The sequence below is a fragment of the Lacticaseibacillus camelliae DSM 22697 = JCM 13995 genome, from assembly GCF_001436615.1.
Lineage (GTDB): Bacteria > Bacillota > Bacilli > Lactobacillales > Lactobacillaceae > Lacticaseibacillus > Lacticaseibacillus camelliae.
This window is the reverse complement of record NZ_AYZJ01000020.1, coordinates 1-56268: the sequence shown is the minus strand read 5'-3', so window position 1 is coordinate 56268 and position 56268 is coordinate 1. Positions and strand designations below refer to the sequence as shown.

General features: G+C 58.6%; 55 protein-coding genes, 1 tRNA gene and 1 pseudogene (1 of these 57 only partly in view). 14 read left to right on the top strand and 43 right to left on the bottom strand.

Going from position 1 to position 56268, the window contains the following annotated elements; genetic code table 11:
• On the bottom strand, positions 1 to 2105 hold the 5' portion of the coding sequence (locus FC75_RS03730; protein ID WP_056989157.1) for a PBP1A family penicillin-binding protein. It extends 1 nt beyond the left edge of the window; only the first 2105 of its 2106 coding nucleotides appear in the window; its start codon is at positions 2103 to 2105; the stop codon is cut by the window's left edge — 2 of its three bases fall inside, at positions 1 to 2.
• Positions 2106 to 2185: 80 nt separating this feature from the next.
• Here FC75_RS03730 and FC75_RS03725 point away from each other — a divergent pair, with 80 nt between their 5' ends.
• Positions 2186 to 3016: an RluA family pseudouridine synthase gene (locus FC75_RS03725; protein WP_056989156.1), complete on the top strand. Its 831-nt coding sequence runs from the start codon at positions 2186 to 2188 to the stop codon at positions 3014 to 3016.
• A 154-nt stretch (positions 3017 to 3170) separates the two neighbouring features.
• Here FC75_RS03725 and FC75_RS03720 read toward each other — a convergent pair whose 3' ends face one another.
• The 3 genes from FC75_RS03720 to FC75_RS03710 form a co-directional block, all read right to left on the bottom strand.
• Positions 3171 to 3626: an arginine repressor gene (locus FC75_RS03720; protein WP_054666333.1), complete on the bottom strand. Its 456-nt coding sequence runs from the start codon at positions 3624 to 3626 to the stop codon at positions 3171 to 3173.
• A gap of 12 nt (positions 3627 to 3638) precedes the next feature.
• Entirely contained in the window at positions 3639 to 5321 is a 1683-nt protein-coding gene (argS, locus tag FC75_RS03715; RefSeq protein ID WP_054666330.1) for an arginine--tRNA ligase, read from the bottom strand.
• Positions 5322 to 5565: 244 nt separating this feature from the next.
• A tRNA-Gly gene (locus FC75_RS03710) sits at positions 5566 to 5636 on the bottom strand.
• A 164-nt stretch (positions 5637 to 5800) separates the two neighbouring features.
• Here FC75_RS03710 and FC75_RS03705 point away from each other — a divergent pair.
• From FC75_RS03705 to FC75_RS03695, 3 genes are all read left to right on the top strand, one after another.
• Positions 5801 to 6202 (top strand): hypothetical protein, encoded by a 402-nt coding sequence (locus FC75_RS03705; protein ID WP_054666327.1) that lies wholly within the window; start codon positions 5801 to 5803, stop codon positions 6200 to 6202.
• Positions 6199 to 6396, top strand: coding sequence for a hypothetical protein (locus FC75_RS03700; protein WP_054666323.1), 198 nt, complete (start codon positions 6199 to 6201; stop codon positions 6394 to 6396). The genes FC75_RS03705 and FC75_RS03700 overlap by 4 nt, the downstream gene beginning before the upstream one ends.
• Before the next feature lie 100 nt (positions 6397 to 6496).
• On the top strand, positions 6497 to 7435 hold the full coding sequence (locus tag FC75_RS03695; RefSeq protein ID WP_056989155.1) for a dihydroorotate oxidase: 939 nt from the start codon (positions 6497 to 6499) through the stop codon (positions 7433 to 7435).
• A 61-nt stretch (positions 7436 to 7496) separates the two neighbouring features.
• Here the strand turns inward: FC75_RS03695 and sdaAA are convergent, their stop codons facing one another.
• The 5 genes from sdaAA to FC75_RS03670 all read right to left on the bottom strand — a co-directional run bounded on the left by sdaAA (position 7497) and on the right by FC75_RS03670 (position 11367).
• Positions 7497 to 8363, bottom strand: a complete 867-nt coding sequence (sdaAA, locus tag FC75_RS03690) for an L-serine ammonia-lyase, iron-sulfur-dependent, subunit alpha (protein WP_056989154.1) — start codon at positions 8361 to 8363, stop codon at positions 7497 to 7499.
• A 9-nt stretch (positions 8364 to 8372) separates the two neighbouring features.
• The gene (sdaAB, locus tag FC75_RS03685; protein WP_054666258.1) at positions 8373 to 9041 is read right to left on the bottom strand and encodes an L-serine ammonia-lyase, iron-sulfur-dependent subunit beta; all 669 of its coding nucleotides are present in this window, start codon (positions 9039 to 9041) and stop codon (positions 8373 to 8375) included.
• Between the two features lie 93 nt (positions 9042 to 9134).
• Positions 9135 to 9821 carry an adaptor protein MecA gene (locus FC75_RS03680; RefSeq protein WP_056989153.1) on the bottom strand — a complete coding sequence of 229 codons (687 nt, stop codon included), beginning with the start codon at positions 9819 to 9821 and terminating at the stop codon, positions 9135 to 9137.
• A gap of 152 nt (positions 9822 to 9973) precedes the next feature.
• Positions 9974 to 10372, bottom strand: a complete 399-nt coding sequence (gene spxA, locus FC75_RS03675; RefSeq protein ID WP_054666261.1) for a transcriptional regulator SpxA — start codon at positions 10370 to 10372, stop codon at positions 9974 to 9976.
• Between the two features lie 236 nt (positions 10373 to 10608).
• On the bottom strand, positions 10609 to 11367 hold the full coding sequence (locus FC75_RS03670; RefSeq protein ID WP_054666264.1) for an MBL fold metallo-hydrolase: 759 nt from the start codon (positions 11365 to 11367) through the stop codon (positions 10609 to 10611).
• 56 nt (positions 11368 to 11423) lie between these two features.
• On the opposite strand from FC75_RS03670, the gene FC75_RS03665 reads away from it, so the two are divergent.
• Positions 11424 to 11963 carry an antibiotic biosynthesis monooxygenase gene (locus FC75_RS03665; protein WP_054666266.1) on the top strand — a complete coding sequence of 180 codons (540 nt, stop codon included), beginning with the start codon at positions 11424 to 11426 and terminating at the stop codon, positions 11961 to 11963.
• Here FC75_RS03665 and FC75_RS13170 read toward each other — a convergent pair.
• Both FC75_RS13170 and FC75_RS12975 read right to left on the bottom strand, forming a co-directional pair.
• On the bottom strand, positions 11960 to 13822 hold the full coding sequence (locus FC75_RS13170; protein ID WP_338033672.1) for an FtsX-like permease family protein: 1863 nt from the start codon (positions 13820 to 13822) through the stop codon (positions 11960 to 11962). The two genes, FC75_RS03665 and FC75_RS13170, sit on opposite strands and share 4 nt — an antisense overlap.
• 150 nt (positions 13823 to 13972) lie before the next feature.
• Positions 13973 to 14716: pseudogene (locus FC75_RS12975) on the bottom strand (ABC transporter ATP-binding protein); the annotation flags it as partial.
• 135 nt (positions 14717 to 14851) lie between these two features.
• On the opposite strand from FC75_RS12975, the gene FC75_RS03655 reads away from it, so the two are divergent.
• Together FC75_RS03655 and FC75_RS03650 are read left to right on the top strand one after the other, a co-directional pair.
• On the top strand, positions 14852 to 15526 hold the full coding sequence (locus tag FC75_RS03655; protein ID WP_056989152.1) for a response regulator transcription factor: 675 nt from the start codon (positions 14852 to 14854) through the stop codon (positions 15524 to 15526).
• 1 nt (position 15527) lies between these two features.
• Positions 15528 to 16586: a sensor histidine kinase gene (locus FC75_RS03650; protein ID WP_054666345.1), complete on the top strand. Its 1059-nt coding sequence runs from the start codon at positions 15528 to 15530 to the stop codon at positions 16584 to 16586.
• Positions 16587 to 16626: 40 nt separating this feature from the next.
• Here the strand turns inward: FC75_RS03650 and nrdG are convergent, their stop codons facing one another.
• The 16 genes from nrdG to FC75_RS03570 form a co-directional block, all read right to left on the bottom strand.
• Positions 16627 to 17205 (bottom strand): anaerobic ribonucleoside-triphosphate reductase activating protein, encoded by a 579-nt coding sequence (nrdG, locus tag FC75_RS03645; RefSeq protein WP_056989151.1) that lies wholly within the window; start codon positions 17203 to 17205, stop codon positions 16627 to 16629.
• Between the two features lie 115 nt (positions 17206 to 17320).
• Positions 17321 to 18556: a phosphoribosylamine--glycine ligase gene (purD, locus tag FC75_RS03640; protein WP_056989150.1), complete on the bottom strand. Its 1236-nt coding sequence runs from the start codon at positions 18554 to 18556 to the stop codon at positions 17321 to 17323.
• A gap of 10 nt (positions 18557 to 18566) precedes the next feature.
• Positions 18567 to 20090, bottom strand: coding sequence for a bifunctional phosphoribosylaminoimidazolecarboxamide formyltransferase/IMP cyclohydrolase (gene purH, locus FC75_RS03635; protein WP_056989149.1), 1524 nt, complete (start codon positions 20088 to 20090; stop codon positions 18567 to 18569).
• The gene (purN, locus tag FC75_RS03630) at positions 20090 to 20659 is read right to left on the bottom strand and encodes a phosphoribosylglycinamide formyltransferase (RefSeq protein ID WP_054666353.1); all 570 of its coding nucleotides are present in this window, start codon (positions 20657 to 20659) and stop codon (positions 20090 to 20092) included. The genes purH and purN overlap by 1 nt, the downstream gene beginning before the upstream one ends.
• Positions 20656 to 21663, bottom strand: a complete 1008-nt coding sequence (gene purM, locus FC75_RS03625) for a phosphoribosylformylglycinamidine cyclo-ligase (RefSeq protein WP_056989148.1) — start codon at positions 21661 to 21663, stop codon at positions 20656 to 20658. Before purM ends, purN begins: the two co-directional genes overlap by 4 nt.
• The gene (gene purF / locus FC75_RS03620; RefSeq protein ID WP_056989168.1) at positions 21660 to 23117 is read right to left on the bottom strand and encodes an amidophosphoribosyltransferase; all 1458 of its coding nucleotides are present in this window, start codon (positions 23115 to 23117) and stop codon (positions 21660 to 21662) included. The genes purM and purF overlap by 4 nt, the downstream gene beginning before the upstream one ends.
• Positions 23102 to 25309, bottom strand: coding sequence for a phosphoribosylformylglycinamidine synthase subunit PurL (purL, locus tag FC75_RS03615; protein WP_054665523.1), 2208 nt, complete (start codon positions 25307 to 25309; stop codon positions 23102 to 23104). Before purL ends, purF begins: the two co-directional genes overlap by 16 nt.
• Positions 25296 to 25979: a phosphoribosylformylglycinamidine synthase subunit PurQ gene (gene purQ / locus FC75_RS03610; protein WP_054665520.1), complete on the bottom strand. Its 684-nt coding sequence runs from the start codon at positions 25977 to 25979 to the stop codon at positions 25296 to 25298. Before purQ ends, purL begins: the two co-directional genes overlap by 14 nt.
• Positions 25976 to 26236, bottom strand: a complete 261-nt coding sequence (gene purS / locus FC75_RS03605; RefSeq protein ID WP_054665517.1) for a phosphoribosylformylglycinamidine synthase subunit PurS — start codon at positions 26234 to 26236, stop codon at positions 25976 to 25978. Before purS ends, purQ begins: the two co-directional genes overlap by 4 nt.
• The gene (gene purC / locus FC75_RS03600; RefSeq protein WP_056989147.1) at positions 26229 to 26948 is read right to left on the bottom strand and encodes a phosphoribosylaminoimidazolesuccinocarboxamide synthase; all 720 of its coding nucleotides are present in this window, start codon (positions 26946 to 26948) and stop codon (positions 26229 to 26231) included. Before purC ends, purS begins: the two co-directional genes overlap by 8 nt.
• Positions 26935 to 28062: a 5-(carboxyamino)imidazole ribonucleotide synthase gene (gene purK / locus FC75_RS03595; RefSeq protein ID WP_056989146.1), complete on the bottom strand. Its 1128-nt coding sequence runs from the start codon at positions 28060 to 28062 to the stop codon at positions 26935 to 26937. The genes purC and purK overlap by 14 nt, the downstream gene beginning before the upstream one ends.
• Positions 28055 to 28522 (bottom strand): 5-(carboxyamino)imidazole ribonucleotide mutase, encoded by a 468-nt coding sequence (gene purE, locus FC75_RS03590; protein WP_056989145.1) that lies wholly within the window; start codon positions 28520 to 28522, stop codon positions 28055 to 28057. Before purE ends, purK begins: the two co-directional genes overlap by 8 nt.
• Before the next feature lie 180 nt (positions 28523 to 28702).
• Positions 28703 to 29566 (bottom strand): ROK family protein, encoded by an 864-nt coding sequence (locus FC75_RS03585; RefSeq protein WP_054665514.1) that lies wholly within the window; start codon positions 29564 to 29566, stop codon positions 28703 to 28705.
• 135 nt (positions 29567 to 29701) lie between these two features.
• Complete coding sequence (ptsP, locus tag FC75_RS03580) at positions 29702 to 31429, bottom strand: phosphoenolpyruvate--protein phosphotransferase (protein ID WP_054665511.1); 1728 nt, start codon at positions 31427 to 31429, stop codon at positions 29702 to 29704.
• Complete coding sequence (locus FC75_RS03575) at positions 31429 to 31695, bottom strand: phosphocarrier protein HPr (RefSeq protein ID WP_054665507.1); 267 nt, start codon at positions 31693 to 31695, stop codon at positions 31429 to 31431. Before FC75_RS03575 ends, ptsP begins: the two co-directional genes overlap by 1 nt.
• A gap of 107 nt (positions 31696 to 31802) precedes the next feature.
• Positions 31803 to 31994 (bottom strand): hypothetical protein, encoded by a 192-nt coding sequence (locus tag FC75_RS03570; protein ID WP_054665504.1) that lies wholly within the window; start codon positions 31992 to 31994, stop codon positions 31803 to 31805.
• A 232-nt stretch (positions 31995 to 32226) separates the two neighbouring features.
• On the opposite strand from FC75_RS03570, the gene FC75_RS03565 reads away from it, so the two are divergent.
• Positions 32227 to 34452, top strand: a complete 2226-nt coding sequence (locus FC75_RS03565) for an AAA family ATPase (protein ID WP_082623091.1) — start codon at positions 32227 to 32229, stop codon at positions 34450 to 34452.
• Between the two features lie 56 nt (positions 34453 to 34508).
• Here FC75_RS03565 and FC75_RS03560 read toward each other — a convergent pair whose 3' ends face one another.
• Positions 34509 to 35057 (bottom strand): GNAT family N-acetyltransferase, encoded by a 549-nt coding sequence (locus FC75_RS03560; protein WP_056989143.1) that lies wholly within the window; start codon positions 35055 to 35057, stop codon positions 34509 to 34511.
• A gap of 136 nt (positions 35058 to 35193) precedes the next feature.
• Here FC75_RS03560 and FC75_RS03555 point away from each other — a divergent pair, with 136 nt between their 5' ends.
• Both FC75_RS03555 and FC75_RS03550 read left to right on the top strand, forming a co-directional pair.
• A complete protein-coding gene (locus FC75_RS03555; RefSeq protein WP_054665709.1) occupies positions 35194 to 35478 on the top strand; it encodes a DUF1827 family protein in 285 nt (94 codons plus the stop codon).
• Positions 35479 to 35523: 45 nt separating this feature from the next.
• Positions 35524 to 36567 carry a MucBP domain-containing protein gene (locus tag FC75_RS03550; RefSeq protein ID WP_054665712.1) on the top strand — a complete coding sequence of 348 codons (1044 nt, stop codon included), beginning with the start codon at positions 35524 to 35526 and terminating at the stop codon, positions 36565 to 36567.
• Positions 36568 to 36626: 59 nt separating this feature from the next.
• On the opposite strand, the gene FC75_RS03545 is transcribed toward FC75_RS03550, so the two are convergent.
• The 4 genes from FC75_RS03545 to FC75_RS03530 form a co-directional block, all read right to left on the bottom strand.
• Positions 36627 to 37451 carry an SseB family protein gene (locus FC75_RS03545; protein ID WP_054665715.1) on the bottom strand — a complete coding sequence of 275 codons (825 nt, stop codon included), beginning with the start codon at positions 37449 to 37451 and terminating at the stop codon, positions 36627 to 36629.
• Positions 37452 to 37470: 19 nt separating this feature from the next.
• Positions 37471 to 39048 (bottom strand): peptide chain release factor 3, encoded by a 1578-nt coding sequence (locus FC75_RS03540; protein WP_056989142.1) that lies wholly within the window; start codon positions 39046 to 39048, stop codon positions 37471 to 37473.
• Between the two features lie 142 nt (positions 39049 to 39190).
• Positions 39191 to 40531 (bottom strand): hemolysin family protein, encoded by a 1341-nt coding sequence (locus FC75_RS03535; RefSeq protein WP_056989141.1) that lies wholly within the window; start codon positions 40529 to 40531, stop codon positions 39191 to 39193.
• A gap of 72 nt (positions 40532 to 40603) precedes the next feature.
• Positions 40604 to 41743, bottom strand: a complete 1140-nt coding sequence (locus tag FC75_RS03530) for an AI-2E family transporter (RefSeq protein WP_056989140.1) — start codon at positions 41741 to 41743, stop codon at positions 40604 to 40606.
• Positions 41744 to 41812: 69 nt separating this feature from the next.
• Here FC75_RS03530 and FC75_RS03525 point away from each other — a divergent pair, with 69 nt between their 5' ends.
• A complete protein-coding gene (locus FC75_RS03525) occupies positions 41813 to 42247 on the top strand; it encodes a GNAT family N-acetyltransferase (protein WP_056989139.1) in 435 nt (144 codons plus the stop codon).
• A 20-nt stretch (positions 42248 to 42267) separates the two neighbouring features.
• Here the strand turns inward: FC75_RS03525 and FC75_RS03520 are convergent, their stop codons facing one another.
• From FC75_RS03520 to recX, 5 genes are all read right to left on the bottom strand, one after another.
• On the bottom strand, positions 42268 to 42882 hold the full coding sequence (locus FC75_RS03520; protein ID WP_056989138.1) for a TMEM175 family protein: 615 nt from the start codon (positions 42880 to 42882) through the stop codon (positions 42268 to 42270).
• A 22-nt stretch (positions 42883 to 42904) separates the two neighbouring features.
• On the bottom strand, positions 42905 to 43540 hold the full coding sequence (locus FC75_RS03515; RefSeq protein ID WP_054665719.1) for a sugar O-acetyltransferase: 636 nt from the start codon (positions 43538 to 43540) through the stop codon (positions 42905 to 42907).
• Positions 43527 to 44042, bottom strand: a complete 516-nt coding sequence (locus FC75_RS03510; RefSeq protein ID WP_054665723.1) for a hypothetical protein — start codon at positions 44040 to 44042, stop codon at positions 43527 to 43529. Before FC75_RS03510 ends, FC75_RS03515 begins: the two co-directional genes overlap by 14 nt.
• Before the next feature lie 276 nt (positions 44043 to 44318).
• A complete protein-coding gene (gene ntdP / locus FC75_RS03505) occupies positions 44319 to 44855 on the bottom strand; it encodes a nucleoside tri-diphosphate phosphatase (RefSeq protein ID WP_056989137.1) in 537 nt (178 codons plus the stop codon).
• 74 nt (positions 44856 to 44929) lie between these two features.
• Positions 44930 to 45727, bottom strand: coding sequence for a recombination regulator RecX (recX, locus tag FC75_RS03500; RefSeq protein WP_056989136.1), 798 nt, complete (start codon positions 45725 to 45727; stop codon positions 44930 to 44932).
• Positions 45728 to 45814: 87 nt separating this feature from the next.
• Between recX and FC75_RS03495 the strand changes: the two genes are divergently transcribed.
• Positions 45815 to 47335 (top strand): helix-turn-helix domain-containing protein, encoded by a 1521-nt coding sequence (locus FC75_RS03495; RefSeq protein WP_056989135.1) that lies wholly within the window; start codon positions 45815 to 45817, stop codon positions 47333 to 47335.
• A 6-nt stretch (positions 47336 to 47341) separates the two neighbouring features.
• On the opposite strand, the gene FC75_RS12630 is transcribed toward FC75_RS03495, so the two are convergent.
• Positions 47342 to 47515 (bottom strand): hypothetical protein, encoded by a 174-nt coding sequence (locus FC75_RS12630; RefSeq protein ID WP_156314461.1) that lies wholly within the window; start codon positions 47513 to 47515, stop codon positions 47342 to 47344.
• Positions 47516 to 47524: 9 nt separating this feature from the next.
• Positions 47525 to 47902 carry a hypothetical protein gene (locus FC75_RS03490; protein ID WP_054665704.1) on the bottom strand — a complete coding sequence of 126 codons (378 nt, stop codon included), beginning with the start codon at positions 47900 to 47902 and terminating at the stop codon, positions 47525 to 47527.
• Between the two features lie 83 nt (positions 47903 to 47985).
• Here FC75_RS03490 and rlmD point away from each other — a divergent pair, with 83 nt between their 5' ends.
• Together rlmD and FC75_RS03480 are read left to right on the top strand one after the other, a co-directional pair.
• Positions 47986 to 49353, top strand: coding sequence for a 23S rRNA (uracil(1939)-C(5))-methyltransferase RlmD (gene rlmD / locus FC75_RS03485; RefSeq protein ID WP_054665700.1), 1368 nt, complete (start codon positions 47986 to 47988; stop codon positions 49351 to 49353).
• A 12-nt stretch (positions 49354 to 49365) separates the two neighbouring features.
• A complete protein-coding gene (locus tag FC75_RS03480) occupies positions 49366 to 49842 on the top strand; it encodes a nucleoside 2-deoxyribosyltransferase (protein ID WP_054665697.1) in 477 nt (158 codons plus the stop codon).
• A gap of 62 nt (positions 49843 to 49904) precedes the next feature.
• Here the strand turns inward: FC75_RS03480 and glf are convergent, their stop codons facing one another.
• The 4 genes from glf to FC75_RS03460 form a co-directional block, all read right to left on the bottom strand.
• On the bottom strand, positions 49905 to 51014 hold the full coding sequence (gene glf, locus FC75_RS03475; RefSeq protein WP_054665693.1) for a UDP-galactopyranose mutase: 1110 nt from the start codon (positions 51012 to 51014) through the stop codon (positions 49905 to 49907).
• A 166-nt stretch (positions 51015 to 51180) separates the two neighbouring features.
• Positions 51181 to 51735, bottom strand: coding sequence for a hypothetical protein (locus FC75_RS03470; protein ID WP_054665690.1), 555 nt, complete (start codon positions 51733 to 51735; stop codon positions 51181 to 51183).
• 23 nt (positions 51736 to 51758) lie between these two features.
• Entirely contained in the window at positions 51759 to 54089 is a 2331-nt protein-coding gene (locus tag FC75_RS03465) for a C39 family peptidase (protein ID WP_156403572.1), read from the bottom strand.
• A gap of 43 nt (positions 54090 to 54132) precedes the next feature.
• Positions 54133 to 56268 (bottom strand): C39 family peptidase (locus tag FC75_RS03460; RefSeq protein WP_235808694.1); only part of this gene is annotated, 2136 nt, incomplete at its 5' end.

Below are 56268 nucleotides of genomic sequence, written 5' to 3'. Positions count from 1 at the left end.
TAATTGCCTAACAATCCTTTGATGCCATTGTACCACTCCGACACCGTATTCTTGGCCGAGTCGACCCCATTTTGAATCCCATTTTGGATGGTGGACCACAGGTCGGCGCCGCCGTTGTCCGCATTCGGCGTCTGCAAGGTCGCCCGGGCACTGGCATCCGTGGTGTTGAACTTGGTCTGCGGCGTGGCCGGCAAAATGTTAGTCATCTCCTGCCGGTAGAGCTTCAGCGCCCCCTGTCCAGGCTGCAAGTAATGCGTGGCGTCGGTGTTCGCAAAGCCGGACCAGGTGGCGACCACGATGTCCGGCGTGTACCCGACGACCCAAGAGTCCTTTGCGCCCAGCCCATTGCCCCAGGTCTTCGGCGTTTCCACGGTGCCGGTTTTGCCGGCGATCGTGTAGCCGTATGGCTTAGCCGTTTGGCCGGTGCCTTCGTTGTAAACCCCGATCATCATGCTGGTCATTTCCGTGGCCACCGACTGCTTCATGATGCGCTTGCTCGACGGCTCGTTGTTGACGACCGTCTTCCCGGTAGCATCAACGATCTTGCGAATGAAGTGCGTCTGCGGCAGCGTGCCGCCGCTGGCGTAGGCCGAGTAGGCCCGCGCAAACGTCAGCGGCGAAAAGCCGGTGGAGACCCCGCCCAGGACTGCGCCCAAGTGGTGCTGATCCTTTTTCGGCAAATTGATGCCAAACCGGCTCAGGCTGGCAACCCCTTTGCTCATGCCGATCTGGTTCAGCAACCACACCGCCGGCGCGTTGGTTGAGTCGGCCAGCGCCTTGTACATCGGCATGGTGCCGGCGTAGATCCCGGTATCGTTGGTCGGCGTGTAATGGTCCTTGCCGTAGCTGATCTTCTTGTCGGTCAGTTCACTGTCGTAGGAATACCCGTTTTCCAGCGCTGGCGTGTAGGCCATCAGCGGTTTGAGGAGCGAGCCGGGCTGGCGCTGCAGCTGCGTGGCGTAGTTGAAACCAAGATAAACATGCGGGCCGCGCGAGCCCACTACCGCCAGCACCCCGCCGGTCTTCGGGTCGACGGCGACTGAGGCCGCCTGCGCCTTGGTGCCGTCGGCCGCGTTTTGAGGAAACACGTAGTCGTTGTCAAAGGCCGCCTGCATCTGGTCCTGGTACGTCGGGTTGAGCGTCGTGTAAATCCGGTACCCCTTGTTGACGATGTCGTCTTGAGAAATGCCGTCCTGTTTGTACGCCTCTTCGATGACCGAATCGAAAAAGTATGGATACTTCTGCTGATTGTCGGCGGTGTAAGTATCCTTCAGCGTCAGCGTCGTCGCCTTGGCCGCCTGCACTTGCGCCGCGGTCAGCTTGCCGTTATCCTGCTCGAGGCCCAGCACCAGGTTGCGCCGGGCAATGGCGTTATCCATGTGATCAATGGGGTTGTAAAAGCTGGGACTGCGCAGCATCGCGGCGAGCGTCGCGCCTTCGCCGGCGTTCAGCTGGCTGGCGTGCTTGCCAAAGTAACGCTGCGACGCGTCTTCCACGCCCCAGACCCCGTTGCCGAAGTAAGCGTTGTTCAGGTACATCGTCAGAATGTCGTTTTTAGAGTAAACTCGAGTCAGTTGCACGGCCAGAAAAATCTCCTGACCCTTGCGCAGAAACGTCTGCTTTTGAGATAGCAGGGTGTTTTTCGCCAGCTGCTGGGTGATGGTACTGCCGCCGCCGGTAATTTGGCCGTGGTGAATGACCAACCCAAGCGCCGCACGGGCAATCCCTTTAATGTCAAAACCGGGATTCGTGTAAAAACTGCGGTCCTCAGTGGAGATCACCGCATTTTGAATGTTGGGTGAGATTTGCGTAAGGGGCACGTACGTCCCTTTTTGCCCGTACAGCTTGCCCGCCTCGCGGTCATCCTCGTCGTAAAGCGTGGTCTTGGTCTGCAGGCTGCTCTTGATGTCTTGCACGTTGGCGGTTTTGGCCTTGTAGGTGAACCAGGTCGAAAAGGCAAGCGTGAGCGACAGCAAAATTAAAATCAGCCAGCGGATCACTTGGAACCGCCGGAAGAACCATGCGATCCCGTGTCCGGCCTTGGCTAGATACGGCCGCACGGCAGCCCAGAATGCTTTCAACTGGTGGTCCCCCTTTCCTAACATGTGACTAGTTTAGCATACGCGCAAAATCCCGGATTCGGCCTTGCGCCGGATTTTACGCAAATTACAGAAAGGAGCCTGTCATGCCACAGTTTGAACTTCACGCCATCGCTCAGGCCGCCCCGAATATCCGCGCGCTGCTTCACGCCTGGCAGGTGCCTAAGGCCTGGATCGCCAAGCTCCGCCGCACGCAAGGCGTCTTGATCGACGGCGCCTACCAAACGTTCAACCAACCCGTCGCCGCCGGTGCCCCAGTCACCTTGCGCTTCACGGCCCCAGCCACAGCCTACTACCGGCCCGAATTGCTGCCGCTGACAGTCGCCTACGAGGACGCCCAGCTGCTGATTGTCGTCAAACCCGCCGGTCAAAAACCGCACCCCAACCGGCCGGACGAAGGCGGCACCCTGATGAACGCAGCGGCGGGCTACCTCGCGCCGCGCCCGGTTTACATCACTCACAGGCTCGACATGCTGACCTCGGGCCTGACGATCATCGCCAAGGACCCGATCAGCCAGGGCATCATCAACCAACAGCTCGCCGCCAAAACCGCGGCCCGCACCTACACCGCGCTCGTTCCGCGCGGCCTGCCGCCCACCGGAAAGATCGAGGCGCCCATCGGCCAAGATCCGGCCGACCAGCGCAAGCGCATGGTGCGAAAAGACGGCCTGCGCGCCATCACCCATTACCGCGTGGTCGCGGAAGCAGGCGACGTCGCCCGGCTCGCGCTGACCCTGGAAACCGGCCGCACCCACCAGCTGCGCGTCCACCTGGCCCACTTGGGCTACCCGATCATCGGTGACCCCTTATATCACGGCCGCCCTGCGCCGCGCCTGATGCTCCACGCCAGCGCGCTGACGCTGATCAAGCCGCTGACTAACGAAAGCCTCAAGACATCTGCCCCTGCGCCATTTTGAGCCTCGCACCAGCGCAAGCCAAAATTCCTTAGTCGCGTTCCATCAAGCAACGCCCAAGCGCACAAACGCCTCTGCACCGCGATCCTAAGAACGAATCGCACTGCAGAGGCGCTTGTGCTTTGGGCTAAACCTGCTTGATGTCTCAGCCTTTGGCCTAGGAAATAAACGCTTTCTGGTACTGCGCGTTGAACCACTTCGCGCTGGCCTCATCGGGACTGATCACGACGATGGTGTCATGACCGGCCAGGGTCCCAACGACCTGGGCAAAACCGATGTCATCGATAATGGCCGCCATCAGATTCCCGTTACTGGGCAGCGTCTTGATCACATTCAAGAACTGCACCCGGGTGATGGACAGGCCGACTTCGCGCACGGAATTGCTCAGGCGCTCAAGCTGCGATTGCGAATCCCCGCGGAAAATGGTGTAGCGCAACTGCCCGCTGGCGTCTTGGGCCTTGACCACCTGCATCTCGCGAATGTCGCGGGAAATGGTCGCCTGCGTCGCTTCGATGCCCGCGACCTTGAGGGCCTCAAGCAGCTCGTCTTGCGTGGTGATCACCTGCGAGTTAATGATTTTGGCCAGGACCGCCTGGCGTTCCGATTTATTCATCGCTGCCTCCCGTTACATCTCGGCCGGCGCGCCCACACCCAGCGTGTGCAGCGCATCGGTCAGCACCGTCGACACCGCCTTGACCATGGCCAGCCGGGCTGGCAACTCGGCGTCGTCCACCAGCACCTTGACGTTCGCGTAGTACTGGTTGAAGGCCTTGGCCAACCGCAGGGCGTACTTGGCGATCACCGAAGGCTCATACTCCCGCAGCGCGCGGGCGATCACGTTCGGATAGTCACCTAGGGCCTTGAGAACGGGCCAGGCCGCAGGGTCGGTCAGCGCTACTTCAGCGACCGGCTTTTGATCCGTTTTCTTCAAAATGCTGTTGGCGCGGGCGTTGGTGTACTGAACATACGGCCCAGTCTCGCCTTCAAACCGGACGACTTCCTCCAAGTTGAAGTCGAAGTTGTCAAGCCGCTCGTTCTTCAGGTCGTGGAAGACCACGGCACCGACGCCGACCTCGTGCGCGACCTGCTCGGCATTCTCCAAGTCAGGGTGCTTTTCGGCAATTTGCTTCTTGGCCAGCACCACCGCGTCCTTCAGCACCTTTTCCAGCAGGATGATGTTGCCTTTGCGCGTCGACAGCTTCTTGCCGTTAGCCGTGATCAGCCCAAACGGAATGTGGTGAATGTCATCCGCCCAATCATAACCCATTTCCTTCAAAACGGCCTTGAGCTGCTGGAAGTGTTCGCGCTGCTCGTTGCCGACCACGTACAGGCTTTGGACAAAGTGGTACTGGTCGTGGCGGTAGATGGCCGCCGCCAGGTCACGGGTCATGTAGAGCGTCGCGCCGTCTGACTTGCGGATCAGCGCCGGGTTCAGGTCGTACTTGCTCAGGTCCACAATTTCGGCGCCTTGGCTTTCCTTCAGCAGTCCCTTTTGCTCGAGCGCGTCGGTCACCGCGTCCATTTTATCGTTGTAAAAGGCCTCACCCTTATACGAGTCGAATTCGATGCCCAGCTCTTTGTAAATGCGCTTGAACTCCTTGAGCGACTCCTCGCGGAACCAAGACCAGAGCTGGTGCACCTCGGGATCGCCGTCTTCCAGCTGCTTGAAGACCGCGCGGGCCTCCTCATCCAGCTCCGGCTGCGTCTCGGCTTCTTTGTGAAACCGAACGTAATACTGAACCAGGTAGTGGATCGGGTCGCGCTTGACGTCTTCCTCAGAGCCCCACTTGCGGTACGCCACGATGAGTTTGCCGAACTGGGTGCCCCAGTCGCCAAGGTGGTTGATTTTGATTGGCGTGTAGCCGGTTTTGGTCAAAATATTGGCCAGCGCGTTACCGATCACGGTCGAGCGTAAGTGCCCCATGCTCATGGGCTTGGCGATGTTAGGGCTGGACATGTCGATCGGCACGTTGCCGCTGCCCAGCTGCTGGTCACCATAGTGCAACGGCTCCTTGGCAATGGTGGTCAGCACCGTGTTAGCAAAGCTGACCTTGTCTAAGAAGAAATTAATGTAGGCACCCTTCACTTCAACTTTTTCAAACGGGGTCGCGTCGATCTTGCCGGCCAGCGTCGTGGCGATTTGCTGCGGCGCCTGGTGAAAGACCTTCGCCAGCGCAAAGGTAGGAAACGCGTAGTCTCCCATTTTGTCGTCTTTAGGGGTTTCGACCAGCTTGGTGATGGCCGCCTCGGTCAGCGTGTCACCGATTGCCAAATGCAAGGCCTTGATCACTTCTTGTTTAAAATCCATCTTGTGCCTATTCCTTTCTGCGAGAAAAAACTCGTCTCCTTCAAATGATTTCTTGAAAGAGACGAGTTCCCCCGCGGTACCACTCTTGTTGACAAAATGTCCACTCATTATTCACTTCGGACTCGGCCGCGCGCTGGCAGGGCCGTGAGCTGCTCACACCACCCGCAGCTTCACTGAACACGGCGCCTTGCCTTCTTCGGCTTCTTCACCCAATAAAAAACTGGCACCATTGGCACCAGGATCAAGCGGTTGACGAGAATCGAACTCGCGACGTCAGCTTGGGAAGCTGAAGTTTTACCACTAAACTACAACCGCAACACAGAAATTATTATAACGGGCCCAGGCTCGGTTTGCAAGCGGTCGAGCAATTTTTCTAGTTGCCGCCGGCCAAGAATAATAAGATGAGAAATTCATATATTATTGCCACCCTTTTTAATCGTGTTATAATAATAGCGAAGAATTTGAGAGGATGCGATGTTATGGTCAAGGCGACCCGCCGCTACTTCTTTGCGGCCCGCAACGAAAAAACGCCTGACGGATACGTGATTCAGTTTGTTAACATGCCGGACCTGACGGCTAAGGGCACCACTTATCAAGAAACCGTCTACTACGCCTACCGCGTACTGGCCAACTTTTTGCTGGGCCTGCCGAAAAAATCCGCGCCTTTATCAGCCTACACGCTGACCTCTTTGCCCGATGACGAGCCTGACCCGAACGTGTTTTACTCACTGGTGTCCGCAACGGAGGACTTCGATCCGCATAAAATGGAGATGCACTTCACGCTGCCCCAGGCGCCGCCGGATGAGATCCGGCGCATGGCCGGCCAGCTGGCCCACCTCACCACCTATCACCAGAAACGCCAAAAGGATCCCACGGCATGAGTACCGGTCGCGTCAGCCCGTTGGGCACAGTTTTGGCCTGGCTCTTTTTGCTCAGCCTTGCCGTGTTTGTGCTCAGCTTGATTGGCTGGCTGATCACCATGCTGCGGGGCCGTGACCCGCAGCTGCCACGCCGGGTCTGCCTCATCGCGGCCGCGCTTGCCATGGCCAGTTTGGCCATCAATTCCGCTTTGTGACCTCAAAGTCTGCTTTGAGGCTTTTTTGCGTAGGCAAACCGCCGCAGATGTGATTTAATAGGCAGGATGACGTGACACTGGATTCAAAGGAGTGATCATTTTGGCTAGTTTGAAAACCACCCTAGGCGACTACCGGTTCGACAATGTGTTCATGAACGCCAGCGGTGTGCATTGCGAAACCGCCGCCGAGCTGGACGAAGTGGCTGCTAGTCCCGCCGGCACCCTGGTCACCAAAACCGGCACGCTGCAGCCGCGGTCGGGCAATCCCGAACCGCGCTTTGCGGTGCTGGAATTGGGTACCATCAACTCCATGGGGCTGCCTAACCAAGGCGTCGATTACTACCTTGCTTACGCCGAGCAGTTTCAGGCGCAGCACCCAGAGCAGCCCATTTTTCTCTCCGTGGCCGGCATGCAGCCTTCAGACTTCCCGGTCCTTGCGCAAAAGATTCAGGATTCCGGCTTCACCGGGCTGACCGAATTTAACCTGAGCTGCCCGAACGTCCCGGGCAAGCCGCAAATCGCCTACGATCTGGCCACCACCGCGGAGATTCTCACCGCCATTTTCACGGCCTTCAAGAAGCCCGCCGGCGTCAAGCTGCCGCCTTACTTTGACCTGGCCCAGTTTGACCAGGTGGCCGCGATTCTCAACCGCTATCCCCTGACCTTTATTAATTCAATCAACAGCCGAGGCAACGGCTTGTGGATCGATCCGGAAACCGACACCACCACGATCCGGCCTAAAGGCGGGTTTGGCGGCATCGGTGGCCAGTACGCCAAACCAGTCGCCTTGGCCAATGTGCGCGCCTTTCGCCAGCGCCTGCGCGCGGACATCGGCATTATCGGCACCGGCGGCGTGACCACCGGCCGCGACGCCTACGAGCTGATCCTGTGCGGCGCCAACCTGGTTTCACTGGGCAGCGTCCTGGCCACGGAAGGCGTTGGCGCGTTTTCACGATTGACCACCGAGCTGAAAGCCGAAATGGCCAAAAAAGGGTACAGCAGGGTTGACGAGTTCCGCGGCCAGTTGAACACTTTGTAACCAGAAACCCAAAATGAGGCAAAGCCACTTTGATTTGGCTTTGCCTCATTTTTTCATGGTGCTAGTCTCCGAAAATGCGTTTTTGAATGTGCCGCCCGGTTGGCGTGGCCGCCAGCCCGCCTTCCGCGGTTTCGCGAAAGGCACTGGGCATTTGCTTGCCCACGGCGTCCATGGCGGCGATCACCTCGTCTGGCGGGATCACCGACCGCATGCCGGCCAGCGCCATGTCCGCAGACGTTAAGGCCTGCGCGGCGCCCATCGCGTTGCGCTTGACGCAAGGCACCTCGACCAGCCCGGCGACCGGATCGCACACCAGCCCCATCAGGTTGGCGATGGAAATGGCGGCCGCCTGGGCGGCCTGATCGGCATCGCCGCCGCGCGCCTGGACCAGCGCCGCGGCGGCCATCGCGGAGGCACTGCCGACTTCCGCCTGACAGCCGCCTTCCGCGCCGGCGATGCCTGCATTGTTGGCGATCACCAGCCCGAAGGCCCCAGCGGTGAACAGGAAATCGACCTGCTGCTCCCGCGTCAGGTGAAACGGCTCGCGCACCGCCATCAGCGTCCCTGCGACGACCCCGGCGCTGCCGGCGGTGGGGGTGGCACAGATCAGGCCCATTTTGGCGTTGACCTCGTTCACGGCGACCGCGTTGCGCACCGCGGCCAGCGCAATGGGCCCGAGGTAACTGGTGCCAGCATCGAGGTACTGATCCAAGCGCTTGGCATCGCCCCCGGTCAGCCCGGTCACCGACTTGACCCCGGCAATGCCTTGGGCAATCGAGTCCGCCATCACATCCAGATTGCGGGCCATGAGCGACCGGATCGCTGGCTCGCTGCGGCCGGTATTTTGAGCCTCGGTCGCCACCATCAGCGCAGCCACGCTCGGGTAGTCCTGGGCCTGCTTCACAAGTTCCTTGATTGAATAAAACATGGCGTCCTCCTACTCGAAATACGTGGCGTTGTCGACGTTTGGCAGAGCCTTCAGCTTAGCGACCAGGTCGGGCCGGCGCTCGTCGCACTCCATGATCATAATGGCCTTTTCGCCCTTGGCCTCCCGCGTGACGGTCATCGTGCCAATGTTGACGCCGTTTTCACTCATCAGGTCGGTCGCCCTGGCGATCATCCCCGGCACGTCCTGGTGGACCGTGATGAAGGTCGGGGTCCCCATGCTCAGCGACAACTTGAAGCCGTTGATTTCCGAGATCTGAATGTTCCCGCCGCCGATCGAGACGCCGGTCACGGTCATCGCCCGGGCCCCTTTTTGAAGCGCGATCTTCGCTGTGTTGGGGTGGTCGACCTTATCGCTTTTCGGCACAAATGTGACCTTGATGCCACGCTCGTGCGCGATCTTCAGCGAATCCGGCAGGCGCGCGTCGTCCGGGCCCATGCCAAGCAACCCACCAACCAGCGCGATATCAGTGCCGTGGCCGCGATAGGTCTTGGCAAAGGACTCGTACAAGTAAATATCCACCCGGTCCGGTTCATCGCCAAAAATCTCCCGCACGACCTTACCGATGCGCGCGGCGCCGGCGGTGTGCGAAGAGCTTGGGCCCACCATCACGGGCCCGATGATGTCGAACACACTGTTAAACCGCAATTCTTTTGCCATGATCAGACTCCTTTTGTTCCTATCGAACCACGCCCACCGCCGCGGGTCAAGCGCAGGCAACAAAAAAGCGGCGCCGCAACGCCGCTGAAGTCATTATTTTTTGAAATAGTAGCGACCAGTTTCCAGCGCACTGGTCGGCATGAGCAGCTTGCCGTACTCGGCAAGCACGTCGGCCGACAAGCTGACGCGCGCGCCGTATTCCAAGGCCAGCGCCGTTTGATCGGCGATTTCGCCGCTGGACGCTTTGTTCGCGTAGAAAGTCAGCACGAGGTAGTAGTCATCGTTGTACGAGTACAGATCGGAGCTGGCGCCTTCAAGCCGCAGCTCCTGGGCTAGCGCGATGAAGTCTTCAAAGCTTTGAAGCTTAAGAACAACCTCGGTTTTGTCCGCCTGGCCGCCGTCAATGAAGCTGCCTTCGTCGCTGGCCTCGTCGCTGCCATCCGGCTCGTCAAAGGCGTTCAGCTGCTGGCGAATAAAATCGGGCACGCCGTTTTCATCCGTCTGCGGCCCTTCTTGGCTGTCATCGCCACCTTCGTCTTCGTCCTGGTTGCGCGAGATCAGGAGTTCCAGGCCACTTTGGCTCGGCATCACCTGAAAGGTCACGCCGCCTTCACTGGCGAAGGTGTGATCCTTATCGACCTCATCGAGAATACTATAGAAGAAGGTTTCGATCTGCTTGTGGTTGCCGAGCAGGTCCAGCACTGTGATCCCGCGTTCGGCTAAATCATCGTTGCCGAGCAGGACGCGGATGGTATTTGCGTTAAGTCGTTCCATTTCCATGATGGCTGCACCTCACTTTGCCTTTGAATCTCAGTATATCAGATTCTCACTGACACGGCATTCTACGCTAAAAAAGTAAGGAATGCAAATGCGGCGCCCCCACCTTCTGCGCCCAGCAAAAAGGCACGATTCGCGGGAATCATGCCAAAAGGTCAAAACCCTGCCAGCAGCTGGGCTTGCTGCAGCTCCAGAGCCCGCACGGACCGCGGTAAAAACCGCCTGATATCATCTTCATTGTAGCCGACCTGCAGGCGCTTATCATCCATGATGATCGGCCGGCGGATCAGCGCCGGATACTTGGCAATCAAAGCGACCAATTCGTTCATTGAGATTGCGTCAAGGTCGATGCCCAGCTCCTGGAAAATATTGGACCGCAGCGAAATGATCTCCTCGGTCCCTTTTTCGGTCATGCTGAGCACATGCTTGATTTCATCGATACTCAGCGGATCCGCAAAGATGTTTCGTTCCACGAACGGAATGTTATTTTCCTGTAACCAGGCGCGGGCTTTGCGACATGAAGTGCAACTTGGCGAAACATACAAATATACCATCGTGCTCGCTCCTTCTATCGTTGCGTGACTGCGTTTTCCTGACAAGCTAATTATAACTAAAGTGGATATAGAAAAACAATCACGCTTCAAAAATAAAATTTTGCTTTAGCGCGCGCACTAATTGTGATATAAGTAACAAGTATTCGTTCCGCAGTGCGAAATGCCGTCAGTCGGTCTTTTGTTCGCCGCCATGAATCGTTGACCGGGTGAACATCAGTACGATTAAATTTTAAACGTTATTTTTGCGCAAATAATTTGTCCCCATCAATAATCCGATTGTCGCTGGCCAAAATGACCGGAATCTGGCCCGCATTCGCCTGGGCCTGCGCCTTCAGCTCAGTCAGGGAGACTTCCTGCGGCAGGTGCGTCAGCAGCAGTTCGCGGACCTGCGCCGAAGTGGCCAGCGCCCCGGCCTGCGGTGCAGTCAGGTGCCACAAAGGCGCTGGGTGGTCAGCCAAGAAGTTGGTGTCCGCCATCAGCAGGTCGGCGCCCTGAGCAAACGGCGCCAAAGCGGCAAACGCCCGCGTGTCGCTGGTGTCCACGAAGACCTCCCCAGTCGTGGTTTCTTCGATGCGCACGGCAAACGCCGGCACCGGATGCTGCGTCTCCAGGAAAGTCAGGTGCAGCGGCCCCAGGTCGAGCACGGAATCACCGCTGTACCCCATGCCTTTGGTAAACGGGCCAAACGTCAGCGCCGCAAAGTTCAGCGGATCCTTCGTGTGCCCGTAAATGGGGAGCGGATCGGCCTTCTTCGCCCCACTGTGCAGCTGGTAGTAATACTGCAGCACGCCGACGTCGGCCGCGTGATCGTGGTGGTAATGCGTCAGCAGCACCGCGTCCAGCGTAAACGGATCGGTCACTTTTTCCAGCGCCAAAAGCGCCCCGGAGCCGCAGTCCAAAAGCAGCTTGTAGCCGCCGCTTTCGATCAGGTAGCTGGAAGTGCCAACACCGTTGTCCGGGTACCCACCGTAATATCCCAGAATCGTCAATTTCATCAAATCATTCCTTTCCGATAAGTAAGCGCTATACTAACTGTATTGGGGGTAATGGAATGACACACACAATGCAATTAGTACTCGGCAGTAAAACTTACATGCAGATGATCGTCAAGCGGGCGACCACACCGGTCAGGCTGCTGAAGGACGCGGAAAAAGACCGTGACTTTGCCACCCTGGATCTGACTGGGGAAATCGCATTCGTCGCGCCGCTGCGCGGGACCATCCTGGCCCATTATGGCACAGTTCCGCAAACCGGGTACGTCTACATGATGTACTTCAAGCTCACCGATGAGGAAGCCCCTGTCTTCGAGAAACAGGCGCAAGCGTTGGTCGCTGAGGCCGATCGCCTAGAGGGCTGCAGCGCCATGGTCCTGATGCGCACCGACAACCCACAGCGCGAATACTTACTACTGTCGGCTTGGGCCGACAAGTTGGCCGTTTTCACCGCCAAAAACACGCCGCTGTTTGCTCCGGTAATGGCCTTCACCAAGCGCGCGCAGGAAAGCTTCGGCTACCACCAAGCCTTTTATACCATCGTGGACCCTTACCATCCGGACCACGCCATCAAGCCAGAGGCCGTCGAGGAAAACTAAGGCCGCTCGGTCAGCTTGACGGTCAGGATCCCAAACGCCAGGTACACTAGCACGTACAGCATGATAATCGCGATCACGAGCAGCACTCCGGGATCATTCAAGAACATGCTCAGGTAGTGGATGATCAGGCCAGAGTTCACCGCGCCAAACACCAGCGGCAGCGCAAACACCATGCCGGTTTGGGCACTGGCGACCCGCCGCTCAGTGGGGCGCGGCATCCCCAGCTGACGCAGCACCGTGCGCGCCTGGTGGTCCTCTGCGGCCAGCATCAGTTGCTTGATCAGCAAAATGCTGGCGGTGGCCACGATGAAGACCACCCCCAGGATGATCACAATGAACAGCGCCATGCCGAATACTACGTTCATTTCGGCCATCAGCGGCGCCTTGAACTGCACAGCACGGCGGGAGAAGTCGGTTGCCCCGGCGACCTTCTTCACCCGCGGTGCTTTTTTGCCGGCCAAAACCGCCGCGCTGCCGCTGACGTAATCCTCACTAACCGCCCCGTCGAGCCGCTTGACCGCGGCGTTCGCAGCTGGCGTGTGGTGCAGCGTGTAGCCCGTCAGCGAATCCAGCAGTGCATGCAGGTCAGCGTATGCGCGATCCGGCACCACTAACGCCCGGTCAAAATAGCCGTCATCCCCCAGCGGAAACGCACCGGTCACGCGGGTCACGGCAAACCGTTCCCGCGTGCGCGTCAAAGTCAGGGACCAGTGCTGCCGTTTGCCCAGCCAGGTGTGCCGATACAGCGTCCGGCCGAACAAAATCATGGCGGCCTGCCCTGACTGAAGCGAAAGCTTGGGCAGCGTGGGCTGCATTCGGCGGATTCGCGCGTAGTCACTCAAAGCAAGCACGTTGTAAATGGTTTCGTCGCCGTCACCGGTGCCGTGGGTCGGCTCATTTAACCGCCCCGCCGCCAGCTTGGTTGGGAGCACAGCGGAACGTTTGATTGCCTGCGGTTTAAACTTGCCAAACGTACTTTTCACGCCGGTGCTTGAGGCCACCATGTCCAGGGCCACACTACGGGTCACCGAGCGTTGGCCAAACTGGTACAGCATCGCCCCACTGCCCAGCACTGTGATGGTAACCGTCGCCAGCACCGTCGTGAGAAACAGCGAGTGCACATTGCGCAGCAGGCGCTTGTTTAAGTTCGTGACGGTCAGCAGGCGCGTGGCGTCCTGCCGGACCCACGGGCGGCGCTGAAGCCAATTCATGAAGGCCGGAAGCGAGAATTTGAACACGAGGTACAGGCTGACGATGCCGATGACCGGCACCGCAAACAATGTCCAAACGCCGCCCCCCTGATAACGCTGGGCCATCGCGTAAGTCAGGTGAACCAGATTGAACGCCGCCAGATAGCTGCTGGCCAGCAGCGCGGCGCCGAGCCAGGCCAAGACCGCGTGCCACCCGCTGGCCTGAAACCGGCGGACGCGAGCCGGAGCGCTTGCGGCTGTCGTCATGGTCACATTGCCCGCGTAGATGGCATTGATGAGCCCGAGCACGGCGTACACCACCAAAAACAGCAGGGTCAACTCCGCCGCCGCCCGCGGCGCCCACAGCAGCCCAACGACGCGGTGAACCCCCATTATCCGCAGCAGCATCATTGCCAGAAACTTCGAAAATCCCCAGCCGCCGCCAATGCCCAGAACAATCGCGCCGGTGCCCAAAATCAAGGACTCCCCCAAAAGCCCCAGGCCAATGCGGGAGACTGGCATGCCCAACCGGCGGTACAAACGCAGGTTAGACGTGCGGCGTTCAATCAAGATTGAATTCATGTACAGCAAGAAAACGATCGCAAACAGCAGGATCACGACCAGCACGCCGACGAGCAGTGCCGGCACGGCCGCGGTCACATCGTTCATTGCCACCGTGCGCGCCAGCAGAGCGTCATCTTGGATCAGGGCCAGCATCGCGTACAGCATCGCAATCATGAGCGCCGCCATCAGCACATACAACCGGTTGACGGTCCGGTGGCGCCGCAAACTAGTGCGGATCAAGCGGCCCACGGCGATCCCCCCATTGATAGTGGCTTCCATGTCGATAATGCTGTTGAAAAAGGCCTGCCGGCTGGAGTGCCGCGTCACTTCGGCGAAATACGCGCCATCGCGAATAAAGATGATCCGGTTGCAAAAACTGGCGGTGAAGGCATCGTGAGTCACCATCATGATTGTCACGTCTTCCTCCAGGTTAAGTTTGGCCAGGTACTGCAACAGTTCAGTCGCCGCCATGGAATCCAGACTGCCGGTCGGCTCGTCGGCCAGAATCAGGTCGGGGTGGCCGATCATCGCGCGGGCCGCGGCGACCCGCTGGCGCTGGCCCAAGCTGAGCTGCTCCGGGTACCGCTTCAGCAGGGGCACCAGCCCGAGCATTTTGGCAAACCGCATTAACCGCTGGTCCAGGTCCTTGGGCACCGGCGGTACAAAGGTCTGCGGCAGCGTGATGTTATCGGCGACGGTCAGGTCTGGCACCAAGTTGAACGCCTGAAAAATAAACCCCAGGTCTTCGCGGCGGTATTTGGCCGCCTCACTGTCGCCCAGCCGGGTCAGCTCGCGCCCGGCCACCGTCAGCGTGCCGGAAGTGGGCTGGTCGATCGTCGCAATCATGTTGAGCAGCGTCGATTTGCCGGCGCCGCTGGGCCCCATGATGCCGACGAACTCCCCGGCCTCGATGTGAAAGCTGAGGTCATTGAGCGCAGTCACCCGGTTCAGCCGATGCCCGTATACTTTGGTTAAATGTGCCACGTCGACCACACGCATGCGCGCGCCTCCCTGTCTCTTTTTGTCCATGATACCAGAAACCAGGCGGCGCAGACGGTCACCTTTCGATACTGTTAGGCGCTTGTGCAGCCGCGCGCAAACCGCTACCATACAATTAAGAATGGAGGCCACGACATGTTCAAAATCATGATTGTAGAAGACGACCGCACCATCGCCGACCTGATCGCGGAGGCGTTAAACAAGTGGGAGTTTCAGGCGAGCACGGTGACGGATTTCAACCGCGTGTTCGACCAATTTCAGGCGACGCGCCCCGACTTGGTCCTGCTGGACATCAACCTGCCCGTCCGCGACGGCTACTACTGGGTGCAAAAGATCCGCGACGCCTCGCAGGTGCCCGTCATTTTCATTTCCAGTCGCAACACCAACATGGACATGGTGATGGCGATGAACCTCGGCGCCGATGATTTTGTGGAAAAACCATTCGCCATGGAGGTGCTGATCGCCAAAATTAACGCCCTGCTGCGGCGCACTTACAACTATCAGGACGCCGGAAGCGCATCCCTCACCGTCAACGGGCTGACCCTCGACTTCAAAACCGGCATGGCCTACGTCAACGACCAGGAGATCAACTTGTCCAAAAACGAGTACAAGCTGCTGCAGCTGCTGATGCGGGCACACGGCAGCGTCATCAGCCGCTCGCGCCTGCTCAAGGACCTGTGGACCGATGAGCGCTTTGTCGACGACAACACGCTGACCGTCAATATCAACCGCCTGCGCAAGAAAATCGAGGCGGCCGGACTGCCCGATTATATTCAGACCAAGGTCGGCCAAGGGTACATGGTGAAGTAGCATGACACTTAAAGCATACTTGCACGACCACTTGGCCGCCATCGCCTGGTTTTTCATCGGCCTGGCCCTGCTGTGCTTCGGGCTGTGGCTCGACCCGGGCCAGCGTGTGCGCTGGGATACCCTGCTGTACATCGCCGTGCTGGTCACCGGACTGGCCGCCGCGCTGCTGGCGTGGCACTACACCCGCACCAAGAAGTGGGTCAAGGCGTTCACCGATCGCCAAAGCGCTGGGGCCGAGGCGCTGGACTGGCCGCTGAACCCGGCCAGCAGTCACGAGCACGCGGCAATCAGCGAGGCGTACAACCACGTCTTGCGCGAGCACCGGCAGGCCCAATCGGAGCTGATCGCCCGCCAGCAGGACCAAAAAGCGTTCATCGACTCCTGGGTCCACGAGATCAAGGTGCCGCTGGCCGCCGCCGGGCTCCTCCAGGACAGCCTGGACGGGCAGGCACCGGAAAAGCCGCTGGACGACTTGGCGCTGCAGCTGGACAAGATCAACTTTTACGTCGAGCAAGTGCTGTACTACTCGCGCCTCGACAGTTTTTCCAAGGACTACCTGCTGCGTGAGTACGACTTGAAGCCCTTGGTCGACGGCGTCATCGTCGACCAGCGCAACAGCTTCATCGACCGGCGCATCAGTTTCACCTTAAACGGTCATTCACTGACCGTCGTCACGGATGAAAAGTGGCTGCGCTTCATCCTGGGTCAGCTGGTGTCCAACGCCCTGAAGTACACGGCGCCTGGGGGCAAGATCACCGCGACCATTCAAGACGCCAAAACCGAGGCCACGCTGACCATTGCGGATACCGGTATCGGCATCCCCCAAGACGAGCTGCACCGCGTCTTTGAAAAAGGCTTCACCGGCACCAATGGCCGCAACGCGAACCAGCGCTCGACTGGCCTGGGGTTGTACCTGGCGGATCAACTGAGCCAAAAACTCGGCCATCACCTGACCATCAGGTCGACTGTTGGCAAGGGCACGGCCGTGACGATCCATTTTCCCCACCTCAGCTTTTACGGGGAAAGCGGCGCGACCTTGACCAAACCGGATTTGAAGTAGGCAAAAGCCCGCGGAAAATTTTTCCCGCGGGCTTTTTGTGCTACCTGACCAAGTTTTTCCAAATTTTGACTGAACCGGCTTCAAGCGAGGCCGGCACGTCGATGATGCGCTGGTTGGAGCTGCCCCGAAACTGCAGCGTCAGGTCCTTCTTGGCCTCAAGGAAGCGGCCGTCGACCAGAATGTCAAGCATCTTCAGCAGCTCAAGCTTGTCGTCGGACTCCTTCATCAGCTCGTCCCAGGTGTACCCGGTCCAGCTCCAGATGTCCTTGGTGTGGCCGAACTCCTGGCGGACTCGCCGGCACAACCGCAGGCAGACCTGCGTGTTCAAGAATGGCTCGCCGCCCAGCAGCGTCAGGCCCTGCACGTAGCTCTGGCTGAGGTCCGTGATGATGCGATCCTCCAGCTCCTGCGTGTACGGCGTGCCGTAATGGAAGTTCTGCGCCACCTTGTTGTAGCAGCCTGGACAGTTAAAGCGGCACCCGGACACGTAAATGCTGCACCGCACCCCTTCACCGTCGACAAACACGAACGGTTTGTAGCTGGCCACGTACTGCAGCGACAGGTCGGACGCGAGCCACTCCTTGGGTTTTGGATTATTCGGCAATCTTGTTTGGGCCATGTTGCTCACTCCATTTCATAGGTTCAATGCTACCACAGCCAACCCCCAAGATATAGTACCCAAGCACAAAAAAAGTGTGCATTCGCCATGGATGTGGTGGTTGCACACTTTTTGGTTAATGCAGACCCTTGGCCCCGATGTCGCTGCGCGTCGCCAGGTCGCCTTGCAGCGGCTGCATGCGTGCATACGCCTGATGCTGGGCCTCGACCAGGCCCTTGCCTGCACCAATCACGGCAAAAATGCGGCCGCCAGCGCTGACGTAATTGCCGTCTCCTTTTGCCACCCCTGCCGGCACCCAGTAATGGCGCTGCGCCGCGTCGGGCACGACCAGCGGATAGGCCCGGCCGGCGTGCGGGTAAGCGGGATCCACCGCCACGACGGCACAGTAAGTTTGGCCGTCTAGTGCCAGCTTTTCGGCCGTGCCGGCCAGCAGATCAAGCGTGAGCTGGTAAAAGTCATTTTGCACCTGTGGCAGCAGCACCTGGGTCTCCGGATCGCCGAAGCGCAAGTTGTATTCAAGGATCTTGGGTCCGGTGCTGGTGAACATTAAGCCCACGTAAAGCACCCCGCAGCCCGTCAGGCCGTCCGCGGCCATACCGGCGAGCGTTTGGTCGACTAGGTCGCAAGCGGCCTGCTGCTGGGCCTGGCCGAACTGCGGCGTCGGGCTGTAAGCCCCCATGCCGCCAGTGTTCGGACCCGAATCCCCGTCAAAGCGCCGCTTGTGGTCCTGGGCCAGCGGAAAAATCACGCGAGCCTGACCGTTAAACATGGCAAGCACCGAGGCCTCTTCGCCTTGCAGATATTCCTCCAGCAACACTGGGGCCGCCGCGTCAGCCGCGTACAGCGCGGCAATGGCGGTTTGCGCCGCCGCTAGCGTTTGCGCCACGGTGACACCCTTGCCTGCCGCCAGGCCGTCCGCCTTGATCACGATGGGCGCGCCGAAGCGGTTCAGTGCGGCCGTGGCCTCTTGCAGCGAGTGGACGGTCAGGGCCTGCGCGGTGGGCAAGTGGTGCCGCGCCATGAACGCCTTGGCAAACGTTTTGCTGCTTTCCAGTTGCGCCAGGGCCTTGGTCGGCCCGAACACCGGCAGTCCGGCCGCCTCGAACGCATCCACCACGCCGCCCGCCAGCGGCTGCTCGGGCCCGACAAACGTCAAGGCAACGTGATCTTTGGCAAAGGCAATGAGCGCCTCGGTTTCAGCCTCATCGATTGCCACCGGCGTCAGCCCAATCAGTGCCATGCCGGCGTTGCCCGGCGCCACAAACACCTGCCCCACTTGCGGCGAGCGCAGAAACGCCCGCCCGAGCGCACTTTCTCGGCCGCCTTGGCCGATCACCAACACATTGACCATCACTGCCTCCTTAGTGGCGGAAGTGCCGCACGCCGGTCGTCACCATCGCGATGCCGTACTTGTCTGCCATCGCGATCGAATCCTTGTCGCGAATCGAGCCGCCGGGCTGAATGATGGCCTTGATGTCATGCTGCGCCGCGTATTCCACACAGTCGTCCATCGGGAAAAAGGCGTCCGAGGCCATCACCGCCCCGGCGAAGTGCTTATTCTGCTGGGCCTCGTTTAGGGCGATTTCCACCGAACCAATCCGGTTCATCTGCCCGGCGCCGATGCCGAGCGTCTGCCCCTTCTTGGCGACCACAATCGCGTTACTCTTGACGTGCTTGACCACCTGCTGAGCAAACAGCAGCGAGGCAATTTGGTCCGCAGTTGGCTGCACCTTCGTCACCACCGTCAGGTCGGCGGCAGTTTCGATCTTTGTGTCGGTGGTTTGCCGCAGCACCCCACCGTTGACCGCAACGGTTTCGACCCGCTCCGGCAGCGGTCCGCCGGCCAGGTTGATGGTCAGCAGCCGGACGTTTTTCTTCTTGGCCAACACCGCAAAGGCATCGTCATCAAAGCTGGGCGCCATGATGATCTCCAAAAACAGCGCGTGCATCTTCTCGGCGGTGGCGAGGTCCACCGGCCGGTTCAGCGCGATGATGCCACCGAAAATCGACATCGGATCGGCTGCGTAGGCCTTGTCCCAGGCCGCCTCGATGGTTGCCCCTTGGCCGATGCCGCACGGGTTCATGTGCTTAACCGCGACCACAGTCGGTTCCTGATACTCGTTGACCATGGCCAGCGCGGCGTCGGCGTCGCGAATGTTGTTGAAGGACAGCGCCTTACCGTGCAGCTGCTTGGCGTTGACCAGCGATTCAGCCGGGGCGTCGGGTGAGCCGTAAAAGGCGGCCTGCTGATAACTGTTTTCACCGTAACGCAGGCTTTGCACCTTGCTGAAGGTCGGGGTGAACTGCTGCGGGAAGGGCTCAGGATCCAGGTAGGCGGCGATTTGGGCATCATAGGCAGCGGTGATCTGGAAGACCTTGGCGGCAAGCTGCGTCCGCAGCGCTGCATCGTCCTCATCCAGGCCGGTCAAGACCCGCGCGTAATCCGCGGGATCGGCCACGGCCCACACGCTGGCCGCGTTTTTGGCCGCCGCGCGCAAGGCGCTGGGCCCGCCGATATCGATCTGTTCGATGGCCTCTGCCCGTGTTGTTTCCGGCTTGGCGATCGTTGCCGCAAACGGGTACAGGTTCACGCACACCAGGTCGATGGGCTGAATGTCTCGCGCTTTGAGCGCCGCCATGTGAGTCGGCTCATCCCGCTTGGCCAAGATGCCGGCGTGAATGTTCGGGTGCAGCGTCTTGACCCGGCCGTCCAACATTTCGGGAAAACCGGTCACCGCTTCGACGGCGGTCACGGTGAGGCCGGCCTTTTCCAAAGTGGCCTTGGTGCCGCCAGTGGACACCAGTTCGAAGCCGCGATCGATCAGTCCCGCGGCAAATTCCTGCAGGCCGGTTTTATCGGACACACTTAACAATGCGCGTTTCACTAGATTTTCTCCTCCTTGATGAGTGCTTCAATTGTCTGGGGCAACAGGTGGTGCTCAACATCGTGGATCGCCGTTTCCAGCTCGGGCAAGGTGGTGCCCTCGCCGATCAGCACCGGCGCCTGGGCGATGATCTTGCCAGAGTCGATGCCGGCATCGACGTAATGAACCGTCACGCCGGTCACCTTGACGCCGTAATTAAATGCATCAGCGATGCCGGTGCGCCCGGGAAAACTCGGCAGCAGTGCCGGATGCAGGTTGATGATGCGGTTCGGGTAGGCATTTAGCAGCGTGGACCCGATGATCCGCATGAACCCTGCCAGCACAATCAGGTCACACGCCGGCAAGTGGGCAATCAGCGCCGCCTCAGCCGCAGCCTTATCCGGGTAATCGCGGTAGTTGAGCGCGATCACCGGAATGCCTCGGCGCTTCGCCTTGGCCAGCACCGGTGCCCCTGGCTGATCGCACACCAGGGCCAGGATCGCCGCTGTTTTGGTCCGGTCAAAATGATCGGCCAGCGCCTCAAAGTTCGAACCGGTGCCAGAAGCGAAAACAATCAGCTTTTTGGTCATGGCTTCCCCCATTCCACCGCGGCCTGGGTGCGCGGCACGACCTGCCCGATGCGCTTGGCGTGCGGATCGGCTTGCAGCACCGCGGCCACATTTTCCGGCGCGACCGCGAGCACCATGCCGATGCCCAAGTTGAAGGTTTTGCGCATTTCGTCATCGCTGATCGCCGCAGCCTGCTGAATGCGCTGAAAAATTTCCGGCCACTGCCAGGCTTGCGGATCAAAGCGCGCGGCCAGGTCTTTTGGCAGCAGCCGCGGCACGTTTTCGGTAAACCCGCCGCCAGTGATGTGCGCAGCGCCGTGCAGCAAACCGGCCTTGAGCAGGCGCAGCATCGGCTTCACGTACAGGCGCGTGGGGGTCAAAAGCGCCGTGCGGATCTCGGTGCCGTCAGACAACGGCATCATCCCGAAATTTGTTTCTGCGAGCAGCGCCCGCACCAGGGAGAAGCCGTTCGAGTGCACCCCGCTGCTCGGCAGCCCAATCAGCACATCGCCTGTTTGGACCCCTTGCGGCAGCAACTGCTCGCGGGACGCCAGCCCCACGGCAAAACCGGCCAGATCGTAGTGCTTTTGCGGGTACATCCCTGGCATTTCGGCCGTTTCACCGCCGATCAGGCTCATTTGCGCCTCGCGGCAGCCGTACGCGATTCCGCGCACCACGTCCTCGACGCGGCTGGGGATCAGCTGGTCGGTCGCCAGGTAGTCCAGGAAAAACAGCGGTGTTGCGCCGGAGGCCACCAGGTCATTGGCGACCATTGCGACTAAATCAATGCCGATGGTTTCATGCTGGTCGCACTCAAGCGCCAGTAGCAGTTTCGTGCCGACGCCATCAGTGGCGGATAGCAGGACCGGGTGCTTGACCTTCGGCAACGCATAGGCCGCCGCAAAGCCGCCCAAATCACCCAGCACGTTTTGGTCCTGCGTGGCCTTGACCAGCGGGGCGATTCGCGAAACGGCTTCGTTGCCGGCCGCGACATTCACCCCGGCTTGCTCATAATTCAGACTCATCGTGCAGCCACCTCCTCGACGTTCAGTGTCAGCTTTGAGAGTTCTTCTTTCAGGTTCGCCGCGTAATCGTCCAGCGGCGTCGGGTACTTACCGGTGAAATACGCCACGCACAGGCCGCGGTTCGGCGCGGTGGTTTGCAGATTCACGCTATCTTCCAGCCCCTGCACGGACAAAAAGCCCAAGCTTTCCACCCCCAGGAGCTGACGCATGGCCGCCACACTGTAATTGGCGGCCAGCAATTCCTTGGTGGACTGAATATCGATTCCGTAAAAGCACGGGAAGCGCAGCGGCGGGCTGGCGATGCGCAAGTGCACACTCTTGGCGCCGGCGTCCTTGAGCAGCTGGACGATCTGCTTGGCGGTGGTCCCGCGCACGATCGAATCATCGATCAGCACGACCCGCTTGCCGTTGACCACCGCTTTGAGCGCGGAAAGCTTGAGGCGCACGCTGCGTTCGCGCAGCGCCTGCGTGGGCTGAATAAAGGTCCGCGCCACGTACTGACTCTTGATGAGCCCCATTTCGTACGGGATCCCGCTTTCCTGCGCGTAGCCGATGGCGGCGGACAGGCCGGAGTTGGGCACCCCGACCACGATGTCTCCGGCCGCCGGCTGCTCTTGCGCCAGCCGCTTGCCCATGGCCACGCGCGCCTGGTGCACGTTGACGCCGTGAATCTCCGAATCCGGGCGGGCAAAGTAGATGTACTCCATCGAGCACACCGCCAGCTGCGTGTGCGTGGTGTATTGTTCCGCGGTCATCCCGGCGTTGGTAACCGTGATCAGCTCGCCGGGCTGCACGTCCTTGATGAACTCGGCGCCGACCACGTTGAGCGCCGCAGTCTCGCTGCAGATGACATAGCCGCCGCTGGGCAGCTGGCCGACCACCAGCGGCCGAAACCCGTTGGGATCGCACGCCGCGTAAAGGCCATTTTCCGTCAGCAGGGCGAAGGCAAAACCCCCGTGGACCTGGTTCAGCGCGTCGATCAGCTGGCCCTTGAAGGTTTTCGCCGGACTGCGGCGCAGCAGGTGCATCAGGACCTCAGTGTCGCTGGTCGACTGAAAAATCGCGCCATTTTGCTCCAGCGAAGCCCGCAGGCTCAGCGCGTTGGTCAGGTTGCCGTTGTGGGCCAGCGCCACCGCCCCGTCGGAAAAGCGAAACAACAGCGGCTGAATGTTTTCGAGGATTGCCCCGCCGGCCGTGGCGTAACGCACGTGACCCAGCGCGGCCGGGCCGCGCAATGCGATCAGGTCAGCCGGCTGGGCAAACACCTGCGACACCAGCCCGAACCCATAATGCCGGCGCAGGCCCGCCGGCGTGCGGCCGACAATGCCCGCGCCTTCCTGGCCGCGGTGCTGCAGCGTGTGCAGGCCCAGGTGGGTGATGTCCACCGCGTTCGGGTCGCCCCACACGCCGAAGACGCCGCACTCCTCGTTCAAGCTCTTTACTTCAGCAGGCATGGCAAGCTCTCCTCCCAAATCGTCTGCAAGGCGCTGATCGGCGCTTCAATGCGGCCATCCGCGGCCGCAATCGCCAGCTGGTCGCCACCCGTCGTGCCAAGCAGCGTTGCCGTGTCACCGGCGAGCGTCTCAAATGCAGACTGCTGGGCCGTCGGAATCGTCACTAGGAAGCGACTTTGCGTTTCGCTGAACAGCTGCGCGGCCGGCAGCGCCAGCTTGACCTGCGCCCCGATGCCGGTATGGAAGGTCATCTCAGCCAACGCCACGGCTAAGCCCCCGTCGCTGATGTCATGTGCCGCCGAGACCAAGTGCTGGCGGATCGCCGAAAGGACCACCTGCTGAACGTGTTGTTCCAGCTTGAGGTCCAGTGGCATCAAGTTTCCGGCCACCGTGCCGGTTTCGACTTGCTGCAGCAAACTGCCGTTAAAATCGGCGACCGTGTCGCCCAGCAGGTAGATCAACTCACCGGCCGTCTTGAAGCGCGGCGTGGTGATGGTCGTCAGGTCCTCGATCAGGCCCACCATCCCGATCATCGGGGTCGGATCGATGGCCTCCCCGTTGGTTTCATTGTAAAGCGACACGTTGCCGGAAATCACCGGCGTGTTCAGCGCCTTGGTCGCGGCAACAATGCCTTTGGCCGACTCCTGCAGGCTGTAAAATTGCTCGGGTTTCGTCGGGTCACCGTAGTTGAGGCAATCCGTGATGCCGATCGGCTCCGCGCCAGTTGCGACCAGGTTGCGCGCCGCCTCGGCCACGGTGATGGCCCCGCCAACTTCGGGATCAAGCGCCAGGTAGCGGCCGTTGGAATCCGTCGTCATGGCCAGTGCCCGGTGCGTGCCGCGCACCCGAATCACCGCGGCATCCCCGCCTGGCCCTTCGATCGTGTTGGTTTGCACCTGGGCATCATAGCGGCGATACAGACTGGTTTTATCCGCGACGTTGGGATCGGCCAACAGCTTTTTCAGAGTTGCCTCTGGGTCTGTCACGGCTGGCACAAAGTCGGTCGCGGGGTGCACGAGCCGCTGTGGTTTCACCCCTTGCTGGTAATACACCGGCGCGTCGTCGGTCAACAGGCTCACAGGCACGTCGCACACGGTTTCGCCGTGCTGCAGGAGCGTGTAACGCCCGTCGTCGGTCACGTGGCCGATGACCACCGCATCCAGGTCGTACTGCTTGAACACGGCGCTGACTTCCGCCTCGCGCCCGGCCTTGACGCACAGCATCATGCGCTCCTGCGACTCGGACAGCATGATCTCAAACGGTGTCATGTTCGGCTCGCGCTGCGGCACCAGGTCCAAATCGAGCACCATGCCGTAACCCGCCTTGTCCGCCATTTCGACGGTGGAAGACACCAGTCCCGCCGCGCCCATGTCCTGCATGCCCACCAGCGCTTCTTGGTGGTCGCGCGTCACTTCGAGGCAGGCGTCGACGAGCAGCTTTTCCATGAACGGATCGCCGACTTGGACGGCGGAGCGGTTGGCTTCTTCCTCGGTCGAAAACTCGGCCGACGCAAAGCTGGCGCCGTTGATCCCGTCCCGTCCGGTTTTGGCCCCGACGTACAGCAGGCTGTTGCCGGTGCCGGCCGCCTTGCCGCGCTGGATCGCGCTTTCGTCCATGACCCCGACGCACATCGCGTTGACCAGGGGATTCTGCGCGTAGGTCGGCGCAAACCTGGTCTCGCCGCCGACCGTTGGAATGCCGATCGCGTTGCCGTAGTCGCCGATGCCGGCCACGACCTGATCGATCAGCTGCTTGGTGTGCGCATTGTCAGGATACCCAAAGGCCAGCGAGTCCAGGATGGCGACCGGTTTGGCCCCGATAGAAAAAATGTCGCGGATGATGCCGCCCACGCCGGTCGCCGCCCCTTGGTAAGGTTCGACGGCACTGGGATGGTTGTGGCTTTCAGCCTTGAACACGACCGCCTTGCCTTCACCAATGGCGATAACGCCGGCGCCTTCGCCAGGGCCCATCAACACGCGGTCATTTTTGGTCCAAAAGGTTTTCAGCACCGGCTTGCTGTACTTGTAGGCGCAGTGCTCACTCCACATACCAGAGGCAAGCCCAATTTCAGTCAGGTTCGGCAGCCGGCCCAGCTTTTCGGCGAACCGGTCGTACTCGGCATCGGTCAAACCCCACTGCCGGTAAGGCTTTTCCGTTTTAATCTGCGCCGGACTCAGCTCAGTTTGCAGCATACGCACCCTCCTTGGTCGCCTGGACCAGCGATTCAAACACCCCTAGGCCATCCGTCCCGAAAATTAGCTCCTCGACGGCGCGCTCCGGGTGCGGCATCATCCCCAGAACGTTGCCGGCCGCGTTCGTCAGGCCGGCGATGTCGTTCAGGCTGCCGTTCGGATTATGGGCGTAGCGGAAGACCACTTGGTGGTTCGCCTCGAGCGCGGCCAGTGTCTGGGGATCGGCATAGTAGTTGCCTTCCCCGTGCGCGATCGGCAGGGTGATGGACTGCCCAGCTTCGTACCGCGAGGAAAAAGCGGTTTCGGCATTGGCCACCACCAGCGGCTCGGGCTCACAGATGAACTGCAGGCTGGTGTTCCACTGGAGTGCGCCCGGCAAAAGGCCCGCTTCGGTCAGAATCTGGAACCCGTTGCAAATGCCGAGCACGTACCCCCCGGCCTGCGCGAACTGTTTCAAGGCCGCCATCACCGGGGCAAACTTGGCGATGGCGCCGGAGCGCAGATAGTCCCCGTAGGAAAAGCCGCCCGGGACCAGCACCAGGTCAAACCCATCAAGCGTGGTCGCCTTGGCGGAAACTTTGACCGCCTCTTCCCCCACGACGTCATTGATGGCGTGCATCAAATCATCGTCGCAGTTGGAGCCGGGAAAGCTGATCACTGCCGCCTTCATTCCGCCACCGCCAATTCTTCGACCGTGAACTTAAAAGTCTCCGTGTTGACATTGGCCAGCATTTCGTCGCAGATGCGCGCAACTTGCTGCTCGGCTTCCGCCTGACTGGCCGCGCTCAGGGTCAGCTCGAAGTACTTGCCAACCAGGACGTGGCTCACGTTATCGTCGCCCAGGCGGGTCAGGGTGTTTTGAATCACTTGTGCCTTGGGGTCCAAGACGCTGGGTTTGTAGTTGACAAAAATTTTGGCTTTAAACATGAGCGACTCCTTTCAAACGATCGAGGACGACTTGGTAAACCGGGGTCAGCGGCCCAGCATCCTTGCGGAACACATCCTTGTCCAGCGACTTGCCGGTGGCTTCGTCCACCAGCCGCATGTTATCCGGTGACAGCTCATCCGCAAGGACCAGCGTGCCATTGGCCAGACGGCCGAACTCCAGCTTGAAGTCGACCAGCGCGATGCCAATGCCGGCAAACCGCTTTTGAAGTAGCGCGTTCACGCGGTCTGCCAACTCGTGGATCGCGGCCAAAGTGGCGGTATCCGCATACCCCAGGGCCTTGATCTGCTCGTCGTTAATAAACGGGTCGTCCAGCGCGTCCGACTTGTAGTAGAACTCGTGAACCGCAGGGGTCAGCTTCATCAGGTGCGCCGTGTGGAATTTGCGTTCAAAACTGCCAGAGGCCAGGTTGCGTACCACTGCCTCGAGCGGGATCATTTCGCACTGCCGCACCAGCATCGTGTGGTCGTCCAGATCCTTGATAAAGTGAGTCGGGATTCCTGCAGCGGTCAGCTCCTCAAACAGCAGCCCGGAGATTTGGCGGTTCAACGCGCCTTTGCCCTGGATCTGCACCTTGCGCTTACCGTTCAGTGCGGTCGCCTGGTCCTTGTAGGTCACCCACAGCACACCCGGGGTGTCCGTTAAAAACATGTCTTTGGCTTTTCCGGAATACAGCAGTTCAGTTTTTTCCATATTCATCCTCCAATTGAATTGACCCCATCAGATCCTTCGTGTCCCCTGCCAGCACGGTCAGGTGGCCCATCTTGCGACCGGGGCGCGCCTCCGCCTTACCATAGTCGTGCAGATGCCATTCCGGGTGCTGCGGCCACGCGGCCTTAGCGCATTCCAAATCGGCCCCCAGGAGATTGCGCATCACGGCGCATTCCTGCAGTCGCACCTGGGGAATTGGCAGACCGCAGATGCTGAGAATGTGGGCCTGGAACTGTGAAAAGTTGCAGGCCTCAATCGTGTAATGCCCAGAGTTGTGCGGCCGCGGTGCCAGCTCGTTGACCAGCACGCCGGATTTGCCGGCGAACAGTTCAATGCCCAGCACCCCACGCAGGTCCAGCGCAGTGGCAATTTTAGTGGCCAGCGCATCAATTTGGTACTGCTCGGCCTTCGCCAGGTCCGGTGCCGGGGCAATAGTCACATGTAAAATGTGATCCTTGTGGCGATTCTCGACGACGGGAAAACAGCGAACCCGGTCCCGGCCATCACGCGTCACCATCAAAGACAACTCACGGTCAAACGGCACGCGCGCCTCGAGGATGCACGGCCCCTTGGCCGCGAGAGCCTGAGCGGCTGGTAAATCAAGGTCGCTGTTAATGTCCTGCTGCCCGTGGCCGTCGTAGCCCCCAGTCGTGGTTTTCAGGATCGCCGGGACCCCGACTACATGAATCGCCGGGATCAGCGCCGCTGGGTCTGGCACTGCGGCGAACTCCGCTGTCGGCACGCCGTGATCGCGCAGGAACGTTTTTTCCTTCACCCGATCGCGCGTGATGGCCAAAAGCGCTGTGCCCTGCGGCAGCGCCGCCTGCTTGCTGGCCTCTTGCAGCGCCGCCAGATCCACATTTTCAAATTCGTAAGTCAGCACGTCGGCACGCCGGGCCAGCTCATCCAGCGCCGCGTGATCGTCGTAGTCGGCCTGCAGCTGGAAGTCTGCAACTTGACCAGCCGGAGCGTGCGGCGTCGGATCAAGCACGCCCACCGTGTAGCCCATCGCCTTGGCCGCTTGGGCCAGCATGCGACCCAGCTGGCCGCCGCCAACAATGCCGATCGTCGCCGGGGGCAGGATTGGCTTAATCATTCAGCGCCGCCTCGCTTTCGATCGACTGCTGCGTCTGGGCCTGACGGTATGCTGCCAGGCGTCTCGCCACTGCCTCATCCCGGATGGCCAGCATCGCCGCGGCCAGCAGCGCCGCATTTTTCGCCCCAGCCTCGCCAATGGCCATGGTCGCCACCGGAATCCCGGCCGGCATTTGGACAATCGAGAGAAGCGAGTCGATTCCGTTCAATGTTCGGGTTTTAATCGGTACCCCAATGACGGGCACGGTCGTGTTGGCGGCCAGCATGCCAGGCAAGTGGGCCGCCCCACCGGCCCCCGCGATGATCACGTCAATTCCCTGGTCACGCGCCGAAGCGGCAAACTGCTGCAATTGCTGCGGCATGCGGTGCGCCGAGATCACGTGCTTAACAAGCGGAATCTTAAGCTGCTCTAGCAGTGCCGCCGCCTGCCTCATCGTTGGCCAATCCGAAGCCGATCCCATCACTACTGCAACTGTCACGAATCGTCACCTGCTTTCGTATTTGCTTTGAGTGTAGCACGGCTCGGCCCTCGGCTCAACAGTTTTTAGGAACAAAGTTAGCGTTATCTCATTTTATTGTTCGTGTTCTACTTGGGCATAAAAAACCGCAAGCCTCGCTTGCGGTAAATTTATGCGCTGAACTTATTCAGCGTGCTGTTCGTAATTGACGACGGCGCCGATCAGGTTGGCCGCATCCGTGTACTGGCAGATCTTGATCACCGGCCGCTGCGTCGCGATCTCGATTTTCTTGAAGACGCCGTCCATGTGGCGCTCGATGCCGGGAATCAGGGCCGGATTGCGGGACACCCCGCCGCCCAGCAGAAACATCTCCGGATCATAGCTGTACTGCAGATTGAAAATGACCTCGGCCAGCGCCTCAAAGAACCCTTCGACCTCTTCGTGGGCGACGCGATCACCGGCGGTTGCCGCGGTAAACAGCGCCTCGCCGGTAATTTGCTTGCCAGTGCGCTTTTCATAGTTCTTCACCCGCTCAACAACGGTCGCCTGCGCTGAGACGCCCTTACCATTTTGCAGCATGAACCCGAACTCGCCGCCCAACAGGTGCGCACCGTGTTCAACGTGGCCGTTGGCGATCAGCGCACCGCCGACTCCAGTGCCCAAAACGAGCATGGCCACCCGCTGCTTGCCCTTTGCTGCACCGCTTTTGACCTCAGCAAGCGCCGCACAGTTGGCGTCGTTTTCAAACGCCAAGGGCAGGCCGAAACGCTTTTCTAGCTCGGGCTTAATGGGAAAGTTGTGGATGTACGGCAGCGCACTCATGCCCTCGATGACCCCAGTTTCCTGATTGACCGCCCCGGGGCTGGAAATCGCCACCCCGACCAGCGGGTGGTCGGCCTTCATTTTCGTCACCGTGTTGGCCAGCAGCCCGTAAAACTGGGCCAGCGTCTTCGGCGTGGGTGCGGCCGTGCGGTCCTGCAACGCTTGTCCGTCCCAGCGCGCAAATTTAATGGTCGTCCCACCGATATCGATCACAGCTAATTCCATTTTGCCATCTCCAAGCATTTATTTGTCTACACAAATTAGTCTAGAGGTTGGTGTATCCGCTGTCAAACGCCAGCGGCAAGCCAGGCAAAATAAAAGCGCCCCAGCCGAAGCCGGGACGCGTTCATTTCGAGCGGATTAGTTCTTTTCAGTGAATTCCTTAACCAGCTTGATGTTGTCTTCGTTGGTCACGGACTCGGTCGTGGCCCGTTCCGCCAAAGTCTTCAGGTAACTAGCCGAAAGACCTTTCATCTGGCTGCGAACGCGCAGGATCGAGGTGGCAGACATCGAGAACTCATCGAGACCCATGCCGACCAGCAGTGGCACCATGATCGGGTCGCCAGCGGCTTCCCCGCACATGCCGGCCCACTTGCCTTCCTTATGCGCCGAATCGATGATGTGCTTAACCAAGCGCAGGATCGATGGGTTGTAAGGCTGGTAGAGGTAGGACACGCGGTCGTTGCCGCGGTCTGCCGCCATGGTGTACTGGATCAGGTCGTTGGTCCCGATGGAGAAGAAGTCTGCGACCTTGGCGAATTGATCCGCCAAGACAGCCGCCGCAGGCACTTCCATCATCATACCGGTTTGGATGTTATCCGCAACCTTCACGCCCGCTTTGACCAGCTTGTCCTTTTCCTCCAAGAAGACCTTCTTAGCCGCCTTGAATTCATTGACCGTGCCGATCATTGGGAACATGATGCGCAAATTGCCAAAGGCTGAAGCCCGCAGCAGTGCGCGCAGCTGAGTGCGGAAAATATCCTGACGATCCAAGCTGATGCGGATGGCCCGATAGCCCAGGAACGGGTTGTCTTCGTGTGGCAGTGGCAGGTATGGCAGCTTCTTGTCGCCGCCGATGTCCATCGTCCGGACAACCACTGGCTTCCCGTCCATCTTCTCGAGGACCGCCTTGTAGGCCTCGAACTGGTCGTCTTCAGTTGGGAGCTCTGAGGAGTCCATGTAAAGGAACTCGGTCCGGTACAGACCAACGGCTTCGGCACCGTTAGCGAGCACCCCGTCCATGTCCTTCGGGGTCCCAATGTTGGCGCCGACTTCGAAGTGCTGACCGTCAGCCGTGACCGTCTTAGCGGTCTTCAGCTGTGCCCATTCGGCCTTCTGCGTGGCAAAATCTTTGGCCGCCTTTTCGGAGGCCTGGATCTGGTCCGCGCTCGGGTCGATGGTCACTTCACCAGTCAAGCCGTTGACGGTGATCATCTGGTCGTTCTTCACGTCCTTGGTGACCGTGTCGGTCCCGACGACCGCCGGGATCTCGAGCGAACGGGCCATGATCGCGCTGTGCGCGGTCCGGCCGCCGATGTCGGTCACAAAGGCTTTCACGTACTGCTTGTTGAGTTGAGCCGTGTCAGACGGCGTCAAGTCATGCGCCACGATGACGACTTCCGAATCGATCAGTGCCGGGTTCGGCAGCGGCCGGTTCAGCAAGTGGGACAGCACCCGCGTCGAAACGTCGCGGATATCCGCTGCACGTTCCTGCATGTAAGTGTTGTCTGTCATGGCCTCAAACGTTTCAATGAAACCGTCAGAAACAGACTTCAGGGCCGTTTCGGCGTTGACCTTATCGTCCTTGATCTGCTTTTCGATCGCACCGATGTATTCCGGGTCAGCCAGCATCGTCATGTGCGCATCGAAGACTTCTGCTTCTTCTTCGCCCAGTGACGCCGCGGCCTTTTTGCGAATGATCTTTAGTTCGTCTGTGCTCTGGTCGAGCGCGGTGTGCAAACGTGCGACCTCTTTGTCTGTATCTTCAATAGTTGACTTCGAAAATGACAGATCGGGTTGCACGAGCAGGTAGGCCTTCGCCGTAGCGACGCCGTCACTTGCCGCGATCCCTTTCAAGTTCTTAGTCATTAGTTAGACAAGCCTTCCTTTTTCATGGTCTCTTCGATGGCAGCAATTGCTTCCTTCTCGTCTGCGCCTTCAGCGGAGATGGTGACATCGGCACCTTGGCCGACACCCAAGCTCATGACGCCCATGATGGACTTCAAGTTAACGCTCTTGCCCTTGTATTCCAAGTTAATGTCAGAGTTGAACTTGCTGGCTGCCTGAACCAAGAGAGTTGCGGGACGGGCGTGGATACCTGTTTCTGCGACAACATTAAATTCACGTTTTTCCATGAGTAATCTGCTCCTTTGTGTATAAACTTTTGCCGAATAGAATTCGCATTCTATTTCTTGTAAACCTTACCATTATTCCGCTTTCAGGACAAGTATTGCGAATGGTTTTATTGCGTCTTGGCGGATTGGTAATGGTACAGAATGGTGCCGCCGCGCTTCGCCTGCCCGACGATTTCCTTGCGACCTGGATAGTTGGTCCACGCCTCGCGAAAAGCGGCAAACGTATCTGGTTCGATCTTGATCTCGGTGATCTTACCAGCGCGCAGATCATCCATCATCTTGACATAATCTGATGCCACATGCTTGCCCCCTTTCTGTGACTATTTTAGACTAGAGATAGGCGCTTGACCAGCTGCGAAACCGCTGTCTTAAGGAATTCACCAAAAAAATTAGCACTCTCATGGGTAGAGTGCTTGCATTATATTTTTCGCGGTGTACACTGGAGTCAAGGTCAAAGAAGGTCAAAGCCTTTTTGACTTTTCCGCGCGCATTGCGTGGAAGTGACATAGATAAGAAAGGTTGTGAACAACGGTGCTATGTGAAAATTGCCATCAAAATCCGGCTACCATTCACCTGTATACCAGCGTGAATGGCCAACGCCAAGAGATCAACCTATGCCAGAACTGCTATCAGCAGTTGAAACAACAAGCAGGAGGCAACATGCAACCAACGAATGCAAACAATGATCCGTTCGGCTTCAACAGTCTCGATGACATCTTCCGGGCGATGGCTTCCGGCCAAACCGGCGGGCAACAGCCGCAGGACCAGACGCCGCCCACCCAAAGTGGACGCAATGGCGGCGGCCGCGGCAACCGGCCTGGCCAAGGCGGTAATTCCGTGCTCGGTCAGTTCGGTGTCGACCTGACCGCCAAGGCGAAGAACGGCGAAATCGATCCGGTCATCGGCCGCGATGAAGAAATTGCTCGCGTGATCGAGATCTTGAACCGCCGGACGAAGAATAACCCCGTGCTGATTGGTGAGGCCGGTGTTGGCAAGACCGCCGTGGTCGAGGGCCTGGCCCTCAAGATTGCGAACGGTGACGTACCAACCAAGCTTCAGGACCGGCACGTGATTCAACTCGACGTCGTGTCCCTGGTGCAAGGCACCGGGATCCGCGGCCAGTTTGAACAACGAATGCAACAGCTGATCGACGAGCTCAAGAAGAATCCGAACATCATCCTCTTCATCGACGAGATCCACGAAATCGTCGTGGCTGGGAATGCCGAAGGCGGCATGGACGCCGGCAACATCCTGAAGCCAGCGTTGGCCCGCGGCGAACTGCAACTGGTCGGTGCCACGACCTCGAACGAGTACCGGCAGATTGAAAAAGACTCTGCCCTTGCCCGCCGGCTGCAGCCCGTCACCGTCGAAGAGCCGACCCCTGAGGAGACCATCAAGATCCTCAAGGGCATCCAGCCGCGCTACGAAGCCTATCACCACGTCAAGTACACGGACGACGCCATTGAAGCGGCGGTCAACTTGTCCGACCGGTACATCCAGGACCGGTTCCTGCCTGACAAGGCGATCGACCTGCTGGATGAGGCCGGGTCGCGCAAGAACCTGACCATTACCGTGGCCGATCCGCAAACCATCAAGGACAAGATCGCCGAAGCCGAAAAGCAGAAGCAGGCCGCCTTGAAGCAGGAAGACTACGAAAAGGCCGCCTTCTACCGCGATCAGGTCACCAAGCTGGAAAAGATGCAGCAGCAGGACGAAAAGCAGGCTAAGGAAGACACGCCCACCGTCACCGAAAAGGACATGGAGCAAATCGTCGAAAAGATGACCAACATCCCAGTCGGCGAGCTCAAGCAGCAAGAGCAGGAACAGCTCAAGAACCTGGTGCCTGACCTTGAGGCCCATGTCATCGGCCAAAATGAGGCGGTGGAAAAGGTGGCCCGCGCCATTCGCCGCAACCGCATCGGCTTCAACAAGACCGGCCGCCCAATCGGCAGCTTCCTCTTCGTGGGCCCGACCGGAGTCGGCAAGACCGAGCTGGCCAAGCAGCTGGCCAAGGAGCTGTTCGGCTCCGAGCAGAACATGATCCGGTTTGACATGTCCGAGTACATGGAAAAATTCAGCGTGTCCAAGCTCATCGGTTCGCCTCCTGGCTATGTCGGCTACGAGGAAGCCGGTCAGCTGACCGAACAAGTCCGCCGCAATCCGTACAGCCTGATTTTGCTGGACGAAATTGAAAAGGCGCACCCAGACGTGATGAACATGTTCCTGCAGATTCTGGACGACGGCCGCCTGACCGACAGTCAGGGCCGCACCGTCTCCTTCAAGGACACGATCATCATCATGACTTCCAACGCCGGCTCGACCGATTCCGAGGCCAACGTCGGCTTCGGCGCGTCGATCAGCGGCACAACCAAGTCCGTCCTGAACCAGCTAGGCAACTACTTCAAGCCGGAATTCCTCAACCGCTTCGACGACATTGTTGAATTCAAGCCGCTGAGCAAGCAGACCCTGATGTCGATCGTTGGCCTGATGATCAACGACACCAACGCCAACATCAAGGACCAAGGCCTGACCATCAAGGTCACCGAACCCGTCAAGGAGAAGCTGGTCGATCTTGGCTACGATCCGGCGATGGGCGCGCGGCCGCTGCGGCGCGTGATCCAGGAGAAAATTGAAGACCGCGTGGCGGACTTCTACCTTGATCACCCGCAGGCCAAGAATCTCGAGGCGCGCATCGAAAAAGGCGAAATCGCCATTGCCGAAAGCAAGCCGGAAAGTCCAGCCGTCAGCAAAAAGTAAGTTTCTGGCACACTAAAGCGGCTAAGCGAGATCACCTCGCCTAGCCGCTTTTTTGCTTACTTGTGAATAATCTTGGAGCCGTACCACGGGTAAAACCAGCTCGTGTAACCGCGCATCAACAAGTCAAACTGGCGGGGCTCAAAGCGCCCGTTGCGCGCCATGGTGTCGTAAGCCACGCCCAGATCCACCACCTGATACGGCTGCAGCACGAACCCGTTGCGCTGGTAAAACGCCAGCCGGGCGCGGCGCTGCCGGGCATTTGCCGCTGTGGGCGATTGCGGCTCCAGGGCCAGCACCAGCGGCCGGCCGGCGAACCGGGCTGCCAAACGGTCCAGGATGGCCGAGCCCAGCCCCTGCCCGCGCACGGACTCTGCAGTCGCCAGAAAAATCAAGTAGGTCAAATCCCGGGTGGTCACCGAATACGTGAGCCCAACGAACTGCGGCCCGTCGTGCCAGGCCCAAAAATCGATGCCTGACTTCGCACTGCGCACCAGCAGCCAAGGCAGCGGCACTTTTTCCGCTTTGGGGAACGCGCGCTGGTACAACTTGAGAACGGGAAAATAATACCGACTCGCCGGTCGAACCGGTTCACACTGCAACGTCATGGCTGTCGCCTCCTGCCCCCAGTTTAGCAAATTTGAGCGGGCGACGCGAAATTCACAAAGCGGTCAGAAACTTTTGGTTTTTCCGGCCTGTTCACTTATAATGAAAGCAGGACACTTGAGACTGGGGGCATTAATTATGCGGTTGATCGATATCACCAATAGCTACCCGCACCTGGTGGCGCAACAGCTCGCCCATACCGACACGAATTACATCAAAGTTTATTCACTCGGCAGCACCACGGTGATCTACACGCGCGCCGCCTCACACGATGAGTTACTATTCACCAATGATAAGCGCAACATTCAGGACGCGGAGATCGCGTTTGCGCTGGATAAGTTGGCCCACGTCGCCTTTGCGGATGTCAACGTCATTCACGGCGATAAGCTTGCCGAAGTATCGCTGGCAACGGAGGAGTTTTAGCAGCAAAAGCCGGCAGTTGCCGGCTTTTTTTGCATGGAGGAAACCATGGGCCTGTTCCAAACAATTTCAAACTGGTTTAAACGCCGGCCGCGCCCAAGAACCAGTGCGGCCAAGGCGCACCAACAGCCAAGCCGCAAGCAAACCGGGCCAAACTCAGCGGCAACCTCTGCGCTGCCGCCGGCGACCGGCGCGACCAGTCGCTTCACCACGGTCACCATTTACTACCGCCTGCGCGGCAGCAACACCGAGTTGCGCAAGCCGAGCGTGGTGCGCGGCCCAATCGGCGCGCGGCTGACCATTGCGATTCCGCAAATTGAAGGGTGTGACCTGTTTGCGGTCACCAACTACTTGACCCGCTTTCCCGCCAGTTCAGCCGTTGTGTACTTGCTGTACGAGCCGCACATCGCCGCCCCGGTCACGGTTTACCACCGCGATGAAACCGGGCGGCTGCTGGCGGCGCCGACGATTCTGGTCGGCCGGCTGAATGCGGCGTTCACGGCGACGCCTCTGCCCTCGCTAAAAGCCCACGCCGAGCCGAGTACGCCGCAACACGGCCGTTTCACCCAAACTGCGCAAACGCTGCACTTCACCTATCAACTCGGGCCCGCCCTCACTTACGCCGATCCGCAAAGCGCGTACGTGGAACTGACCGCGCCCAAGCCTGCCTACCCGGCGCCGGTGCAAGATCAGCAGTACGCGACGTGCCTGCCAGCCGGCTCGTTTTGGCGCGTGTTCAGCCTGGCCAAGAACCAGGCCGGAGAGGTCTTCCTGGACCTTGGGGGCAGTCAGTGGATCACCACGGCCAACACCAAGCCCCAGCAAACCAACCCGTTTTTGCCGGGCGCTGCGCAGCTAAAGCTGACGACCAACCTGGTCACCTTCAACGCCCAACCACTTCAGGCGGTCGGGCAGGTCAACACGACCGGCTCGCTCACGCGCTGGAGCAGCCCTTACGGCCAGCGGCTTGCTCCCTTGCCGGCAGGATCCCGGGTCGCACTTTTGAAGATCGTATACGGCACCGACGACAGCACCTGGTACAAACTCAGCGACGACTCGTACGTGCTGGCCAGTCTCATCGATCTGCTTTGAAGGCCACACGAAAAGGCCACGTTCACCAAAGATGGTGAACGTGGCCTTTTGCGTTGCGCTTAAGCCTTGAAAAATGGCGTGATACCCTCGACCATCGGCTTGCTGTCGTCATCCAGCGGGACCACGGAGAGCTGCAAGTCGGTACCGGCCAGCTTGCTGTCACCCGATTCGCCCAGCTGCTGGGTCAGCGGCCGCAGAGCCTCATCCGCCATGCCCGCCGCATCCAAGATCAAGACCAGGTGCTCGGTGCCATCATAGCTCAACACCCGCAGCCAGGCCTGCTTGACGGCAGTCGGCTTCAGCTGCTCAGCCAGAGTCGTTTCAAACCCGTCCGGCAGGTTGGTCGGCTCAGCCACAGCGACCTTCACTTCGTTGTTCGCGGCGTGGTGCGCCTTTTGCTGGGAAGCCAGGTCCGCCAGCGTCTCGCGGGAGAAGAAAATGTTGTCGGAGAACGGGTTGATTGCGATGCCATCGACCTCTTTGTTTTGGTCGATCAGCTCCGCCAGATCCGAAAACGCAATTGGCAGGATCGACGCCTGATCAACGTTGCTTTGCAGATCATGCTCGCTCCAGTTGCTGAATAAGGTGTTGACCTCCTGCCAGTCTGTGAAGAGCGGCTGGATGTTCTGCTTGTCCTGACTGGACATCAGCGGGAACTGCATCTGCACATCCTGGTCCACCTGCGCGCGGCCGTTTTCATCCGTCTTGATTTCCTGATCGGCCAGCACGACCATCAGCAGCGTCGCGTGATCGACCAGCTCGGTGAGAAAGTCGCTCATGTTGTCGTCGTTGTTCTCGATCGAAAATGTCCGCCACTTGGCGAGCAGGTCGTCGTTGGTAATGCTGCGCACGGCCTCGTTATGTTTATTCACTGATTCTGCCATTGATTGGCTTCCTTTCCGCTTACAGCTTGGCTGTCAGCTTAACGTCTGGGTACTTATCGGCAAACCACCGCTCGGCGTACTGGTTCTCAAACAGGAACAGCGGCAGGCCCTGCGAATCCTTGACCAACAGGTTGCGGCTGGAAGACATTTTTTCGTCCAGCTGGTCGGGGTCGATCCAGCGCGCCACGCGGCTGCCGATTGGGGTCATCACAACTTCGGAATTGTACTCATTTTGCATCCGGAACTTGAACACTTCAAACTGCAACTGCCCGACCGCACCGAGAATGTAGTCATTGGTCGTGTAGGTCCGGTAAAGCTGGACGGCGCCTTCCTGAACCAGCTGCTGCATCCCCTTGTGGAAGCTCTTTTGCTTCATCACGTTCTTCGGGGTGACGCGCATAAATAGTTCCGGCGTGAACTGCGGCAGCTTCTCGTACTCGACTGGGTCCTTGCCCGCGTATATCGAGTCGCCGATCTGGAAATTACCGGTGTCGTACAGGCCGACAATGTCGCCGGCCACGGCGGTTTGCACCTGCTCGCGGGTGTCGGCCATGAACTCGGTCGAGTTGTTCAGCCGCAGCACCTTGCCGGTCCGGGCGAGCGTAACGTCCATGCCGCGGTCAAACTCACCGGCACCGATCCGGACAAACGCAATGCGGTCGCGGTGGTTCGGGTTCATGTTGGCCTGAATCTTGAAGACGAAGCCGGAAAAATTCGGATCGGTCGGGCTGAGCTCACGGCCGTCCCGCAGCTTGTGAGGCCCTGGCGCCGGCGCCATCTCAACAAAGTGCTTGAGGAAAGTCTCCACCCCGAAGTTGGTCAGCGCAGAGCCGAAGAACACCGGCGTCTGATCGCCCTTCATTACCTTTTTCAGGTCGAACTGGTTGCCGGCGTCGTTGAGGAGCTCAATGCTGTCCAGCGTGTCCGTATAAACCGAATCGTTCGCTAGCGGCTCCCTCGGATTTAGCTTGCCGTCCTGGTCCAGCGGCAGGTACTTTTCGCCCGCCTCATTCTCACGGTACAGCTCGATGCGGTGGTCGACGCGGTCATACAGCCCGGCCAGGCCCTTGCCCATCCCCATCGGCCAGTTCATCGCGTAGCCTTCGATGCCCAGCAGGTCTTCGAGCTCGGCAATCAGGTCCAGCGGCTCGCGGCCGTCGCGGTCCAGCTTGTTCATGAAGGTGAAAATCGGAATGCCGCGCTGTTTGACGACCTTGAACAGCTTCTTGGTCTGGGCCTCGATCCCCTTGGCGGAGTCGATGACCATGACTGCCGCGTCGACGGCCATCAACGTGCGGTACGTGTCTTCGGAAAAGTCCTCATGCCCCGGGGTGTCCAAGATGTTGATCTGCTTGCCGGCGTACTGGAATTGCAGCACGGAACTCGTGACCGAGATCCCGCGCTGCTTTTCAATGGCCATCCAGTCCGACTTGGCGAAGTGGTTGGATTTTCGGCCCTTCACCGTCCCGGCCTCGCGGATCACGCCGCCGAACAGCAGCAGCTGCTCGGTGATGGTGGTTTTCCCGGCATCGGGGTGAGAGATGATGGCAAAAGTGCGGCGCTTGTCTACCGCGGCTTTTAATTCTTGTGGTTTCATAAGTGGTCCTTTCAATTGCGGTAGTGACAGACAATGACCGCTTGCTACATCGGGATGACCTTCCTTTCAGTAAAAAAAGTCCCAGTGACTGGGACCTAGTCTTCAGACCATTATACGGAAGAACGCGCGGTTGTTCAATGAATCATTCTGGTTCGGCTGGCGCCGCGCTCACCGCCGCCTGGACCGGCAAGTGGAGGTGAACATTGACCAGCCGGGAATTTTCGATTTTCCCGGTCGTCAGCGTGCCGCCGGGAAAACTGACGGTTTCCTGTTTGTGGGCGCTGGGAATGACGCCAAGCGTGCTGATCACGTACCCGGCGATGGTGTCAACGTCCTCGCCGTGCAGGTCGGTACCGAAGGCCTCATTAAAATCATTCAGCGTCATGCGGCCGTTGACAAGGTAATCGTCCTGGTCAAGTTTGGTGTAATTGATGGTGGTTTGGTCGGATTCGTCGTCGATGTCGCCGACGATTTCCTCCAGCAGGTCCTCAATTGTCACCAGCCCGACCACGCCGCCATACTCGTCCAGCAGAATGCCCATTTGCTGGTGCCGGATCCGCATTTCGGTCAGCAGGTCGTCGATGCTGATGGTCTCAGGCACAAACAGCGGGTCCGTCATGATGTCCTCCAGCCGCACGTTGTCGAAACCGACTTGGCGGGCCTGGCGCAGCAAGTTTTTGATGTGGACAATGCCGATGACGTTGTCCTTATCTTTTTGGTAAATCGGAATGCGGGAATACACGTTGGACAAAATCGCGTCGATGGCGGTTTGGTCCGGCTGATCGGCGTCGACCATGAAGGCGTCGATCCGCGGCACCATCACCTCACGCGCCAGCTTATTGGACAAACTGATGATGCCTTCTAGCATGCCGTACTCGTCGGCATCAATGGCGCCGGACTGCTTGCCGCTTTCGATCATCGCGGTCATTTCCTCGCGCGTCACTTTGTTTTGGTCGCTGGAAAACTTAATTGGCGTGATTTTCAGCAGAAGATTCGTTGACGCGGACAGCAACCAGACGAACGGCCGCATGGCGACACCAATCACTGAAATCGGGGTGACCGCGACCTTGGCCACCTTTTCGGTCATCTGCAGCGCGACCTGCTTGGGGTACAGCTCGCCGAACACCAGCGAGAAGTACGACAGGACCACGGTCACCAGCAGTACCGCCAGCTCATGGGCAAAACTCAGGTTGCCGAACCAGGGCTCCACGCGCCCGGCCAGCGTGGTGGCCGCCGAAGCCGATGCGAAGAAGCCGGCAAAGGTGATGCCGACTTGAATCGTGGCCAAGAAGTTGGTGGAGTTGTTCATGATCTTAAGCAGCTTGGCGGCCTTTTTGTCGCCGGCCTTGGCCTGCCCTTCGATCTTACTGCGGCTCAGCGACACCACCGCAATTTCGGCGGCCGCAAAGCACGCATTGACCGCCGTCAGGATCACGATCAAAAGCAACTGGCCCCATAAGGCCCCGCCTGAATCACCACTCATAATTTGTTCATCCTCTCAACAATTGGTTTGTAAGTCTAATTTTACCCGGTTCGGGGCGCACCTCGCAACCAATTAAGGCTTGGGCCGCTTTGGGTCCGGTTTAGCAAGCAGCGGCTCCTGCGCTGCCTGCGTGCGGTGGAAGCGATAAAGCTCCAGGGCGTAGGTCAGCACCGTTTTGGCCACGGCGTACACTGGCACGGCCAAAATTGTGCCCAGGATCCCCCAGATGTTGCCGGCCACCAGCAGCAGCACAATGATGGTCAGCGGATGGATGTTGAGACTGCGGCCGATCACGTTCGGGTAAATCAGGTTCCCATCGGTTTGCTGAACGATCAGCACCACCACGATCACCAGGGCGACCTTGCCCCAGCCAATCGTCATCGCGATGAGCAGCGCCGGCGCAATCCCGATGTAAGGACCCAGGTACGGAATAATGGTCACAACGCCGGCGACGAACCCGAGCAGAAAGGCGTACGGCATGCCGATGACCAGATAGCCGATGAAGGTGAAGGTCCCGACGAACAAGCACTCAATGGCCTGCCCGGCGATGTAGTGCGAAAGCGTCTGGTTCATGCGCGTGAATACGGTTTGGATCTCCTCTCCGTAACGGTCCGGCAGCAGCCGCTGAATCGCGGGGACGAACCGGTTGCCGTCCTTGAGCATGTAAAACAGGAGCACCGGAATGGTGATGGCACCGATCACGACCGACGCGACCGAGCCAATCAACCCAGGCACGCCGGCGGTGAAATTACCCACGACGCTTTGCAGCATTTTGGCCGGCTCGACCTGCATCTTGCTGACCAGCTTGCCCACTTCAAACTTCTGATACCAGCGGTAATGCGAGAGCTGAGTCAACGCTTGGCGCAGCTCTCGCACAAACCCGGGCAATCCGGAGATCAGCTGCGTCACTTGATCGATCAGGTTGGGAATGATGGTGGCCACCAGAAACCCCAGCAGCGCCAGCACCACCACAAAGATCAGCGCAATGGCGACGCCGCGCGGAATTTTGAGCTTACCCAGCCAGTTGACCAGCGGGTTGAAGAGGTAAAAGAGAAACCCGGCGGCAATGAACGGAATCAATAATGTCGAGAAAAAGGTCGCAATCGGTTTGAACAAAAAGCTCAGGTTCGTCAGCCCGATAATCAGCCCAACGATGATCAGCGCCTCCAGCGACCAGAACATCAGCCGCGACTCACGGATTTTCTGAAACATCATTCACACCTTCTTTCGTTTGGTCTATAATACACGCATTACCCTATGAACAGGAAGTTGTGAGCAAAAATGGAGTTTAAAATCAGCACCGACATTAGCAGTCCAGTCTACCAGGACGCCGTGGCCATTCGCACCACCGTGTTTGTGAAGGAGCAGCACGTGTCCCCCGAGCGTGAAATTGACGCCGACGAGGCCAAGGCCACCTACTTCGTGGCTTACGACAACGGCCTGGCCGTCGCCACCGCGCGGCTGCTTCCTGAAGACTACGGCTACCACGTGCAGCGGGTCGCGGTGCTCGCCCCTTACCGCCACCACGGCGTGGGCAAAGCGCTGCTTCAGGAACTCAGCGAGTACGCTGAGGCCCGCAACGCCCAGGAGCTGCGGCTGGGTGCACAGGTCCAGGCCGTGGGCTTTTACAAGGCGTTGGGCTACGAGCTCACCGACAGGCCCGAGTTTTTGGACGCCGGGATCCGGCACCGCGAGATGCGGCTTAAGCTGGTCTGAGACGCAAAAAGTCACCAGGTTTACTGGTGGCTTTTTTGATTGGGCAGCGAACTGCTGACGTGCACGTGATGCTCGATTCGGCGCTCCGGCCGGACCCACAACAGCAACAATAACACGTCAATGATAATGGTGAGCGTCGGCCAGATGAATGCGGCCAAAATGGCGATGACATTCCCGCCAATCGTTACGATTGGTTTGTAATACCCGTGCCCCAGCAGGTCGCGCAGCGCCGCATTGTGCCGGTCAGCCCGAATCAAGGTCTGAATCAGCAGCCAGTACGTGACATCCGTGGCCAGCACCACGATCCCGTAGGTCATCTCCGGCGCGCGGGCCAACACGTGAGCCGCGCCGACCCAGTCGGTAGCAAACGGGAAAAACGACGCGGCAAACAGAAACAGGATGTTCGCCCACAGCACGCGCCCGTTGATCCGCTTGACCAGCAGGAACAAGTGATGGTGATTGTTCCAGTACACTGCCAGCGTGAAGAACGAAACAAAGTAAATCGCAAAGATCCCGCGCATTTCCCACAACGCGGCCCAAGTGCCACTGCTTGGCGCGTGCAGCTCCAGGACCATGACCGTGATGATGATGGCAATCACGCCATCCGTAAAGGCTTCGAGCCGATTTTTTGGCATCTGTGCACCTCCAGCGACCGGATCAGTTGGCCTGTTCGAGCGCTTTCATATCGGCCAGATAAGCCTGCTGCTTTGCCGTCCACAACTCAGTATCAGCGGCAGTCAGTGGGCGCAGGACGCGCGCCGGATTGCCGACAACGACCACGCCATCAGGCACATCCTTGGTCACAATCGCGCCAGCGCCGACGACCACGTTGCTGCCGATCGTCACCCCTGGCAGCACGATGCAGCCGCCGCCGAACCAGACGTTGTCCCCAATCGTGATCGGCTTGGCATACTCCAATCCCGAATTGCGCACGTCTGCATCTAACGGGTGCGCCGGCGTGAGCAAGCTGACGCGCGGCCCGAGCATGACGTTGTCGCCGATTGTAATCGGCGCCACGTCCAGCAGAATGGAATCGTAGTTGGCGTAAAAGTCTTTACCGATGCTGATGTGACTGCCGTAGTCGACCTGCAAGCGCGGCTCGATATAGCCGCCTTCGCCAAAGGCCTTAAACAGCTGCTTGAGGATCGTGCGCCGGCCGGTCTGATCGGCCACACTGATGCGATTGAACGATTCCGTCAGCAGGCGGCTGCGCATGCGCGCCTCATGCAGGTCCTTGGCGCTGGCGTCGTATAACTGCCCGCTGAGCATTCTGTCGTGATCAATCAAACTCATCGTAGCCCTCCATTTGATTCTTGTTGATGTAAAGCAGATACCGCACCTGATTCACCTTGCCGTCAACCACTGGGTAAGACTCCAGAAAATACGGATTGTCCGTTTGCCCAATGTGCTCGGGAATCGTGAAGCCGGCCTTTTCCAACATCTCAAACCCCTTGTTGACGGTAGTTTGGACCGGCAGTTGGTTCAAGATCCCATTGACTGGGCCTTGCGCCTTGCCGACCGTGCCGGCCGGCAGCGGGACGACTTCCAGGCCTTTCGGCGCCTTGACCCCAACCGGGGTCAGGCTGCCGATCCAGTACTGAAAATTGCCGTACGGTGAAAATACGACCAAGTACGTTCGGTTGGGCTGGTCGCACAAACCGTCCAGCTGGTCAAAGTAGCCGGCCGCCTCAAAGTCCTGCCAGGCCGGGTAAAAGGTGCCCATCTGGTCGCTGCTTTCCGTCGTGTAGACGCGGCCAACAAACTGGCCGGCAGGCTGATCAATCAGTTCTGTCATGTTTTTTCCTCCATCGCTGTGCAAAGGCTGAGTAAAACCGTCAGTCCTGACACCTTAACTGGGTTCGGATCAGCAACGTGCCAGTGTCTAGCAAGGGCACTAAGTTCGCTGGTCCTGACACCTTAATTGGGTTCGAACTGACAGCGCCCGAGTGTCTAGCCAGGCCCACCACGCTCCCACTTATGCGGGTTCGCGGTGGGCCAACCTAGCCATCGGGCTAAAACCGTCAGTCCTCACACCTTACAAAAACAGCGCGAGGGTCACTCGCGCCGAAGCTTACACCCGGTGAGACAGTTGCAAGTACCGGTTGTACCACAAATCCACATAAGCCGCCGAAAACGGCCCTTTGCCATGGTTGATCCAATCGACAAGCACGCGCACATTGGCCTTTAGAATACGGTCAGTGGTTGGCGGGTATTGCCATTTGCGGCTGTGCGCCTCGTATTCATCCACGTCGAGCAGACGCTTCTCCCCGTCTGGGAAGACCTTTACGTCCAAGTCGTAGTCGATGTATTTGAGCGCCTCCTGATCCAACACGGAAGGGCTGGCGAGGTTGCAATAATACGACACCCCGCCTTCCCTGATCATTGCGATCACGTTGAACCAATAATGTTTATGAAAATACACGATCGCCGGCTCGCGGGTCAGCCATCGTCTGCCATCGGATTCGGTCACCAAAGTGTGATCGTTACAACCGATAATTGCGTCTTCGCTGGTCTTGAGAACCATGGTGTCTCGCCATGTGCGGTGCAAACTCCCATCGTGCTTGTAGCTCTGAATGGCGACATAATCGCCTTCCTTTGGGATTCGCATTGATTGTCCAGCTTTCAGCATTATCTTTTTGTCGGTTTAAGTATACCAGAAACCCCAAGCTGGCACTAGGCCCCCTACTGCTCCTCCTCAAGCGTCGCCAGCACTGCATCGATGGCGTCGTAGTCAAACCCCTTGCGCACCAGTGCCTGCTTGACCCGGTTGCGCCGGTCGTAACCGGCGTACTTGCGCTTCAGGCGCCACTGCTTTGCCGCCTCACGCGTCAGCAGATCAGCTTCCTGCTCACGGTCGGGCTCAAGCGCTAGGGCCGCAAGCGCACTGCTCGCCACCTCGCCTTCAAACCCCTTCTGCATCAGCGCCAAGCGAATCTTGGTCTGCCGGTCCTTGAACGGCTTGTGCAAGGTGCGCCGGGCCGCCTTTTTGGCCACGCGCGCCGCCACGGTCTGCCACTGCTCAGGCGCGACCTTGGCAACCGCCTGCGCCGCAAGGTCGGGGTGCACCCCTTTCTCCCGAAGCCGGGCTTCGACCTGCCGCGGCCCGCGCTCGCCCATCGCCAGGTTGTCGCGCACTAAGATGTCCGCGTACTGGGCGTCATCGAGCAGGCGAATTGCCTTCAGGTGATCGGTGACCTGCTTGACCACGGCCTCAGGGACTTCATCCTGACGCAGCCGGTCGCGCACTTCGTGGACCGTGCGCGGCTGGTGGCTGATGTAATTGAGCGCCGTGGCGTTGGCCACCGAGGCCACCTCGGCGTCCTTGATGGTCGTCACGTCCTCCGGCGACAGTTCGAGGCCCTTCAGCAGCCGGTATTTCACCAGCGTGCCCTCGCTGACGGGGAAAGCGTACTTGCCGTCGAGAAACAGGTTGTACCGCCCCCGCCGCTTCTGGGCAGTGATTTTTGTGATTGTTTGCATCTCGCGGCCTCCTCAAAAGAATTATTCTCTATAATAATATGGTAAAATATGGTTTAATAAAAGGGCGTGAATAAAGGGGTGAGCAGCGTGTTCGAAGACCATTTTTTTGATAAGCGGACCTCGACGACTTACCAAGTCTTCCGCCTGATGAAGGCGCACGCGGAAAATAACTTCACCATCAACCGCCTCACTCAGGAATCAGGTTTGACCTATTCCCAAACTTATAACGCTAATCAGGAAATCATGGCCGACCTGCAGCAGATGTACCCGAGCAAAAAACAGCCAAACGGCAACGCGTCTTTCACAATCCTAGTAGGCCAGCTGACCGTTGATGAGTATCGCTTCCACCTGCTGAACCAGTCGATGGCGTTCCGCTTTTTTGACTATGTCTTCCGCACGCCTGCTCCCAATGTCCACCACTTCTGCGCCAGTGCCGACATCAGCATTTCCACGCTGCGTCGCCGCATCGCACCCTTTCGCCGCTACATGGCAAGCAAAGGCGTCCACCTTGACGCGAGCACTTGGGCCCCAGATGGCCCGGAGACGCAGATTCGCATCCTGATTCTCACGTTTTACCTTCTGGCTTACCGCGGGGTCGGCTGGCCGTTTTCCGAGGAAGCGTTCGATACTGCCCGGCGCGATTTTGATTTGCTCAACCAACCGCAGCAAGGCGCGGTATACAATGCCACGGCCGTGCCAAACAAGCAGGACGTCATGGTGCTGGCGATTCAGGCAATGCGGATCGCAGGTGGTCACCTCATCCGGCCGGCTGAGCAACTGCCGACGCTGTTTAGCGCCAGCGATAATGCCGCTAAGGTCTTTGCCCCTAGCCGGTTTCCAGCGCTTTCTGAGCCGGCGCTGGAATGTGAACGGAACTACTATGATTTCTGCCGCATGCATTACGTTTCCATGCGCGAGACCTTGAACGGCCAGGATCAGCTCATTTTGGACCGCCTCGCCACGCCAGACACGCCGATTCACAACTTTGCGCAAGGCCTGATGGACTTCCTGCTTGCCGCCTGCGACCCGCAATCTGCCGAGGCCAAGCCAGAAAAGCACACTGTACTGCTCGCCAACCTGCACCGTATTGCGTTTTCATACCTGACACTGCACGGAACGTTTGCCATGCGGTTGGATTTTCTCAACCCGCAAGTTCAAGAGGCGGCAAACGGCCGACTGCCCACGCTGATCCGGCAGTATTTCGATCAGCTGGAGCCGGCAGCCGTCGGCGAGTTAGCCGGTGATTACGACGCGATGTACCAGCAGCTTTACGCCGTCATCGCCCCAGACTTTCCGGAGCTAAACAACGACCACCAGCTCAAAGTTGCGGTCATTGTGGACGAAGGGACCTTCATGAGTCGCGACCTGTTCACGTTCCTGAAAGGCCTGCACTTTGTGAAAATCGTCCCACCAGACGCGAGCAAGCTGCCGGATGTAATCATCACGACGCTCAACACGTCTGGTGTCCTCTCCCGCTACTATACCGAAGCGCGCCTGGCCAAGGTCCGCGTGATCAACTGGCAGCTGGCCCCGGCGCAAAGCGACTTTTTCAATCTAATGGACACCCTGTATGCCGTCAGGCTGCAGGTAGTGGCCAAAAAGGACTGAGCGCACTCAGTCCTTTTTATTTGGCCGCGGGCGCACGGCAATTTTGGCTAGAATCAGCACCACCACTGCCACCAGCAGCAAGATCAACACCACCGCGTTGTTCAGCAGGTACCCGACAATGCCGAAGACCAGGAGCACCACCAGCACGGCAAGAAAACCATTTCCATTCAGAAATTTCATTTCCCGCTCCTACCGATGAACCGGCACGGCCCGGTAGCCATTAAAGTAGTTGACCGCTTCAAAAATGATCAGCGCGACCACCACCAGAATTGTCAGCACGGTGTTGGAAATCGTCTTGAAATACCACACCGCGGCAATCAGCACGACCAGCGCGATCATGTAGGCGTACACCAGGTTGCGGTTCGGCTCGAGCACAAAGCTCGCTTCCGGCGACTGAAATTCCAGCTGGTGCGTGCGTGAATAGTGGCCCACCTTAAAGGTGACGGTGTCGCCGCGCCGGACCGGTAGCGTCAAGGTGGTGCCAGTCATCAGCTCCTGGACCTCACCGTTGTGGGTGATATAGGCAATCGTTTTCTTCGAAGAATTTGACTCTAATCTGATTTTCACGGTTGTTTCCTCCTGTAAGGATTATACCCGAGTTGGTGCAGCCGTGCCATCTTCGCTATAATACGGGCAAAAGGAAGTGCCTCATGGAAAATACAGTGCAAGGCGGGACTCGCTTCCCGTTGACGATCAAGCGACTGGACATCAACGGCCGCGGGATCGGCTATTACAAACGCAAAATCACCTTTGTCGAAGGTGCGCTGCCCGGCGAGGTCGTCGTCGCGCAGGTGTCGGCCGTGCACGACCGGTACCTCGAGGCCATCACCCACCGCGTGAAAAAGGCCTCGCCCGACCGCGTGCAGCCGGCCGAACCGCTTTACGGTAAAATCGGCGGCGTCGAGCTCAACCACCTGGCCTACCCGGCGCAGCTCCTTTTCAAGCGCGATGTGGTCGCGCAGAGCCTGGCCAAGTTCAAACCGGCCGGCTGGCAGCATTACGAGCTGCGGCCCACCATCGGCGCCGCCGACCCGACGCATTACCGCAACAAGGCGCAGTTCCCGGTCCGCGTCATCGATGGCCACGTCCGCGCCGGCTTGTACGCACCGCATTCGCACCACCTCGTGCCGCTAACCGATTTTCTCACCCAGCGGCCGCTCACCATGCAAGTGGTTCAGGGCTTGTGCCAGCTGCTGGAAGATTTGGCGGTGCCGATTTACGACGAGCAAAAGGGGTCTGGGATCGTAAAAACGCTGGTGGTCCGCGAATCTGCCGCCACCGGTGAGGTCCAGGTCACCTTCGTCACCAATTCGCCCAAGCTCCCACACAAGCCGCAGCTGCTCGCCGGTATTTCGGCTCAGCTGCCTGCTGTGGTGTCGGTGTCGCAGAACATCAACCCCGGTGAGACCTCGCTGATCTGGGGGCCGGAAACGCATTTGCTGGCGGGCCAGCCATACATCACCGAGCGCTTGCTCGGCCACAACTTCGAGGTGTCGCCGCAGGCCTTCTTGCAGCTGAACCCGGCGCAAACTGAGGTGCTGTACACCCAGGCGCTCCAGGCGCTGGCCCTGCACCCTGGGGCGAAACTGGTGGACGCGTACGCTGGCATCGGCACCATCGGCATCAGCTTGGCCAAGGCGGCCGGCGAGGTGCGCGGCATGGAGATCATCCCCGCCGCCGTGGCAGACGCCAACCGCAACGCCGAGCTGAACGAGGCCACCAACGTGCATTACACACTTGGCACCGCCGAGGCGCTGTTCCCCCAGTGGCTACTACAGGGCTTTCAGCCTGACGCCGTGATCGTCGACCCGCCGCGCGCCGGCCTGGAGCAGCCGTTCATCGACGCGCTCCTCAAGGCCCGGCCGCAGCAGTTCGTGTACATTTCCTGCAACCCGTCCACGCTGGCCCGTGACCTGGTGCCGCTGGCCCGCGCTTATCAGGTCGACTACATCCAGTCCGTCGACATGTTCCCGCAAACGGCGCGCTGCGAAGCCGTTGTCAAGTTCACTCGCAAGTAAGGAGAGACCGTCATGAAAATCTATTTTGCTAACGCATTGTTCAGCGAGGCTGACTTTGCCTTCAACGCGCAGCTGGTCGAAAAGCTCCGCAAAGCCGCGCCCAGCCTAGACATCTACCTGCCGCAGGAAAACGCGAGCATCAACGACAAGAATGCCTATGCGGATTCCAAGATGATTGCCCAAGCCGACACTGAGAAGGTCCTGGCGGCCGACCTCATGATCGCCGTCCTCGACGGTCCCACCATTGACGTCGGGGTGGCCACCGAAATCGGCGTGGCGTACGCCAAGCACATCCCCATCCTGGGCCTGTACACCGACTCCCGCCGGCTGGGCGCCACCAACCAGCAGAAGCTGGCGGCGCTGCAGGACGTGGCGGAAAACCAGTTCCACTACCTCAACCTTTACACCATCGGCCTGATCAAGCTGAACGGCGCGGTGTTCACCAACTCGGCCGACCTGATCCAGGCAGTGTTGAAGCGCGCGCAATAAAGATTTTACGAAAAGGGGGCGTTCCAGCTCAGACAGCCGGAACGCCTCCTTTTGCGGCCTCATTACTTGTCGAAGTGCGCGAGAAACTGCAGCGCCGCGGCAATGACTTGGTCCATGTTGTAGTAACGGTACATCCCCAGCCGCCCGCCAAAGGTAATCTGCGGGAAGTTGGCCGTCGCAAAGCTCCGGTACTGCGTGAACAGGTGGTCATTTTCGCTGTTGTTGACCGGGTAGTACGGTTCGACCCCTCGCGACCAGTTTTGCGGGTATTCATGCGTGATCACCGTCTTGCCCTTGTTGCCGGCACCGAACTCGAACCACTTGTGCTCGATGATCCGGGTGAAGGCCGTGTCGCCATCCGTGTAGTTGATAACCGCATTGCCCTGGTAATTGTCCTGATCGAGCACCTGCGTGTCAAAGCGCAGGCTGCGATACTCCAGTGCGCCAAAGCGGTAATCAAAGAACTCGTCGATCATCCCCGTGTAGATGATCCGGTCGTAATCGTGCAGATAAGCGTCCTTGTTGGCCAAAAAGTCGGTGTTGAGCTGCACGGTCACGTTCGGGTGATCGAGCATTTTGTCCACGATCTGCGTGTACCCACCGATGGGAATGCCCTGATACGGGTCGTTGAAGTAGTTGTTGTCAAACGTGAACCGCACCGGCAACCGGCGAATGATGAAGCTCGGCAGCGCCTTGGGGTCGCGGCCCCACTGCTTGGCGGTGTAGTCCTTGATCAGCTTCGTGTAAATATCCGTGCCGACCAGCGAAATGGCCTGCTCCTCCAGGTTCTCGGGCTTTTTGCCGTGCAGGACCGCGCGCTGGGCCTCGATTTTAGCCTGCGCCTCGGCCGGGGTGATCACGCCCCACATTTTGTTGAATGTGTTCATGTTGAACGGCAGGTTGTAAAGCTCGCCTTTGTAGTTGGCAACGACCTCGTTGGTGTAGCGATTGAAGTCCGCAAACTGGTGGACGTAATCCCAGACCTGCTTGCTGGTGGTGTGAAAAATATGCGCGCCGTACTGGTGCACCTGAATGCCTTCAACTTCTTTGGTGTAAATGTTGCCGGCAATGTGGTCACGCTTATCGATCACGGTAATGTCGTCGCCGCGCTTGGCCAACTCATTGGCACTCACCGCGCCGAACAACCCGGCCCCAACAATTAAAATCTTCATGATGTCTCATCTACCTCTGTTATTCTTTCAAGAACCAATATAACACAGCCATTAACAAAGCCATGCACAGGTCACTAACTCTTAGGCATGCATAGTAGTTCTGCCGCCAATTCACAATCAAAAAAGCCGACACTGTTGTCGGCTCAATTAAAAAGTCCGGAGTAAGTTACTGAACTTCCTCATCAATATCTTGTTGCGAAATCACATCATTCACGACCTCAGTGCTGTCGGGATTTTTCAATACTACCTTGAGCACAACCCCTGGCTGAGTTTTGCGAGCCTGATTAATGGCGGGTAACAACGCTTTGACCAAAACCGTCTTCAGTGCTGATTTATCGGTGTTCTTATCCAGCGCTTTTGCCAGGGTCATCGTGTAAACGACCGTACTATCACCTTTTGCAGTCGCCGTAATGTCGGAGTATGTCCCCCCTGCATTCGCCTTGACCTGATCCAACTGCTGAGGGGCGGCTTTTGCCACACTGGCAACTGCAGATGAACCAGCGGCACTGCTGGAAGAACTCGCGCTCGAGGATTGTTTGCTGGTGGCCTTTGTTGCCGCCGACTTACTTTCAGCCTTTTTCTGCCGGGCCTTTTTCACTTGACTGCTCTTCTGGGTCTCCTTCGTAGGCGCTTGGCTGTCCTGATGCACGAACCAAGCAGCCCCCGCAATGATGACCACCACAGCTATGACCCAGATCGCGATTTTACTTGAACGTTTCATGAGTGATCCTTTCCGTTGCCTTTTCATTTGGCAATATAAACCGTCGCGGCAGACGCGCCCTCATCGTGATTGCCCTGGAGCCAGGACAGCCGCTTCCAAATATCGGTAAGGGACTTACGGCCACTGTATATCAGGCCACTCCATGGATCGTGAACGGTGGTGTAACCATTGGCATAACCGGTCAATGCCACAATGTGGCGGTAAGTACCAAAGTCCAAACATACCGATGCCGGATAACCCTTCGCCAAATAGCTTGCCAGCTCGGCCTGCGATCCCATGACCTTCCAACTCAAATTCCAGTGATCAGCATCTCGCGTCAAATCGGACTGAAGAGAGCCCGCACCGTCGCGATCAAAAGTACCATGCGCATGAGCGTAATCTGCCGTCATTTTAGGCGTCACGTTTTGACCGAAACCAGAAATGATCATGGCCATCGTGGCTTGACCGCAGCCAGTCTTGCCGAGCGTCCAGCGTTCGTATTTGACATTCGCCCACCGCTTATCAAGCTGACTATAATACTTCAGACTAAAGGTCTTGGTCGGCTGCAGCGTGTGGTCATCCACATACCTCAAACTCCCGCCGAGCGGCTGCCAGTTTGACCAAGGTGTGGTGGCTTTGGCGTTGATGTACCCAACCCACTTCTTGCCATCATACAGTGAATAATATAGCGACCCATTGACGTGCCGATACATACCCGTAGCGGAGAATACCTGATTTTTCATTGTGGTACTGGAGCCGGCCTGACTGGTAAAAAAGCCGTGCCAAACCGGATAGCCTGAGTGGGTTAGCTGCACCTTGCCAGAATGGCTCATCCAGGCGCCTTGCGGAGAATCGCTCACCGCACCGTTGGCAGCGTTGAGGTAACCAAGCCATGAGCCATCCGCCTGATAGAGCGAATAGTACGTCGCGCCATTAAAGGCTTTGTACTGACCGCGTACTTCAAAAGTCTGCTGATAGACTGCTGAAGTACTTTGGCTTGCCCCAAAAAAGCTGTGCCAAATCGGCTGATTCTTCTTCGTTGTGGTCAGATAAGCGTCCTTGGGGAGCCAACTACCGGTTTGTTTAGCCACGATTTTGACCTTAGCGGCGTCGACGTATCCTTGCCACTGGTTTTTGGCATCATACAGCGAAACCAAGGTCTGGCCCGCAAACGTTGTGTACTGACCGGTCACTTGGTAGGTGGCCGTGCCCATTTCTGCAGCGGTCTTCTTCTGGTTGCTCAATGAAAAGTCACTGTAGGTTGGCGTATCTTGGTCCACAGTGACATACCCGCTGGCCCGCCGCCAACTCCCTTGCGGCCCTGCCGCAACAGTGACATCGCTGGCCTTGGCATAGCCGACAAGCTGACCTTGGTGATTTTCAAGAATCAAGACCTCGGTCCCGTCAATCGCCTCATACTTACCGGTGGCATGGTACGTTTTGCCGTACGCACTGCCCCCTGTCGCCTGCTGCGTCAGTTGTGGGTCCTGCCATAACTTCGCCGTCTTAGCAGTAAAGGTCACGTAACGATCATCGGAGATTTTGGGGCCGAGCGGGTCACTCACCTCTTCGAGAGCATTCGCATTCATGTACCCCAGCCAATGACCGCCAGCGTCGTACAGTGAATCATACACACTGCCATTGCTGTGATAATATTGCCCTTTGACGCGCAATGCCGCCCCATTTTTCACGCGCAAATAGTTGCTAAAGCCAAAACTCTTCCAAATCTGGTACCCAGCGTGAGTGACCCGCACCCAACCGGTTTTCGGTTGAAACACCCCTTGTGGCTGAGAGGTGAGCTTGACGCTGCTTTCCGGCACATAGCCAAGCCAGCCCCCATTGGCCCGATACAAGGATTCATAGCGCGTCCCATCGAACCAGTGGTACTCACCTGTGACCCTGAAAGTCTGGTGCAGCACCGTGTCACTAGTGGCTTCGGCCTGCCCGTTGAAATCCTGATAAATCGGCTGACCCGAGCTCATTAAAGTGGCGTACCCCTGTGCGCTCAACCACGCACCCTGTTGGCCGCCGTTTGCGCCAACCCGGACGGAAGCCTGATTGAGATAGCCATGCCACCGGCCGGCAGCGTCGTATAGACTCAAGTAAACACTGCCGTTTTGGTGGTGGTACTGGCCCTTGGCCAAGAAGGTGTGGCCATACAGCGCGTCACCATTTTCCCGCTTAGTCCAGCCGAAACTACTCCAACTCACCGCATTTTTCGCGGTCACAGTCACGTACCGGCCATCTGCAATGAATGGGCCCTGAGCCGACGCCAGCACCGACGTCGGCGGGGCAGTGACCACCCCGCTCCCAGCAAAACCAATCGCACTTGCTGCGGTTAAAGCCAGCACTATTGCATGAATTCGATTACCCAATTGATTACTCCTCACCCAAAAATTTCAAAAAAGTGTCATTTTCTTACTTGCCAATGTAAACGACAGCTGCGGAAGCCCCCATATTCGTATTATCCGATTTCCATGACAGCATGCTCCAAACCTGCGACAGCGAATGGCGCCCGCTGAACAGAAGACCGCTCCACGGATCATGAACCGTTGTCGTCCCATTCGAGTAACCGGTCAGCACCACGATATGGCGCACCCCACCGCTCAGGTTCAAGCAAACCGTTGCCGGATATCCTTTTTGCAGGTAACTCTGCAACTGGCTGCGAGAGCTCATCACCTGCCACTTGACCCCGTAATGGTCAGCTACTTTGGTCAGATCCGATTCAGCGGAACCGACCTCACCTGGGGTATCAAAGGTCCCGTAACGATGCGAGTAATCAGCAGCCTGGCTGGGGGTGATCTTGTGACCAAAGCCGGAAACAATCATGGCGATTGAGGCCTGACCACATCCCGTTTTACCAAAATTGATTCCGCCATAACTCTTGCCTGCCCAGCGGCCATCCAACTGGCTGTAGTAAACCAGCGAAAAGTTTTTCGTGTACTTAGCCTTCGTCTGATCGTAGTACTTCAAGACACCGTTAACCGAGTACCAGCCACTCTTTTTCGTGGGCGTGGTCGCCGCGGCATTGACGTACCCGATCCAGGTCTTGCCACTATACAGCGAATAGTACACGGAACCATTGAAATGATGGTACTCGCCTGTCGCCGAATACTGCTTGTTGTGCAATTTCGTCGTCGTGTTGACCTGATTGGTGAAGAATCCTTTCCAAATCGGGTACCCGGTATGACTCAGCGTGACCTTCCCGCTGTGCGCCATCCAGGCCCCTTGAGGCCCAGAGGCAAAAGCGCCATTGTTGGCATTGATGTAGCCCAGCCAGCCGCCATTGGCTGCATAAAGTGAATAGTATGTGGCCCCAGTGTATGCGTGATACTGGCCCTTGATCTGATAAGTCGATTGATAATGCGAAGACGTACTCTGACTGGAACCAAAAAAACTGCGCCAAATTGGTTCGCCTTTTTTGGTGGTCGTAAAGTAGCCGGTTTTACTGATCCAAGAACCCGTTTGACTGGCAACCAGCTTGACCTTGCGACTATCGATATAGCCCAGCCACTGCTTATTGGCGTAAACGGAATAAAGAACGCGCCCGTCAAACGTATGATACTGGCCGGTCACTTTGTACGTATTGCCAGCGACCGTACTGCCCGCCGTTTTGACCTGACTCAGGTCAAAGTCACTGGACAATGTGTTCTCACCGTTTAACGTGACGTAGCCGCTGGCACCCAGCCACACACCCTGAGGCCCGTTCGCCTTGGCAACACTTTTGGCACTAACAATGCCCACCAGCTGATCTTGGCTGTCGTGCAAAACTAGGTAGGTATTCCCGTTAACGTGTTGATACTCACCCACCACGTGGTACGTGTGCTGATAAAGCGCGTCGGCACTGTCACTCTTTGTGAACTGCGTGTCTTGGAAGACCTGGGCGTTTTTGTCAGTGACGGTCACGTAACGGTCAGCTGCCTTCATCTGGCCGATTGGATCGGCTATCGGAGTCACCGCCTTGGCGTTCACATAACCAAGCCAGTGCCCATCGGCATCGTATACAGAATCATAAATCGAGCCGTTCACGTGGTGATAAACGCCTTTAACTTCGACAACTTGGTTCGCCGCCGCCTTAGTGTAATGAGTAAAGGCAAAGCTCTTCCAGATCTGGTAGCCCGGATGCGCCACAGACACCCATTCTGTGTGGGCCTGAAACGGCCCCTGCGCGTTGGTCCCCTGGGTAAAGCTGCCAGCAGCCATGTAGCCTACCCACTTGCCCGTCCCATCGTAAAGTGAGACATACACAGTGCCGTCAAACCAGTGGTACGCGCCAGTGATCTTGAAAGTCTGACCCAGGTACTGATCACTTGTCGTGGCGGCTTGTTCATCAAAACCTTGATAGATTGGCTGGCCTGCTTGCGTCAGCGTGGCATAGCCGCTGTCAGCCAGCCACCCGCCTTGAGGGCCAGCCGCGATGCTCACCGAATTAGCGTTAATGTAGCCATGCCAGGCTCCATCGGCATCGTAGAGGGAGAGATAAGTGCGCCCATTTTGATCCTCAATTTTCAAGTCAAGTGCAACGATGATAACGAATCCTTGATAGTGGTCTAG

Bases quoted from the DNA above. Each gene is read 5' to 3' on its own strand.
- purQ (WP_054665520.1), bottom strand. From the start codon at position 25,979: ATGAAGGCGGCAGTGATCAGCTTTCCCGGCTCCAACTGCGACGATGAT.
- FC75_RS03480 (WP_054665697.1), top strand. From the start codon at position 49,366: ATGAAAATCTATTTTGCTAACGCATTGTTCAGCGAGGCTGACTTTGCC.
- purF (WP_056989168.1), bottom strand. From the start codon at position 23,117: ATGCCTGCTGAAGTAAAGAGCTTGAACGAGGAGTGCGGCGTCTTCGGC.
- argS (WP_054666330.1), bottom strand. From the start codon at position 5,321: ATGGATTTTAAACAAGAAGTGATCAAGGCCTTGCATTTGGCAATCGGT.
- FC75_RS03655 (WP_056989152.1), top strand. From the start codon at position 14,852: ATGTTCAAAATCATGATTGTAGAAGACGACCGCACCATCGCCGACCTG.
- FC75_RS03530 (WP_056989140.1), bottom strand. From the start codon at position 41,743: ATGTTTCAGAAAATCCGTGAGTCGCGGCTGATGTTCTGGTCGCTGGAG.
- nrdG (WP_056989151.1), bottom strand. From the start codon at position 17,205: ATGGCCCAAACAAGATTGCCGAATAATCCAAAACCCAAGGAGTGGCTC.
- FC75_RS03525 (WP_056989139.1), top strand. From the start codon at position 41,813: ATGGAGTTTAAAATCAGCACCGACATTAGCAGTCCAGTCTACCAGGAC.
- purN (WP_054666353.1), bottom strand. From the start codon at position 20,659: ATGACCAAAAAGCTGATTGTTTTCGCTTCTGGCACCGGTTCGAACTTT.
- FC75_RS03670 (WP_054666264.1), bottom strand. From the start codon at position 11,367: ATGAAATTGACGATTCTGGGATATTACGGTGGGTACCCGGACAACGGT.
- FC75_RS03470 (WP_054665690.1), bottom strand. From the start codon at position 51,735: ATGAAACGTTCAAGTAAAATCGCGATCTGGGTCATAGCTGTGGTGGTC.
- FC75_RS03550 (WP_054665712.1), top strand. From the start codon at position 35,524: ATGGGCCTGTTCCAAACAATTTCAAACTGGTTTAAACGCCGGCCGCGC.
- FC75_RS03585 (WP_054665514.1), bottom strand. From the start codon at position 29,566: ATGGAATTAGCTGTGATCGATATCGGTGGGACGACCATTAAATTTGCG.
- FC75_RS03575 (WP_054665507.1), bottom strand. From the start codon at position 31,695: ATGGAAAAACGTGAATTTAATGTTGTCGCAGAAACAGGTATCCACGCC.
- FC75_RS03520 (WP_056989138.1), bottom strand. From the start codon at position 42,882: ATGCCAAAAAATCGGCTCGAAGCCTTTACGGATGGCGTGATTGCCATC.
- FC75_RS03725 (WP_056989156.1), top strand. From the start codon at position 2,186: ATGCCACAGTTTGAACTTCACGCCATCGCTCAGGCCGCCCCGAATATC.
- rlmD (WP_054665700.1), top strand. From the start codon at position 47,986: ATGGAAAATACAGTGCAAGGCGGGACTCGCTTCCCGTTGACGATCAAG.
- FC75_RS12630 (WP_156314461.1), bottom strand. From the start codon at position 47,515: ATGAAATTTCTGAATGGAAATGGTTTTCTTGCCGTGCTGGTGGTGCTC.
- FC75_RS03705 (WP_054666327.1), top strand. From the start codon at position 5,801: ATGGTCAAGGCGACCCGCCGCTACTTCTTTGCGGCCCGCAACGAAAAA.
- purM (WP_056989148.1), bottom strand. From the start codon at position 21,663: ATGAGTCTGAATTATGAGCAAGCCGGGGTGAATGTCGCGGCCGGCAAC.
- FC75_RS03560 (WP_056989143.1), bottom strand. From the start codon at position 35,057: ATGACGTTGCAGTGTGAACCGGTTCGACCGGCGAGTCGGTATTATTTT.
- purK (WP_056989146.1), bottom strand. From the start codon at position 28,062: ATGATTAAGCCAATCCTGCCCCCGGCGACGATCGGCATTGTTGGCGGC.
- purC (WP_056989147.1), bottom strand. From the start codon at position 26,948: ATGGAAAAAACTGAACTGCTGTATTCCGGAAAAGCCAAAGACATGTTT.
- sdaAB (WP_054666258.1), bottom strand. From the start codon at position 9,041: ATGGCAAAAGAATTGCGGTTTAACAGTGTGTTCGACATCATCGGGCCC.
- spxA (WP_054666261.1), bottom strand. From the start codon at position 10,372: ATGGTATATTTGTATGTTTCGCCAAGTTGCACTTCATGTCGCAAAGCC.
- glf (WP_054665693.1), bottom strand. From the start codon at position 51,014: ATGAAGATTTTAATTGTTGGGGCCGGGTTGTTCGGCGCGGTGAGTGCC.
- FC75_RS03540 (WP_056989142.1), bottom strand. From the start codon at position 39,048: ATGAAACCACAAGAATTAAAAGCCGCGGTAGACAAGCGCCGCACTTTT.
- FC75_RS03555 (WP_054665709.1), top strand. From the start codon at position 35,194: ATGCGGTTGATCGATATCACCAATAGCTACCCGCACCTGGTGGCGCAA.
- purE (WP_056989145.1), bottom strand. From the start codon at position 28,522: ATGGGATCGGCTTCGGATTGGCCAACGATGAGGCAGGCGGCGGCACTG.
- FC75_RS03680 (WP_056989153.1), bottom strand. From the start codon at position 9,821: ATGGAAATGGAACGACTTAACGCAAATACCATCCGCGTCCTGCTCGGC.
- FC75_RS03700 (WP_054666323.1), top strand. From the start codon at position 6,199: ATGAGTACCGGTCGCGTCAGCCCGTTGGGCACAGTTTTGGCCTGGCTC.
- FC75_RS03535 (WP_056989141.1), bottom strand. From the start codon at position 40,531: ATGAGTGGTGATTCAGGCGGGGCCTTATGGGGCCAGTTGCTTTTGATC.
- purD (WP_056989150.1), bottom strand. From the start codon at position 18,556: ATGGTCAATGTGTTGGTGATCGGCCAAGGCGGCCGAGAAAGTGCGCTC.
- FC75_RS03545 (WP_054665715.1), bottom strand. From the start codon at position 37,451: ATGGCAGAATCAGTGAATAAACATAACGAGGCCGTGCGCAGCATTACC.
- purS (WP_054665517.1), bottom strand. From the start codon at position 26,236: ATGTTTAAAGCCAAAATTTTTGTCAACTACAAACCCAGCGTCTTGGAC.
- FC75_RS03720 (WP_054666333.1), bottom strand. From the start codon at position 3,626: ATGAATAAATCGGAACGCCAGGCGGTCCTGGCCAAAATCATTAACTCG.
- ptsP (WP_054665511.1), bottom strand. From the start codon at position 31,429: ATGACTAAGAACTTGAAAGGGATCGCGGCAAGTGACGGCGTCGCTACG.
- ntdP (WP_056989137.1), bottom strand. From the start codon at position 44,855: ATGCGAATCCCAAAGGAAGGCGATTATGTCGCCATTCAGAGCTACAAG.
- sdaAA (WP_056989154.1), bottom strand. From the start codon at position 8,363: ATGTTTTATTCAATCAAGGAACTTGTGAAGCAGGCCCAGGACTACCCG.
- recX (WP_056989136.1), bottom strand. From the start codon at position 45,727: ATGCAAACAATCACAAAAATCACTGCCCAGAAGCGGCGGGGGCGGTAC.
- FC75_RS03515 (WP_054665719.1), bottom strand. From the start codon at position 43,540: ATGAGTTTGATTGATCACGACAGAATGCTCAGCGGGCAGTTATACGAC.
- FC75_RS03510 (WP_054665723.1), bottom strand. From the start codon at position 44,042: ATGACAGAACTGATTGATCAGCCTGCCGGCCAGTTTGTTGGCCGCGTC.
- FC75_RS13170 (WP_338033672.1), bottom strand. From the start codon at position 13,822: ATGAACGATGTGACCGCGGCCGTGCCGGCACTGCTCGTCGGCGTGCTG.
- FC75_RS03650 (WP_054666345.1), top strand. From the start codon at position 15,528: ATGACACTTAAAGCATACTTGCACGACCACTTGGCCGCCATCGCCTGG.
- purL (WP_054665523.1), bottom strand. From the start codon at position 25,309: ATGCTGCAAACTGAGCTGAGTCCGGCGCAGATTAAAACGGAAAAGCCT.
- FC75_RS03665 (WP_054666266.1), top strand. From the start codon at position 11,424: ATGACACACACAATGCAATTAGTACTCGGCAGTAAAACTTACATGCAG.